The organism is Streptomyces resistomycificus, assembly GCF_001514265.1.
Lineage (GTDB): Bacteria > Actinomycetota > Actinomycetes > Streptomycetales > Streptomycetaceae > Streptomyces > Streptomyces resistomycificus.
In genome coordinates this window covers 283,754-341,424 of sequence record NZ_KQ948989.1, presented here as the reverse complement: position 1 = coordinate 341,424, position 57,671 = coordinate 283,754, and the positions used below count along the sequence as shown (strand labels likewise).

Genomic DNA, 57,671 nt, shown 5'->3' with positions numbered 1-57,671 from the left:
GGCGGCCATGCCCAGCACGATGCCAGGTCCTGGCTCGACGCCGTCGACCAGCAGCATGCCCAGGCCCAGCAGCGCCGCGTAGTAGGCGGTGCGCATGATCCGGTCGAGGGCCGCGAACAGGGCGGGCGGGCGGTAGAAGAGGCCGACGACCGCCACGCCGAGCATCCATCCGTACACGGTGGCCGCGGTGAGGATGCCACCGAGCACGATGAGGGAGGCAGCGGTGCGCCACCAGGAGGCCGGCCGGCCGTCCCGTCGCCGCAGGAGGTACCAAGCGAGCGCGGCCACGACGGCCAGGCCCGCGTTCCCTGCCGTGGTCAGGGCGTACGAGTCTGGTGGCACAGGCAGTTCGGAGGAGTCGCCGCCGTTCAGGGTGCTCAACGCCAGCGGCGCCAGGTAGGCGGTGAGCAGAACGGTGACCGGGTCGTCGAAGGCGGCCCAGACGGACAGCACCGTCTTTGCCCGCTCGGACATCCTGGACCGTGTCCGGAGCGCGGCCACCGACAGAGGGTCGATCTGGGCGACCGTGATCGCGAGGAGGACGTAGGCCGGCTGGTCGACGGTGAGCCACAGCACGGGAACGATCAGCGCCGCTTTGGCGAGGACCCCGACGGTGACCGCGAGGATCAGCGTGCGCAGGTCGTCGCGTGCCTCGGCGAGATCGATGCCCGAGGTCGATCCGAACAGGCCGACTGCGAGCAGCGCCGCGATGGCGAGCGGATAAGCCGCAGTGTCGGTAAGGGTGTCGAGGCCGGTGGCGGCCGACACTGCCCAACCGAGGCCGAGCACCGCGAGCATGACGCTCAGATGACGTGCGGCTTTCAGCGTGCTTGTCACGGCTCGCTCCGATCCGGCCGACTCCCCACAGCGATGAGCATCCCAGCCGGGGGTGCGCGCCGGGACCGAATGCACTCGGTTCGCACTTACGACGTACCCGCGTGAGCGTTTGGTCACCCGCGGCGATCCGAGTCAGAGCTTTTCGTTCGGTTTTTCACCCGGCGTGGCCGACATGCCCTGTACGAGCCGGTTCATCTGCTGGTCGGCCAGGGCCACTCGGCTCTGGTCGAGGGTGACGCCCAGCAGGAAGTGGCCGTCGGCCCGGTCGACGTAGAACAGGGCGCCCTCTTCCACGTCGAGCACGACACGCGTGAGTTTGCCCGGCATCACCGCGCGCAGGGACTGGTTCAGCCGGGCCACCACGTAATGCAGGCGTTCGCCCAGCTCCGCGTAGTGGGTGCGGCGCTCGTCGCGGGTGAGGCCGTCGAAGAACGCGGACAGGTCGGGATGGTTGAAGGCGTCCGCGCTCAAGCGGCCGATGCCCGGTGCGAAGTAGCCTGCGTAGTGCAGTGCCTGCGCGGTCACCGCGTCGCGGCAGTGGGTGAGAACGGGAGAGTCCGACTCTCCCCAGTCTCCTTCCCTGACCAGGTGCCGTTTCTTGGTGGAGAGCCACTGATCCGTCCGCGGAGGGGACGACTCGGTGAGGAAGCCGCCCGGGTTGGGCCTGGGGACGCCGATCCGGTCGTTCAACGCGGCTACGAGGTCGGCCATGGCCCGATCGCCCGCCTCGACGGCGTCCGCGCCGAGGGAGACACCGGTGAAGTAGTTGTCCGCGCGGAAGTGGTAGTGGAAGACCGCTCCGTCGCCGAACTGGAGCACGCTGCGGATGAGCCGGCCGCTGTCGACCGAGCGCAGCACGTGGTCCATGCGGCCCAGGATGTAGTGGAGCTGGCGGCCCAGACGGATGAACGTCCCCCGTCGGCTCTCGATCTCCGTACCGCCGAATCCACTGCCCGCGGACGCGGGGAGCCGGTCCAGGACGTCGACCGAGTAGTTGAAGACGCCCCAGCGGTACTCCGCGACATGATGGAGACCGTTCTCGCTCAGCGTCGTGCCGCACAGTCTGATGTTCGCGTTGCTGTCGTCGGTCACATGAGGTGCGCGGCGCACCTCCGGTGCTGCCACGGAAGCCTGTCGTCCCCTGGTGTCACTCATCTCTCCCCCATGACCCGTCGTTCAGAACGTCCGGCCACAGTGCCAGCAGCTGCTCGCACAGAGCCTGAAGAAGTGGACTTGTCGTGCGCTCCGGCAGCCGCCCCAGGGCGACCGTGTCTGCGGCGCTGCGGTCGTACGGCAGCCGCATCAGCGCGGGGCCCGCCTCGGCGGGGCTCGCTGTGCCGGGGTGTGTACCGCTCGGGTCGTTGCACACCCAGCCGAGCACCTTGGCACCCAGGCCGTGTTCCGTCAGCCAGGACAGGAGCCCGGCGGTGTCCTCGCCGCCCTGTGGCCCGGGCCCGCCTATCACGATGATGTGTTCGAGGCGGCGGCACACTTCCAGGGTGAGCGAGGTACGGCCGGCGCCGCAGTCGACGATCAGGCAGCCCTGGAGCTCCGAGAGTCTGGTGAGCGCGGCGCCGACGACGGGCAAGAGCGTCTCGTCCGACGGGAGTCCGCCGAGGTCGTCCTCGGGGCCGAGGGCGAACAGTGCCATGTCCTGACGTCGCGAACCGGTGTAGACGTGGCGCATGTAGGGGAGCACGGAGCGCTCGGCCAGTCCGATGCGGTCCTGGGCGAATCCGAGGAGACCGTCCACCTCGGCGTCGGACACCGTCTTCCAGAACCGGGTCAGGTCGGTCAGCCCGCCGCCGTCGGTCTCCGTGTCCGTGTCCGTGGCCGCGTCCGCGTCCGCGTCCATCAGGATCACGGACTGTCCTACGCGGCCCACTGCGTAGTCGATGAGCAGACCGGCCGCAGCCGTAAGCAGCGTCGCTCCACTGCCAGGTGCGGCGGAGAGCACTGCCACCGTGTGCGGGACACCGATGGACGTCGTCCACGGGTACTCCATCGGATACTCCTTGTTCTGTGCGTTTACCTCAGATGGTGGGGATGTCCAGTTCGACGCCGACCCGGCCGTCCGGGCGGGCTCGGCCCCCCGCGTCCTCCCGCAGCCCCAGCTGTGCGGCCACGGCCAGGGTGAGGGGGTGCTCTGTGCCGAGCCTCTCCCCCAGGTCCTGGTGGGTGCGCTCGTACAGTTCCCGTGCCGCCAGCGAGTTGCCGGTGAAGACCAGCATGTCGGCGTGGCACACGGCGGCCATCAGGACCAGCGGGTGGCGCGGGTCGACGTGCAGGATCCGGCGCAGGCCGGTCAGACCACGCTCGCTGTACTCGGCGGCGGTCTCGTCCTCGGTGTCGCGCAGGCACAGGGCGAGGTTCACTTCGCAGATACGGGTGAAGAGGTGCTCCTCCCCCCATGTCCGGTACGCGGCGAGGTTCCGCTCCGCCCTGTCCATCGCCTCCGACGTCCGGCCCACGAGCCGCAGGTCGGCGGCGAGTGCGACGCGCGCGGCCAGCGTCTCGGGGTGCTCGGGACCGCCGTACGCCTCCAACCCGTCCACGGCCTGTACGTCGCACATCCGGGCGGAGTCCGCCTTGTCGAGTCGTTCGCCGTCGGACAGGCTCGGGGAGAGCGCGGCGATGTGCCGCAGTGTCGAGCCCAGCGCGAAGGCGGTGCGCAGGGTGATCAAATCGGACGGGCCGAAGTCCTCATGGCTCCTGACGACCCGGTTGATATCTTGCAGACGGGTCAGTGAGGCCTCGTAGCGGCCGACTTCGAGCAGCCGGGTTCCCACATAGAGGGACGAGAGCAGGGTCAGCGGATGCTGTTCGCCGCTGACCCGTATCCGCCGTGCGTAGACGTCCTCGTGCTGCTCCATGGAGTCCTGGGGCAGGCCGACCATGGCGAGGGACAGGGCGAGGTTGTGGGACGCCATCAGGGTGAAGTGGTTGTCCAGGCCGTAACGGGCGCGCAGGACCTCCCGGGTCGACTGCTCCTCGGCGAGCGCGTCCTGTGGCCGACCCAGCGCACGGAGCTGGGCTCCGCGGGGCAGGGCGCTGCGCAGGGTGAAATGGCCGTCCAGATCCTGGAGCCGGCGCAGTTCCTCCAGTGCCTTGCCGTTGACGCGGTCGGCCTCGGCGTAGCGTCCGGCGTCCATGTGGATGTTGGCCAGTTCCGCTCGCAGCCGCATCAGGAGCAGCTGCTGGGTGTCGTCGTCGGGCGAGGACCGGGCGGTCCATACCTCGTCCAGGCGGCGGGCCAGGGTGAACGCGGCGTCGAGGCGCTGGCTGCGGCGCCGGTAGCGCACTTGGTTGACCAGCCAGCGGCGCACTTCCGGGTCGTCGTCCTCCGCCGCTCCGCAGGGTTCGACGTGGGCGTCCAGTTCCGCGTAACACGGGTTCATGTCCTGGTCGTCGACACGGTCGTCCGGGGGCGAGTAGGCGGCCAGGACCTGTCGGACGCGCGAGGCGAGTTCCGCCGCCTCCTGGTCAGTGAGGGCCTGACGCTGCGAGGCGAGGTTCATTCGAGCCGCCCTCAACCGCTTACCGTTCTCACAAATGCGGCCCTGGGACCGGCTGACGAGGCCGCGCGCCGCGAAGCCCAGCTGGCGACGGCCTTCGGCACCGTCGGGCAGCCCCAGGAAGGCCAGGGCGGCCGGTGATTCCAGCAACTCCCAGCCCGCCCCCTCGGGGGACAGGACGGTCAGCATCTTCATCAGGTCCAGCGCGGCCGGACGTTCCTTGCCCAGGTCCTCGACGACGGACTGCCACACCGCCGAGGCGTTGTGCTGACCCACGGCCTGTCGGCTCTCGATCGACCGGGCGAGCTCGGCCACGACTTCCTGCGCCGGGCGGGCGGTGCTCCTGAGATAGGCGGCCATCTGGTCCAGCAGCTGTGGCAGCGGCTCGCCCAACCGCACAAGCTGTTCGGCGAGTTCGGGTGTCAGGTCGGGGGCTTTGCGTCGCAGGTACCGTACGGCTTCGGCCGCTGTGGGTGGTTCGACGTCGATACGGCGGCCCAGGGCTCCCCAGTCCAGATGTTCGGACGTGATCAGCAGGTGGACGTGGGGGTTGTTGATCAGCAGGCTGGCGATCATCTCCGGGTGGCGGGCGTCGTCGTAGACCAGGAGGAGGCGTTCGGCCCCGGCGCGACGGCCTTCGAGCTGCTCGCGCAGCGCCTCGACGGCCCGCGGTGAGGACGGCCGGGCGGCACCGAGGCGCACGCTGAGCAGTACCAGCTCCCGCTCGACTCGATCGGCGCTGTCGGCCGGCATCCACCACACGACGTCGTAGTCCGCGCCGAACCGGTGGACGTACTCCGTGGCGAGGGTCCGCTTGCCCACCCCGGCCTGCCCGTGCAGCACGACCGGCTGGGCCGCTTCGCCGGGCTGCAGGGCGTTCCGCAGGAGGCGCAGATACCCTTCCCGGCCCAGGAACTCGCCCTGGCGCTGATGCGGAACATGCCACTCCCGCGGGTGCCTGCGGGGGAAGCGCGGTCCGCGCCCCAGCCGGTCCGCCCAGGCCGCGGGGCGCCGCTCGGCGGAGATGTAGTGGGTCAGCAGGGCGGTACGTGCGGATGCCTCGTCCAGTGTGTACAGCTTGGGGCCCGGCCGGTTGCGAAACGCCTTCTGGACCTCGACGTCCTCGAGCCAGGCGACGTCCACCCACGCCCCGTTGGCCAGGGCGTCCTGCTTGGGCAAGTGTGCTGCCAGTGCTGTGAGTTGCGGGGAGGAGACCATGGCAGAGGACATCAGGACGAGAAAGGTGCCCGGCGCGTCCGTGCGGGCGGCCCGGTCCTCGGGGCCCGGGTCGAAGTCGCAGGGCACCGCGTTCGCGTTGAGCTCGGCGCGGATCCAGTCCGCATAGGCACGATCCTGCGGCTCGAAAACCAAGCGCACCAGGCGGGGCGGTGCGGGCACCTCGGTGAACGCCCCCATGTACTGGGAGCGGACGGTGTCCGGGAGGGGCGCGAAGCGCAGCGTGCGGTCGCCGCTGATCTCCTGGGCGAGACGTTCGTACGCCTGCTTCTGCACCGAGGGCTCGAAGTTCGGCAGCGCGAACGGGATGAGTACCTCCTCATAGGCGAGGTTCGGCAGGTGCTTGACTTCGACCTCGCGCCAATACTGCAGCTCACCGCTGTGCAGAATCGGCCCGCACGCGCCTTCGAACTGACTTCTGGCGCGTGCCCTGCGACGCTCGGCCTGTTCCGGTTTGGAGTCGTCCACGCGCATGGGGACCGGCAGGACCCTGACGCCACCGGCGGACCGCTCCCGCACCTGGCGGGCGACGGAGGCCGAGCCGTCGATGGACTGGTTGCTGAGGTTGAAACCGACGACGACCACGTCGGGCAGAATCAACGTGCACAGGCTCGCGTTGTCGGAGTGGCCTGTGCGGCTGTCGATGAGGACGTAGTCGTAGTCGCTGGTGCGCAGGCTCTCTCGCAGTGCTTCCGCGAAGCGCCGGCCTCCCTGCTCCCGGTAGAAGCGGTTCCACTCGAAGGTCGCGACCCGTTCGCTGTAGAGGCTGTCCTGAAGTCCCGGCCCGAGGAAGTCCATACGGCCCTCGGGCCGCGTGAACCGGTACTTGAGCCGGTCGGTGTGGTTGCCGACCTGGGTGTGCCGCTCCAGCAGCTCCGCCAGCCGGGCGCTGAACACCTCCCCGGACAGCCCCCGGGCCTCCAGGGCGTCCACAGCCCGGCCGTAGTCCAGGATCATCTCCACCACGCCGGTTGACTCGCGCAGTTCGGGGTCGGGCAGGAACGGCCGCACGAAGCGGTTCAGCCCGGGCGATTCCAGGTCCCAGTCGACGATGAGGACGCGATGCCCCGCATCAGCCAGAAGCCAGGCGACATTGGCCAGAGCCATGGTCCGCCCGACTCCGCCCTTGTGCGAGTAGAAGGTCACGACAGTCGCCCGGTTGTGGCCCTGTTCGGGCCCAGACTGCGCGGCACTGCTCATCGGTTGTCGCTCCAACCTCGGTGCGTCAGCTGTGAGGCCCCCGCAGGATCGGCCGGTCGTCGTTCTCCACGGGGGAGAACCAGGATCTGTGGGGGGATGCGTCCCCCCGTGGTTCCGGGTGAAGGGACGGTCGTGCGGCGTGCGTTGGCTGCCACGGTACCCGTACCGGCGCGTAAGGCATATTGGGGAAGCAACTGTCCGAGAGCGAAATTCGCGGCATTCCAGATACCTGTGGGGACAGGGTGAAGCAGAGGTCCTGGGGGTTCATGACGGGAGGTGAGAGACGGGCTCCGGTGACGATCCGTTCTACGACCGCGCGCAGCACTCTGAGGTACCCGCCGCGTGCGTGCGGGGCTCCCACCAGATCGGCAAGACCGGATGTGGTGTAGTCGCCGACCGGCACTGCCACGGTGTCCGGATCCCGGCGCGGAGGCAGTCCTTTGGTGGTCCACAGGATCGGAATCAGAGCCGTCGAGCGTTGTCCGGTCTGATGCTGTTCCCACAACAGCCGTCGGCGGAACACCGCGAGGTCGCGCAGTGTCCGTGGTTCCTTGTAGTAGCGCTCGTTGAGCAAGGCGAGCAAGGTACGGCAACGCATGGCGGGTGTGACGTCGCACTCCCCGGGCGTGAGGTCGCGGGAGGGTTCCCGGAGCAGGCCGGTGTGGCTCGGGTCGGGGCCCAGGCGCCGGTGTATCTCGGCCTGAAGGTCGGTGTTGAACATCCGCAGCCATGGATCCGTCGGCGCGGGCAGAGCGTGGCTGACGTAGTAGTAGGGGGCGCTGGGACTGCCGGGGTGGCCGGTCATGCGCTCATCCCCTTTCGGTCAAGACGCGCGCGCAGGGAGATGACGCCCTTCGTCAGCCGTTTCCGCGCGTGGTCGATCAGGAAGCGCAGGTCCGGGCAGTAGCACGAGGGATTGTCGAAGCCGTTGTCCGGGCGGTGGCGATGAGCGCGCAGCCCGCCCCCGCAGATGTCGACGACCGGGCAGGACCGGCACTGCCCGCAGAGACCGGCGAGACCGGCGCGCTCCGCGGCGAACCCGGGGTCCGCGGCCGCGTGGTCGAAGTCGTGGGCGGCGATGTGCAGCGGGGACCGGCCGGCCAGTGAACTCACCGTCTTGAGAACGTCGTTGTACTCGATCAGCCCGGACGGCTGGATCACCACGACGTCCGCCCCGTACTGACCCCACATCTCACTGCTGCTGGTGCCGCCCAGCTGCACGTCGAGCAGGGAGTCGAAGAGCCGGACCGAGGTCTCCCGGCGGGCGGCGTCGAACCAGCGGTCGAACATGGCGGCGAGCCAACGGCCGTACGGCGCGTCTCCGGCCCCCGGGGGACGGTGCGGAGGGAACTGCCAGGTCGCCAACGGCAGCAGCAGATCGACGGCGGGTGGTTCGTGCTCCAGCAGCGCCTCGTACGTGGCCACCGGATCGGCCTCGATGTCGATGACGCACAACAGCCCCCGGTACAGTGGCCGGTGACGTGGTGTGCGCAGCAGCGACAGCGCGCGGGCCACCTCGGCGTACGTACCCTCGCCGCCTCGGTCGGGGCGACGCCGGTCGTGGGATTCCGGGGTGCCGTCGACGCTGACCCCGACGGTGATGCCGTAGCGGCGGAAGACGTCCAGGAAGGCGCGGTCGAGGAGCGAGGCGTTGGTCTGTACGAGGAGGTCGACTTGGGTCGGCAGGCCCTCGGTCTCGTCGCGCAGACCGCGGGCGAAGCGTTCCACGGCCAAAGGTCCGGCCAGTAAGGGTTCGCCGCCGTGCAAGGCCACCTGAGCCCGTTCCGGGCGGTGGCGGCGCAGGTGCTCGGCGATTCTGACGCACAGCCGCCGCATCGTGGCGGGGCTCATGATCAGCGGCTCGGCTCTCCAGCCGCGGTCGCGGTGCTCGTAGACGTAGCAGTCGGGGCAGCCGAAGTTGCAGCGGCTGTAGAGCTTGACGACGAACTGGGTGAACATCGCCGCCGGTTCTTCGGGCGGCGAGGTGGCGTGGGGCGCGGTCTCACACCGCACTGAGCCACCTCGGCCGCTCGGGTCCGCCGTCCTGGCCCGCGTTGCGCAGCAGGGCTTCGACGAGTGCGGTGCGGGGCAGCCGGAGCAGATCCAGAGCGTCCGGCAGTGCCTGCACGGTGCTCTCCACGGGCGGCCCCGGTCCGTCCGCCGCGCGCAGTAACGTCTCACGTCCCATCATGCAGGCTCCCCCCGACCGTCCCGGACCCGCGCGATTCAGCGAAGTCCGAGCAGGAGGGCACGAACAAACGGACGAGGCGCCAGGGGAGTTGTGTGGTTGCTGCTACAGTCCAGGACTCGTGCGTCCTCGGACCGCTCGCCCCCGCTCGTGAATACCTCGACGCGCTTGCCGAACGCTCCCGTTCGGACACTTCGGAGTGTATCGGCGGCATCCGAGTAAGCCTATCCTCACGAATACTGAGGGTAAGTGAACCGGCCTCCGAGGAGCCGTTGCTGACCGATCGGGCAACAGTTCTGACCGAGTCTGCGCGAATGTCCGTCCTACCGGACTGCCGGCGTACCTTGTGAGGGGCTCGTGGATCCAGCCGCTTTCTTCTATACGAGTTGTGTACGGGCCGACGGCTGGCGTGCGCTGACGCGTTTTCACACCGACCTGGAGTACCACCTGCGGATCCAGGAGGGGTTCGGCGTGAGCGGCGTCATCGGTGCCCTGATGGAGCCCGAATCGGCCCGTGAGTCCGACGTGACCAGGGCCGGAGTGATGATCGCGCTGTACTCGCCCCGGTACTTCAAGGACCGGGGGGCGGGCCTCGAATGGGCGATTTTCGGGGCCCGGATGCGCCATCACGAGGACACCCGGGGCATGGCGGCACGCGGCTGCCTGATCCCGCTGTGCTGGAAACCCGTCCGCGACGGCGACGTACCGGAATCGGTACGTCAATCGGTGGAGCAGCGCGGTCCGTTCGACTGGCTGCGGCAGGACGGCCTGGAGTCGCTGGCCTTGTCGACACAGGCAGAGGGCGAAGTACGGTACTACGCCCTGGTCGAACAATTGGCCAAAACCATTGCCGAGTCCGGGGGTACGGAACTGGAGCCACTGGGCGTGACCGATGCGCGGACGCTGCCTCCGGCGTTCGGCAGCGAGAGCGCGCCGCCGCCCGGACCGCTCCCGGAAGGGGAGGGCGGCGAGCGGTGGGCGCGTCGCTGGCTCGATGCCCGGGACCCCGCCGCCCGCGGCCACGGGCCGGGGTCGGTCGCGATCAGTTATGTGGGCGCCGACCAACCGTGGGCCGACTGGATGATGGGGGTGCTGGAGCAACGGGGTCACGAGGTCGAGCTGTGGCGCTGGCGGGCCGGCCGGGAGCGGCTGCCCGACGCGGTCGCCCGGGCGCGCGATTCAGCCGAGAGTCTGCTCGTCATCTTCTCGCACAACTACTTCGCCGCAGGTGACACCGCCCCCACCGAATGGGAGGAGGCGTTCGTCCCTGCTTCCGACCGGCCGTCGCCTTCCGTGCTGGTCCAGATCGACGCCGCTCCCCGGCCGCTCCTGGTGCGGGACGCACAGGTCGTCGTCCTGGCAGGTACGGATCTGGCGGAGGCCGAGCAGCGGATCGGTGAGGTGCTGCCCAGAACACGCCGGCAATCACAGGATCGCGGGGGCGGCCGGTGAGCGTGCCAAGACGCCAGCCCCGGCAGCTTCCGCCGATATCCAACCTCCCGCCGCTCCCCGCGCCGTTCGTCGGCAGGGACGAAGAGATCGCGGACACCCACCAACGGCTCACCGACCATGTCACCGTGCTGGTGCACGACCCGGAGGGCCGCCCGCACGGCTACGGCACCTCCCAGCTGGCCATCTCCTACGGGCACCTCTACACCCTGCACTACCAGCTGATCTGGCTCTTCGACTGCGGCCAGGAGACGGACCCGGCGAGACTGGCGGACCGCGTCGAGAAGGAGACGGAGCGACTGAGCGAGGCGCTCGAGAAGAGCCTCGGTGAGCCGCTGGACGGTCCCACGGCCGCCGACTGGCTCTTCATCTACGACAACGTAGCGGAGCCCGACGGCATACGGCGCCACTTCCCGGAGGGCAACGCCCGCATCCTGGTCACCTCACGCTTCACCGGCACGTGGGACGAGCGGGAACGGGTGTGCGTGGGTCCGCTGGGTCATGCGGAGTCGGTTCGGCTCCTCAAGGAGAACATGAGCCTCGACCAGCTGCAGGCCGCCCGCCTCGCGGACACCTTCGGCGGCCACCCGAAGCAGATCGTGCGGGCCGGTGAGGCCGTCCTCGCGGGCCGGGTCACCGCGGAGGAGATCGCCACCGTGGTGGAGATCGCCTGGCTGGCACCCCCGCAGCGCCGGGCCGGCGTGCCGGACGGCGTGCGCACGAGCCTGCGCTCCTGTCTGCTGCGTTCGGCAGTGTGCCGGGACTCCGGCAGCTACGGGCGCTTCACGGAGGCCCTGCGCCGGCGGACGACGGGAATCGTCCCACGCGATGTGCTGACCTCCGACATGACCATGGCGGAGCGGGTCGATGTGCTGCTGGACGCAGTGTTCGAGCAGGACGACCCCGCAGCGCTGCGGGTCCTGGCCGACGCCGTGGAGGAGGAGACGGAGAGTTCCGGCTCCGGTCGGCAGATGGCCGCCACCGTACGGCGGATCGTCGACGAACTGCTGGAGGACCAGCGCGGCACCCCTGCTCCCCCGACGCCCCTCGCCCATCACCCGGCCCGAGTTCGCTCCCTGCCGCCGCCCCGGTCGGTACCGGAGCCGACCGCTGAGAAGGAGTACCCCTTCTTCTTCACCAGCTGGCACAACCGGGACGCCGACGGAGACGAGGTGCAGTACTTCCACCAGTTGCTGGAGAAGGAGGTGGCGGTCAAACTGCCGGCCCGGCTCGGGAAGACCGGGTTCCTCGACTGGAACATGGAACCCGGGACGAAATGGGAGTCCCTGCTGGTCGAGGCGATTCGCACCACGAGGATTCTGGTCCCTCTGATCACCGAGGACTACTTCACCCGCGAGTGGTGCCGACGCGAGTGGGCCGTCATGGTGCAACGCATGGCGAACGTCGACGCCGCACAGCCCCAGGAGCCGATCGCCATCCTGCCGGTCTTCTGGGTCAGGCCGATGGAAGGGTGGCGGATGCCGGAGGACTTCGGCCTGTACCAGCACCGGGTGCGCTGGGACGGCGAGAAGGCTTACGACGGGCACGTCTACGACCTGGTGAGGGACAAGGGCCAGCCGCTTACGGAGTATGTGCGTTCGCTCGTCAGGGCCATGGTGAAAGCGGCCGCTACGCCTCTGCCCCAGCTCGACCGGCACAAGGTGATGCGGGTCCCTCTGGCGTTCCGCGACGTCAACGAGAGCAGCCGCTGACGCCGGCACCCTATCGTCGACCCATGACTCCCGATCATCACGACGCCGACTGCCACTTCTGCGGGATCGCCGCCGGGTCCGAACCGGCCCGTGTCGTCGCCGAGACCGCGGACACGCTGACGTTCCTGCCACGGAATCCGGTGCACCCGGGGCATGTGCTCGTCGTGCCCCGGCGCCATGTGGCGGACATCTGGGGGCTCGACACGGCCACGGCGGCAGCGGTCGGCGCGGCGGTGCTCAGGGCCGCCCACGCGGTGCGGGCCGTCCACCGCCCCGAGGGCCTCAACGTCATCCAGTCGTCCGGGGCGGCCGCGACGCAGTCCGTACCCCATCTGCACGTCCATGTCGTGCCGCGCTTCGAGGGCGACCGGATGCCGCGGCTGTGGCCCGAGCACATCGAGCCGGAACCTGAGCTGCTCGACGACTCCGCGCGGCGGCTGCGCGCGGAGACCGCGTCACAGCACGAACAGCAGCGCGAACACCAGGGCCAGAACCAGGCCGCCGTAGAAGCCCGACAGGGTGGGAGAGACAGCCGCTCGTAGTACGCCCGCCTCCTCTCGGCCCGGTGCCACCTTCATCTCGAACGGCTCGACGGAGGTGTCCTGGCGGCGCACCCGGTCGTACAGCCGCCGGAACAGCCGTTCCTGGTACAGGAAGTAGCCGTCCAGGAGCCAGAAAGCCAGCACGGGCAGGAAGCTCACGAGGGCGACGGAGCCCTTGTCGTTCCCGACGGCGTAGGCGAGCAGCGCACCGGTGACCGTCAGCGACCAGCCCTTGATCAGGAACGAGTTGTTCCCCATCCGGGCCACGATCGTCTGGATCAGCTCCAGATGCCGGATCCGGCCGTCGTCCAGTCGTGACTGATCGTCTGCTGACATCGGCCCCCCACAGTGTCAACTCGTGTGCTGTGCAGCTTACTGTCCCCGACAAAGCCGTTGAACGTGGCGGTGGGTGATCGGGCAGACGGCGAGTCCGAGGAATGTGGCCCACCACATCTCCAACGACCAGCCCCACGCGCGCCCCGGAGAGGGGAATGACGTCGCCCCCCGGGGCTCAACGCGTCAGCTCGGCCTGAGGATGACCGCCTGACCACCCGCGCTGGTCATCGCCATGCTCAGGGTCGTCGAGGAGGTGACGGTCCGGGTGCTGACGACCGTGGGCGTGGCGCGCGGGGCGGTTCCCGCCGTTCCGTCCGCGTAGATGGTGGCGGTGTAGCTGACACCACTGTCGAGGAAGTCCAGCGGTACCGACAGGGTGCGGGCGGTCTCGTTGGTCATCGCCCCGAGGAACCAGGTGGTGCCGCTGCGGCGGGCGACCGCGATGTACTCGCCGATCGAACCGGTGAGGGTGGTGCTCTCGTCCCAGGTGGTGGGGACGGCGTCGAACCACGCCAGTCCGGGCCAGTTGGCGGTGGTGGCGTACGACGTCGGTGTGGAGTACCAGTAGAGGAAGTTGAGCGGCTGGTAGTACACCGCTGCCATCGCCATCTGGTGGTTGTTGGTCGTCTGGTTACGGGACTGTCCGTAACAGATGGTGTAGTCCATCGGTCCGCCGACGTTGCGGGCGAAGGGCAGGGTCACGTTGTGGGTGGCGGTGGGGAACTGCTCGTTGCCCCGGACGCCCTCCAGGCTGATCCAGTTGGGGTAGGTGCGCTCGTAGCCGAACGGCCGCACGTTGTCGTGCATGTCGATCAGCAGGTTGTGTTCGGCGGCCCTCTTGGCCCAGGTGATGATCTGGTTGGTCATGGTCTGGGTGCCGTCGTTGATGAAGCCGAGCTTGATGCCGGCGACGCCCCAACTCCTGTACAGGGCGAACAGGGTGTCGGGGTTGGTCAGCGCCAGACGGTTGACGTAGAGGAAGACGCCAATGCCGTTCGTCGTCGCGTGGTCGATCACCATGGGCAGGTCGATGTCCGGGATCGCCGCGGTCGCGTCGGTGGTGGTGAACTCCGGCCCGTACCATCCCGCGTCGTACTCGATGTAGTCCACGTCGCGGGCGACGGCGAAGTCGACGCCGGCGATTCCCGCGGCGGTGGTGAGGTTGCAGCGGAACACCTTGCCCGGCCGGATCCACGTCGTGTCGGTCAGGGCGTTGGCGGGGGCCAGGTTGAGCACCAGTTCGGCGTTGTCGACCAGGTCGGTGTCGGAGGATCCGAGGACGAGCACCCGCCAGGGTGTGGCGAACGGCGTGGTGACGGTCGAGGTGGTCTGCACCGGCCCGCTGCCCCGGGCGGTCTTCTTCATCAGGTACGTCTTGAGTGTGTTGCTCTGCCCGGAGACCGAGGTGAGCATCCCTCGCGGGTAGTTCACGCGGGAGGACTCACAGATGCAGGCGCGCAGCCCGCTGTCGAGGGTCACCAGCAGGGGCATGTCGGTCAGGGAGCCGACGTCCGTACCGGACGTACCGGTGGAGGGGATCGCGTCCGGTGCGACGACGCTGTACACGTTCTCGTCCCGGGCGCTGTGGACCAGTGTGCCGTCGGGGAACACGAAGCCGGTCAGCTCGTCCGAGATGGTGGCCTTGCCCGTGTCGAGCAGTGTGTAGCGCAGCGCGACGCCGGTGTCGTAGGCGCGTATCTGGATGCCGAAGAAGACACCGCTTGCGCTGTCCTGCAGCTTCCAGCGCATCTCCTGGTAGTGGTCACGGATCGTGGCGTTGCGGCCGTACACCGGAGTCCAGGTGCTGTCCTTGGTCCAGTGCTGGTAGGTGGTCAGCACGGTGTCGGCGGTGCCGAGCGTGGTGCCGTCGCTCATCGCGAGTCCGAGCGCCGAGGTGTGGACGACCGTCGTGCCGGCGCGTCTGACCGACCAGGAGAGCGCTCCGCCGACCAGGGACACCGTGATCTTGTTGCTGCCGTCGGGTGACGTGGCGGTCATGGCGGAGTCCGCCGCATGGGCCTCGCCCATGCCGAGAACGCTCAGCGGAGCGGCGCCCACGGCGACCGCCGCCCCCTTGAGGATTCCCCTCCGGGACAGCTTTCCCGGGCGGGCGGTTTCGCGCCGGGCGGGCTCTTCCTGACGTGGTGACGTTTCCATGATCAGTACATCCCTTGAGGGCGTCGTGCGGGAAGAAGGCGTGGGAACCATGAGGAGGGCGCGGGCGTCCCGCACGGACTCGGTCCGTGATCAGCGGGCACGCCCACGCTCCCGGTGGGCCCGCGGCCGGCGTCACCGGCCACGGGCGCTGTCGATCACAGCTCGGTCAGGGTGACCTCGTCGCAGTAGCCGTCGCCGCTTCCGGAGACGAGGTGGCAGTAGATGCGAGCGGTGGTCACACCTGCCCCGGTCGTGAAGGTCGTCGACTGTTTCGAGTAGGTGCTCGACGTGGTGGAGGTGCTCGTGACGGCCGAGCCGTTGTAGAGCTTGGCCTCCAGTGCCGTCGTGGTGCCGGCGGTCTGGCTCCTGATCGCGCCGCTCAGCCGGTACGCGGTGTTCGGCTTGAGGGTGTAGACCAGTTGCCAGAGGGTGGCGCCGCTCAGGGACGAGTTCGTCAGTCCGGCGGCGTTGCCGTTGGACGACGTGCCCGTGAGCGAGAAGTCGCCGTTGCGCCAGGGCACGGTGTGGCCGGATTCGAAGTTGCCGTTGATCGCGTGGTTCTTGACAGCGGTGACGGCGAGATCGTCGCAGTAGCCGTTGCCCGTGCCCGTGCTCTTGTAGCAGTACAGGCGCACTGTACTGTTCGCCGCGCCGGTGGTGAAGTCGGCGGACACGAACGTCCAGCCGGTGCCACTGGCGCTTGCCACCGTTTCGAGGCCGCCGGTGTTCTTGACGCCGATGTTCATGACCTCACCGGCGACAGCGGACTTCACCCAGCCCGAGACGCGGTAGGTCGTCCGGGGCGCGACGGGGACGTACTGCTCGACGGAGGCGGGCGACGGCCCGACCCGGGCCGCGTAGGTTCCGCTGTGGGCGCCCGAGTTCACCACCGAGGCGGAGTTCCACGCGCTCCACGCCGTGAGCGATCCCTTCTCGAAGCCGAGGTTCTCGTTCGCGAGGCAGGTCGCGTCGGAGGGCGTGCTGAACTGGTCGGCGCCGATGTCGGGTGCGCAGACGGCGGGGACGGTCGAACCCCAGTAGTCCTTGCCGCCGTTGTCGGGCATGACGACTCCCGCGCCGATGGCCGGCGATGACGCGGTGAGCTGGTAGCCGTCGACGGAGTCGATGCCCGTGCCGCCGCTGCCGGGCGCGGTCAACAGCGGGTCCGCGGTGATGTTTCCGTTGCCGGTCGGCTCGCCGGCCGGGTGGTTGCCGTAGAAGAGGTTGTTCCGCCAGGAGAAGTTCGAGGCCGGCTGGCCGCTGGTGTAGACGTAGTCGCCGCTGCCCAGGTTGTAGATGAGGTTGTTGGCGAGGGTGAGGTCGTTCCAGGCGCCCGAGACCTCGAAGACGTTCGCCGTGGATCCCGACGGGATGTAGATGGTGTTGTTGTAGAACTTGGAGTCCTGGGATCCGAGCATGTTGACGACGCGGAGACGGTCGTTCTCGCTGACGTTGTAGCGGGCCACCGCGTTGCTGCTGAGGCGTGACCCTCCGCCGCAGCCGCAGAAGAGGAGGAAGCCTCCCTCGTTGTCGTGGCTGTAGTTGTACTGGACGATGGTGCCGTCCTGCCCGTAGTCGACGTCGAAGCCCTGGCCGTCGGGGTTCCCGGAGTTCTTCTTGGTGCCGTACGCCTCGTTGTACTGGATCACGGTGCCGTCGGAGTCCCAGGCCCATATGCCGGCGTTCGCCGCGTTGCTCGCCTTCGCCGCGTTGTAGACGACGTTGTGCTCGATGAGAGCGTCCTTCGACATCTGCACGACGATGCCGTCGCCGTCCGTGTCATGAACGGTGTTGTTCTTGACGACGACACCGGTCCAGGGGGTCCAGGCGGGGTTGTTGCAGCCGATGGACGGCCGGCACAGCCAGGTGCTCGACATGTTGATACCGCTGCGGGCGATGTTCGCCACGGTGTTGCCGTCGATGACGACGTCGTTGAAGGCGCTGGGCGTCGTGGTCCCGAGAACGGCGAAGAGGATGCCGGCGCTGCCGTCGACCTCCTTCGAGTTGTTTCCGTTCACGTCATGGACGTTGAGGTTGCTGATCTTGTAGTGGTTCCCGGTGCCGTAGTTCTCGAGCACGACGTAGACACCGCGCCGTGCGTTCGCGCCCTTGACGGCACCGGTGTTCGTCACCTCCAGGTTGGAGATCTCCCAGTACTCCTGGTTGTACAGGTAGATCGCATCGGTGACACCGCCCGCCGCGATCACGGGAAGGGCGCCGGTCCCGTAGGCGGCTATGGAGATCGAGCCGCCCGACGCGCTGCCCGAGCCCAGCGGGTGCAGGGTGCCGGAGCAGGTCGTCCCTCGCTTCAGCAACAACTGGTCCCCAGGGGCGAAGGTCTTCGCGTTGGGGCCCGCCAGTGAGTTCCACGGCGAGTCGGACGTGCCGGTCCCGTTGGATGCCGCCGAGCAGTCCACGTAGTAGTTCGAGCCCGCCGCGTGTGCCGGTACGGCCGGCGTCAGCACTACCGCGGCGCAGGCAAGCAGCATGGTGACGACCGTGCCTGCGATGAACCGTCTTATCTCTGTGACATGTCTCATGATGCCTCTCCCCGTACAACACTGTCGGGATGGGTGGATGGGCTCGCCGTGACCTTGCGGAGCGCGGCGACGATCGCCTGCGTGGGGGCAGCGCGGTTCGACCAGTCGGCGGCCACGTGTCCGTCGGCACCGATCAGGAGTGTGTGGAGCTGTCCGTCCATGGACAGCTGTGCGCCGGCGGAGGCTGAGTCCGCGGCGACCACGAGTTCGGGTGGGATGGACCAGTTCGCCGCGAAGTTCCGCAGCGCGGCGTCGGTCGTACGGCCGTCGGAGTCGGTGAGGAGGACCCGGACCTCCGGGTACTGCAGCGCCACGCTCTTGAGCGACGGGATCTGGCTGCGCGCGTGCGCGGCGTCGACGTTTCCCTCGTCGTCGACGGGTAGGGCGGATACGACGGTCGGGCCGGTGACGGCGATCCGGTTCCCGTCGAGCAGGGTCACCCCGGAGCCGGCCTGTTCTTCGGCTTGGCACGCGGTGACGAACAGGAGCGCGGCGACGAGCGGGATCATCCGCGTCCGAAGAGCCCCTTGTGTCACGCGTCGGATGCCTGTCACCGGGTCGGCCCTTCGAGAGGCAGGACGGGGGCTTCGAGGACCTCGTCGCGGTCGCACACGAGGGTGTCCGCGCTCACCCGCAGGCGGGCGACGTGGACCGAGCTCCGGCGGTCGTTGTAGTCGCCGTTGTCCACAGCGCGGCCGTCGGATCGCCCGGGGTGGGTGAAATAGAAGACGTAGGCGCCGAGTTCACTGGTGACGACGTCGGCGTGGAATCCATAAGTCGCGTCGTCCGTACCCTTGCCGGGGCGATCGAGGACGAGGCCTTGGGGTTGCCATGTCTCCAGGTCCCGTGAGCGAAGAACCCGCAGGCCGTGCCATTCGTCGACGAGCATCCAGTAGCTGCCGCCGAGCTCGAAGACATTGGGGCCTTCGTGCTCCGAGCACTCGACGGCAGGCCCTCGGACGGTCCACCGCGCCAGGTCGGCGCTGTCCGCCGCGTAGGTGTGCTGGTGGTCGGCCTCGTCCTTGTACCACATGCGGTAGCCGCCCGTGGGGAGCCGCACGACGCAGGCGTCGATCACCCGGTCGGACGACAGCGGCAGGGTGGAGCGGTAGGTCCAGGAGAAGAGGTCGCAGCTCGTGTAGTGGCGGATCACGCGTGCGTGACCGGCCCACTGGGCCGGGACACCGCGGATGACGGTGACGTACATGTGGTACTCGGTTCCGTCATCGACGATCTCCGGGGCCCAGTAGGTGTGCCGCCCGGGCTCGGTGTCCAGCCCCTCGGCGGTTCCCCGGTACAGCCAGGTGGCTCCGCCGTCCGCGGAGGACGCGATCCCGATGTCGGTCCCGTGCACCCAGCTCACGTCGTTCGACGGTGGCGCGTCGGCGCGGCGGTTGGTGTAGAGCATCCACCACTCGCCGGCGTGCCGGTTCCAGATGACGGTGGGATCGGCCGCGCCGTCGTGGACGGGGTCTCGGAACAGGGGGTGGGCAAGGACTGTCATGGGTTCATCCCGGGGGCATGGGCGGTGGTCACGAGTCGTCAGTTCTGTCCGTGGGTCAGGCGGATCACGTTCCAGGAGAGCGGCTCGAGTTCGGCGTGGAGGACACGGTCGGTGACGGCGGTGCCGGTGGCGGTGTGCGGGGTGACGCGGTCGGGCCGGTCCGCGGTGTTGGTGGCCTCCGGGTCGCTGTCGGCCAGGACCAGGTGCTCCACTACGGTGTGGGCCTCCACGCCGCGCAGGTCGACCTTCAGCGGCAGGGCGTCCGTCCGGCCGCGGTTGACGGCGAAGACGGTGACGTCGCCGGTCTCCTCGTCCAGCACCGCGGTGGCGTGCAGCAGCGGCACCTCCCCGAACCTGGCCGTCGTGTATGTCGGGCTGTCCACCTCGACCCGCAGCACCCGGCCGCGTCCGTACGCCGACGCCTGGGCGAAGGGGTAGAAGGTGGTCTGCCGCCAGGCCGGGCCGTCCGGCTCGGTCATGATCGGCGCGATGACGTTGACGAGCTGGGCGAGCGAGGCGGCGGTGACCCGGTCGGCATGTCGCAGCAGGGCGATGAGCAGGGAACCGAAGACCACGGCGTCGGTGACGGTGTAGACGTCCTCCAGCAGGCGCGGCGCCTGCTGCCAGTCCTCCACCGGGTGCGGGTTGGGCCGCTTCTGGTACCAGACGTTCCACTCGTCGAAGGAGAGGTTGATGCGCTTCGTCGCCTTGAGCCGGGCACGTACGTGGTCGCAGGTGGCGACGACCGACTCGATGAAGTGCTCCATGTCCACGGCGGAGGCCAGGAAGGAGTCGCGGTCGCCGTCGATCTCCTCGTAGTAGGCGTGCAGGGAGACATGGTCGACGAGGTCGTACGCGGTCTGCAGGACGGTCGCCTCCCAGGAGGCGAACGTCGGCATGGAGGAGCTGGAGCTGCCGCAGGCGACCAGCTCCAGGCCGGGGTCGACCTGCCGCATGGCGCGGGCGGTCTCGGCGGCGAGGCGGCCGTACTCCTCGGGGGTCTTGTGCCCGGTCTGCCAGGGACCGTCCATCTCGTTGCCCAGACACCACATCCGGATGCCGTACGGCTCCTTGTCGCCGTGGGCGGCGCGGCGGTCGGACAGCTCGGTGCCGCCCCGGTGGTTGCAGTACTCCAGCAGCCGTATGGCGTCCTCGACGCCTCGGGTGCCGAGGTTGACGGCCATCATGGGCTCCATGCCGGTCTTTCGGCAGAGGTCCATGAACTCGCTCAGGCCGAACTCGTTGGTCTCGGTGGACTTCCAGGCCAGGTCCAGCCGGGCCGGCCGCTCCTGGCGCGGGCCCACACTGTCCTCCCAGCGGTAGCCGGAGACGAAGTTGCCGCCGGGGTAGCGGACCGTGGTCACGCCCAGCTCCCGGACCAGCTCCAGGACGTCCTGGCGGAGGCCGTCCGCGTCGGCCGCGGGGTGGCCCGGCTCGTAGACGCCGGTGTAGACACAGCGGCCCAGATGCTCGACGAACGACCCGTACAGACGGGGGTTGACGCTGCCGACGGCGAAGGCCGCATCAAGGGTGAAGCGGGCCTCGGGGGTGGTGCCGGGGTCGGACATGACTGCCTTTCGAATCGTGCGGGGAGGAGACGGGAGGAGGAGGTGGTCAGAGCGGCAGAGCGCAGACCACCGACGGGGCGGAGAGCGGCGGGTGGGGCGCACCGAGAGTTCCGTCGTCCAGGACCCGCAGTGCGGCGAGCGTGCCGCTGTGCTGGTTGGCGACGAGCAGATGACCGCCCGTCAGAGCCAGGCCACGGGGCCAACTGCCGCCGGCGGGGACCTCGCCGAGCGGTTCCAGGGTGGTGCCGTCGAGGCGGAACGCGGCGACCGTGTCCGCGCCCCGGTTGGTCACCCAGACGAAGCGTCCGCAGGGTGAGGCGACGATTCCGCCCGGCTGGTTGACGACGTCCGCCGCTGTCGTGGCAGGCGCGGAGGAGAGGGCCGTCAGAGTGCCGTCGGTGGCGTCGTAGCGGTGGCAGGTGACGGTCGAGGACAGCTCGTCGGCGCTGAACACCAGGTCACCGCCGGGGGCGAAGGCGAGGTGGCGAGGGCCGGAGCCCGCCCGCACCGGGTTCACCGCGACCCGCTCCAGGGTGCCGGTGACGGTGCTCAGCCGGTAGGTGAACACCGCGTCCGCCCCGAGGTCGGTGACCAACACGAAGCGGCCCGCCGGATCGGGAAGGACCTGATGGGCGTGGCTGCCCTCCTGCCGTCCGGTGACCGGTCCCGATCCCTGGTGGACGACGAGGTCGGTCGGTTCCAGCAGCCGTCCGTCCGCGGCGAGCCGGTGCACCGCGACGCTGCCCGGCGCGGTGTCGCTGCCGTAGTTCGCGGTCAGCAGCCACTCCCCGCCCGGGTGGACGGTGAGGTGGCACGGGTTCGCCCCGCCGCTGCTGACGGGGTCACCGAGCGGGGACAGGGTGCCGTCCCCGTCGCGTGCGACGGCGCTGACGGTTCCCGTCTCGGCCTCGTTCGTGCTGTAGACGACGTCGAGCGACGGGTGCGCGGCCAGGAATGAGGCCCCGCTGACGGGCAGCGGCCGCACCTGGTCGTCGTACGTCGTACGGCCGGTCGCAGGATCGAGGAGCAGCGCGGCGATGCCGGGGCCTTCGCCGCCGGAGTCGGGTGTGTAGGAGCCGGTGAGGACGCGGATCGCGCTGGTGGAGGGATGTGCGGGCATGAGTGGTCCTGGAGGTCTCTTGAGCCGGGGCGGAGGGGGTGTCAGCGGACGATGTCGTCGTGGTGGTCCAGCAGTCCCAGTTCGGAGCGCCGGGGCAGGCCCTCCCAGTCGCCGGCGGTGCTCACCGCGAAGGCGCCGAGCAGGGCCGCCGTCGCCAGCCGCCGCTGCGGAGGCTCCCCCGCCAGCAGTTCGGCGAGGTACCCGGCGGCGAACGCGTCTCCCGCGCCCACCGAGTCGTGGACCTGGACCGGTACGGCGGGCTGCCGGTGGGGCCGTCCGTCGAGGAGGGCGTACGCCCCGTCGGCACCGAGCTTGATCACCGCGCCGCCGGGTCCGAGGTCGCAGACACCCTCGGCGAGTTCCTCCGCCCCGTCGGCGCCGGGTACCACGAGAGCGGCCTCGTGCGGTCCGGCGAAGACCAGGTCGCTGCGGCGTATCAGGGGCAGCAGGGACTGCCGGGCCTCGGCCTCGCTCCACAGCAGCGAGCGGTAGTTGATGTCCAGGGAGATGGTCACTCCGGCGGCGGCTGCGATGTCCACTGCGCGGGTCACGGCCGCGGCGGGCCCGTTCCCGAGCGCCGGAGTGATGCCGGTGATGTGCAGGACCGCCGCTCCCGCGACGACGTGCTCGGGGATGTCGTCGGCGGTCAGCCGAGCCCCGGCGGTGTGTGTGCGGTAGTAGCGGGTGCGGCTGTGGGTGGAGGTACGGCGTTCCTTCAGCAGCAGGGAGGTGGGGGCGGAGTCGCGTGCTGCGACGGTGGTGACCCCTTCGGCGCGCAGTTCGCGCAGGACGAGGTCGCCGAGTTCGTCGTCGCCCACCCGGCCGATCCAGGTCGCGGATCCGCCGAGCCGGCTGACTCCGACGGCGACGTTGGACTCCGCGCCGGCTATCCCCAGGCGCAGTGCCGTGCCGAGCGCGAACGGGCCGGGTTCCCGGGCCGCCATGACGGCGAGCACGTCGCCGAGGGTGACGAGGTAGGGCTCGACGGGCGGGGGTGCGGACATGCTCACGCGCTCGCCTCCCCGGCCCGTGCGGTGATCCCTACCGCCTCCAGCAGGGTGCGCGCCCGCGTGGTGAGGGCGTCCAGTGCCTGCGGAGTCGGGTCCTGGTCCGCCCCGCGCAGCAGCGGCGAGCCGATACCGACCGCACAGGCGCCCGCATCCAGGTAGTCCCGTGCCTCTTCGATGCCGACTCCGCCGACGGCGACGAGTGGGATGTCGGGCAGGGGCGCTCGCAGCTGCCGCAGGTGGGCGGGGCCGCCCGTGCTCGCGGGGAACAGCTTGACGGCGGCGGCACCCGCCTGCCACGCCTGGGACACCTCGGTCGGTGTCCAGGCGCCCGGGTAGCACGGGACACCCCGGTCCGCCGCGTTCCGGACGACGGCGGTGTCCACGACGGGGGCGACCAGGAACTCCGCTCCCGCCGCCAGGGCGTCCCTGGCCTGGTCGCCCGTGATCACGGTGCCCGCGCCGACCGCGACGTCGGGGCCGAGGGCATCCCTGATGCGGGCCAGGGAGTCGAGGGCGCCCGGGGTGGTGAGGGTTACCTCGAGGCAGGTGACGCCGCCGGCCGCGAGGGCCCGTGCCACGGCGGGCAGCCCGGAGGCGTCGGCCGACCGGAGGATGGCCATGACCCGGGTCCGGCCGAGCTGCGGGGTGAGGGGAGGGCGCTCCATCACCCCACCACCTGTGGGCGTGTGCCGGTGCCCTGGGAGTCGGTCATGGGAGGTTCCTTTGCGAGTGGGTCCGTTGAGTGAGTGTTTGCCGGCCGGTTCCGCCCGGGCGTCGGTCACTTCAGTCCGGACGTGGCGATGCCGGAGACGAATCCGCGTTGCATGATCAGGAAGAGGGCGAGCACGGGGACGACGTACATCACGGTGCCCGCCGCGACGAGGTTGTTCAGCGGCTCGCCGTGCTGGGTGAAGTAGCCCTTCGCGAGCCGGACGGCGAGCGTGGTGCGGTCGTCGTCCAGCAGCAGGGCGGGTGCGATCCAGTCGCCCCAGGTCCAACTGAAGGACAGGATCAGGCTGGTGGCGATGACCGGCCAGGACTGGGGCAGGAAGATCCGCCAGAAGATGCGGATCTGCCCGCAGCCATCGACGATCGCCGCCTCCTCCAGTTCCTTCGGCATGTTCGCGAAGAACTGCCGGAACAGGAAGATCAGGTAGGGCGCGCCGCACAACCCCCACAGCACCCACGGCATGTAGGTGTTGAGCAGGCCGATCTTGGCGAACAGCAGGTAGGTCGGGACGAGGGTGATGATGTGCGGCAGCATCATCGTCGACAGCAGCACACCGAAGATCACCCGCTTGCCCGGTGCCTCCAGCCGCGCGAAGCCGTAACCGGCCCAGGCGGAGGCGAGTGTCGCCAGCACCGCGTAGAGCGTGGAGAGCATCAGCGAGTTGCGGGCGTAGCCGAGGTACGGCCAGAAGGACAGGGCCTGCTGGAAGTTGCCCAGGCTCGGCCGGTGCGGCCACCAGTGGATGGGCAGGGCTCGCAGCTCCGAGGCGTCCTTGAAGGCGGTGATCAGGAGCCAGCCGAAGGGGCTGAGGAAGAGGACGACGAGTCCCACCAGGAGCATGTAGAGCGCGGTGCGCCGGGGAAACACCATCACTTGCCTCCCAACGTGCGCGGCCGCTTCCCTGCGGCCTGCGGTTCCACCGAGTAGAAGACGACGCCCTTGCTCAGCCGGAAGACGAGCGCGGTGAGCAGCATGATGATCGCGAAGAGCACCCACAGCAGGGCCGAGGCGTAGCCGTAACGGCCGTTGGCGAAGTACTGGGTGAGAACGTGGATCATGAACAGGAAGTTGTCCTGGGGTACGGACGCCATGCCCTGGGGGCTGGCGTCGAGCGAGATGAACAGGGGCGCGAAGCTCTGCAGCGCCCCGATGATCCCGGTGACGACCTGGAAGAACAGCACCGGGGAGAGCAGGGGCAGGGTGACGCGGGTGAAGGACTGCCAGGGGCTCGCTCCGTCCACCTTGGCCGCTTCGAGGATCTCCTTCGGGATGTCCTGCAACCCCGCCAGGGAGATGATCATGATGTTGCCCGCGGCCCACATCGTCAGCACGATCAGCACCCAGCGGGCGTAGGGGTCCGTGAGCCAGGACACCCCGTTGACGCCGAAGAGGTCCAGGAGGCCGTTGGCCGAGCCCGAGTCGCGGTCGAAGATCAGCTTGAAGGTGAGGCCAGCGCCGACGGGCGGCATCACGGCGGGCAGGTACAGCAGCGTGCGGAAGATCCCACGGCCGCGCAGAGGCTGGTTCACCATCACCGCCAGGACGAGTCCGGCCGCGATCGTCAGTGGCACCGTCAACGCGGTGAACAGACCGGTGCGGGCCAGGGAGTCGAGCGTGGTCTGGTCGGTGAGGACCTCGCGGTAGTTGGCCAGGCCGACGAAGCGGGGGTTCGGGGAGAGTCCGTCGGAGTTGGTGAAGCTCAGCCACAGCGCGTATCCGAGCGGGAACGCCGTCAGGGTGAGGAAGCCCAGCATCCAGGGGCCGGTGAACACGTAGAAGGACAGGGTTCTGCGTTGCCGCAGCGAGCCGAACCGGCCGCCCGGCCCCCCGGCCCCCCGGGCGGGCACCGCCCGGGGGGCCGGCACGGAGGCCGGTGCGGTGAGCTGACCGGTGCTGCTCATCCCAGCACCTGCTTGCCCTTGGCCATCTGGTTGTTCATGAGCGAGTTCAGGTTGTCGGCCACCTTGCCCGCCGACGTGCCCGACCTGACCGCCTTCGGCAGCACCTGGCTGAGCGTCGCGTCCAGGGCGGCCAACTGGATGTACGGGCTGAACGTGAGCACCTTGAAGTAGTCGAGCTCCTGCTGCTGCACCTCGAACGCCTGCTTCTGCAAGGCGGTGTTCTGCGGCATCTGCGCGTGCAGCGACTTCAGCGTCGGGATGCCCCAGCCGCTGCTCGCGCGGTCCTTGGCGGGCTGGCCGCCGAAGTACCACTCGAAGAACTTCCAGGCCGCGTCCTTGTTCTTGGCACTCTTGGGGATCCAGTAGCCGGTGGCACTGAAGCAAGGGCTGATGCGGTTGCTGCCGAGCTGGGGTGCGGGGGCGAACCGGGAAACCTTGGCGACCTTGGGATCCCCGCCTATCGCACCGCCGAACCAGTAGCCGTCGCAGGCGATCGCCATCCGGTTGGCCTGGTAGGTGGGCCAGTCCCAGCCGTCCGGGTTGGGGTTGACGACGTTCGGGCCGATGTCTGCCTTCGTGTACTCCAGGAGCCACTTCAGCGCCTTGAGCGCCTCGGGCGAGGAGAAGTCGACCGAGGCCAGGTCCTCGGCGAACAGGCTGCCGCCGGCCGACGCCGTCATGCCCATCAGCTGCGAGAAGTTGCCGAGCCCGGTGGCGTTGAGCCCGTACACCCTGACCTTGCCGAGCCGGCGCTTGACCAGCCGCTCGCCGAGGTCCAGCAACTCGTCGTACGAGAGCGGCTCGGTGGCGCTCGGGTGGTCCAGCTTCGCGGCGTCGAGCAGGTCGGTGCGGTACCAGAGCATCTGGTCCTGCGAGTAGTCCTTCGCCATGCCGTACCGCGGGCCCGCGCCCTGCTTGTGGCCGTCGTAGCGCCACACGTCGTTGACCGGGTCGAGGTCGGAGGCTTTGAGGGCCGAGCTCTTGGCGAAGTACGGGTCCAGGTTCTCCATCAGCCCGCGTGCGGCGAAGTACGGCGTGTCCGTCGCGCCCAGGCCGCGCACCAGGTCCGGCGGGTTCTTGGCGGCCAGCATGGCGTTGAGCTTGGTGTCGTCGGAGGCGATGAACCTGATCTCGAATCCCAGGGCCTCCTCCGCGGCCTGAATGGTCTTCTTGTCCAGCTCGTTGTCGTGCGACATCACGGTGAGCGTCGTCTTGGAGCCGCTTCCGCCACCGCTGCCCCCGCTCCCGTCGACGGAGGCGGCGCAGGCGGACAGCGCGGACGCGCCGAGTGCTGCACCGGCGGAGACGGCGAGGAAACGTCGTCTGTCAAGTGACGTCATGGGCGACTTGGGCATGGTTGAGGGCCTTTCATGCGGGACGTACGGCACATGCGGAACGGCATGCGGGGATTGCCGCGGGGAGCGAACGGGGAGCACGGCGGCCGGCTGCGACGCCGGCCGACTCGGCAGTGGTGCGAGATGCCCTGGACCGGGTGCGATCGTCTGCGTGGACGGTTGCCATAACGGTGTCGAGGGACCGCGAGTGCGACGGTGGTCGCGTCCGCGGTAAGCCTGAGGGCTGGCCTCATGGCCGCGTCGACTCGACATCGGTTATGGCCGATATCTTGTCGTGATGTACATGACCGGTTTCTTGGGCTCTGCCCAGACGTATCGCTTATTTCCGTCCAGGGAAACCGGTTGACTGAAACTTCGGCGAACGTTAGGTTGCGTCGCCAGAAGGTGTCAAGAGGTCAGAACGCGCCACCCTCGGCTCGTACCAGCGGACCAGGGCGACACCCACCGGAGAGGGGAAGCACGTGCCGGAACAGCCCGTACGGGCCAGGCTCGTGGATGTGGCACACGCGGCCGGGGTCTCCAAAGCCACCGTGTCCAAGGTGCTCAACGGCCGAGAGGACCTGATGGTTCGGCCGGAGACGCGCCGGCGCGTCCACGAGGCCGCCGAGGCACTCGGCTACCGACCACACTCCGGGGCCCGCGCCCTGGCCGGCGCCAGCACTCACGCACTGGCGCTCCTGATCCCCGCCCTCGACAACCCCACGTACGTCACCATCGCCCGCGGCGCCTACCAGCGGGCCCGCGAGCTGGGATATCTCTCCCTGCTCGCCGAGGACTTCGACGGGCAGGAGGCCGACGACTCCTTCAACGACCTGGTTCAGGAGAGCAGGGTCGACGGACTGCTCATCGCCTCGGCCCGCCCCGGCCACCCCCTGCTGGAGACCCTGAGCCACAGCCGGGTCCCCCATGTCTTCCTCAACCGCTCCGTGGAGGGTTCCGGCCGGAACGTCACCATGGACGTCGCCCGCTCCAGCGTGACCGCGCTCGACCACCTGTACGGCCTCGGCCACCGCTCGGTCGGCCACATCGCGGGTCCCGCCGGGATCACCCCCAGCGAGGTCCGCAAAGAGGCTTTCCTGCACCACGCCGGCGCCCTGGGGCTGGACGCGGCTCCGGTCGCGTCCGGGGACTTCACCGAGGACGGCGGCGGCGCCGCCGCGCGGGAACTGCTGCGTCCCGCCGCCGGAGGTACGCGCCCGCCGGTCACCGCCCTCTACACCAGCTCGCTCGCCCAGGCCATAGGCGCCATGGCGGCGATCAGGGAGCTGGGCCTCAGGATCCCTGAGGACATCTCCGTGGTCGGCAACGACGACCTGCCCGTGGCCGCGCACCTCCATCCCCCGCTGACCACCGTCGCGATGCCCCTGTACGAGCTGGGGACCGCCGCCGTGGACGCCTTGGTGGCCACCATCGAGAACAGGCCGACGGGAGACGTCGTCGTACCGACCGAGCCGCGGCTGGTGCTGCGTGGCTCCACGGCCGGACCGGCAGAACCAGGAGGAACGCCATGACCGTCGCCGCCGCACCGGCACGTTTCACCGGCCGCACGGCCCTGCTCACCGGGGCCGCCTCCGGCATCGGGGCGGCGACCGCCCGTCGGCTGGCGGCGGAGGGAGCGTCCGTCCTCGTCACCGATGTGGATGCCGAGGCCGCCCGTCAGGTGGCCGAGGAGATTCGCGCGGGGGGCGGGCGGGCACAGGACCGGACGCTGGACGTCACCTCGCCGCAGCAATGGGCCGTGACCGTCGCCGTGGCCGAGTCCTGGACCGGGCGCCTCGACGCGCTCCACCTCAACGTGGGCCGCAACCTGCCCGGAGCGGCCCACGAACTCGACGACGCCGCCTGGCACGATCAACTACGGCTCTGCCTCGACTCCGTCTTCTACGGCGTCCGGGCGGCGGTGCCCCTGCTCAGGGCTGCCAAGGGCGCGGTCGTGATCACCTCGTCCGTGCACGCGGCCATCGGGTTCAAGGGCTTCCCCGCGTACGCGGCGGCCAAGGGCGGGATCGACGCCCTGGTACGCCAGTTGGCCGTCGAGTACGGGGGTCGGATCAGGTTCAACTCCGTCCTGCCCGGAGCCGTGGTGACCGCCCTGTGGGCCGACACTCCCCCGGAGTACAAGGCGCAGACCATCGCGCGCACGCCGGTCGGCAGGCTCGGAGCCCCCGAGGACATCGCCGCCGCCGTGGCCTTCCTCGCCTCCGAGGACGCTTCCTTCGTCACGGGCCAGAACCTGCTCGTGGACGGAGGCCGCAGCATCACCTCCCAGGAGTAGCAGGAGTAGACCTCCGGGCGTTACCCGTGCCGGGTGACCGACCGCCCCCCGGGCTGTCGTCCTCTCCCCTCTCCCCCGCACGTCCCGCACAGCATCCCTTCCTCGCACCACCGTCTCCCTCCTCCCTCCCCCGGGCGAGCGGTCTCCCGCGCTCGCACCCCGACCGCGACCGAACCCGCCTATCCACCACCGAGCCCCGGCCGCGCACCAGGCCGCACACAGCACAGGACCCGGAGGTCCACCCCATGAAGATCACTGGATACGAACTCTTCCTCGTCGAGCCACGCTGGCTCTTCCTGCGCGTCGACACCGACGAGGGAATCTCCGGCTGGGGCGAACCCATAGTCGAGGGCAAGGCCCACACCGTCGCCCGCTGCGTAGAGGAGATGTTCGACTACCTGCTCGGCCAGGACCCGGCCCGGATCGAGGAGCACTGGCAGGTACTCGCCAAGAGTGGCTTCTACCGCGGCGGAGTCGTCCTGAACAGCGCCCTGGCCGGCATCGACCAGGCCCTGTGGGACATCGCGGGCAAGACCCACGGCGTCCCGGTCCACCAGCTGCTCGGCGGCCACGTGCGCGACCGGGTGCGCGTCTACGGCTGGGTCGGCGGCGAAACCCCCGAGGAGCTGGCCGAGTCGGCGGCCTCGCAGGTCGCCAAGGGCATGACGGCGGTCAAGCTGAACCCGTGCGGACATCTGGAGCCGCTCGCCACTCCCGCCGCGATCAACGCCATCGTGGAAGGGGTGAGCGCGGTCCGTGAGGCCATCGGGCCGGAGCGTGACCTGGCGCTGGACTTCCACGGCCGGTTCAGCGGGGCGATGTCCCGTCGCGTCCTGCCGCTCCTGGAGCCGCTCCTGCCGCTCTTCGTCGAAGAGCCCGTGCTGCCGGAGTTCTCCCAGGACCTCGGCGCCGTGGTTCGCTCCACCTCCATCCCCATCGCCACCGGCGAACGGCTGTACTCCCGCTGGGACTTCCGCTCGGTGCTCTCCGACGGAATCGCCGTGGCCCAGCCCGACATCAGCCACGCCGGAGGCATCTCCGAGACCCGCCGCATCGCCGCGATGGCCGAGGCGTACGACGTCATGGTGGCTCCACACTGCCCGCTCGGCCCGATCGCCCTCGCGGCCAGCCTCCAACTCGACTTCGCGACACCCAACTTCCTCATCCAGGAACAGGCGCTGGGCATCGGCTACGGCGACAGCAGCGGGCTGCTGGACTACCTCGCCGACACCACTCCCTTCACCTTCCGCGACGGCTACATCGACCGCCCCACCGCCCCCGGCCTCGGCATCACCATCGACGAGGACGCGGTCCGCTCCGCCGCCGAACGCGGCCACCGCTGGCGCAACCCGGTCTGGCGCAACGCCGACGGCTCACTGGCCTCCTGGTAGCCGAGGCAGGGCCCGCCCGGACGGTCGCATCACGCGGTGACCGGCCCCGGGGGCGTGCACCCAGACGGCCCCGGGGCCGCGGTCGAGGACCGTACGACCGTGCCAGGCTGCGGCTCGTTCGTCATCGCCGGCGTCCAGGCCGGCCCCGAGAGCGAACAGGCCCGCGCTCACCGTCGGTGCCCGTTGATCACACATCGACGGTTCCGCTCCAGGAACGGCTGACACCCGCGATGCGGCACCTGGGCACCTGGGCACCTGGGCACCTGGGCACCTGAACAATGAGCCGTGGGCACCCGGACCCCTTTTCCGCAGCGTGCTCCCCTAACCGAGGTTTCCCCCCGTGGATCAACACCAGCAACAAGATGTACGGCGCTTCGACCACTGTCCCTGGCTGTTCGCCGATGAGGCGGCCGAGGAGCAGCGCGTCGCTCAACGGGAGCGGCAGCGGGAGATCGGTGGGGACAGCGAGGTCGGGGAGCGGTGCTACGTCGCCGAGTCCGCCGCGGTTTTCCCGGACTTGCTGCGGCTCGGCGACGACTCCTACATCGCCGCTCATGCCTATGTCACAGGGGAGTTGACCACCGGCTCGGACTGCACGCTGAACCCGTACGCCATCGTGCGAGGCACCGTCAGCCTCGGCAACGGTGTACGGGTCGGGGCGCACACCTCGCTGCTCGGCTTCAACCACTCCATGGCACCCGACCGTCCCGTCTTCCAACAGCCGCTCACCAGCCGGGGGATCACGATCGGCGACGACGTGTGGATCGGCTCGCACGTGGTCGTGGTGGACGGCGTGACCATCGGTGACCATTGCGTGATCGGTGCCGGTGCGGTGGTGACCAAGGATCTCCCGGCCTGGACAGTGGCCGCCGGAAACCCGGCACGTCCCCTGCGCGACCGCCGAGGCGCCACGGCGCCGCTAGCGGCCCACGGCGCAGACCCTCTCACCCGGTTCGCCGACACCGCCCGCGCCCAGGCCGCCGAAGTCCTCGCCCGGTGCTGGGACGGCAACCGGTACGTCGACCGGCCCGGGGCGACGCCGACGGTACGGGCGCACTGCGACGCCGTGGAGATCGCCGACCTGCTGCTGGGCTCGGTGCCCGAGCAGTTGACCGCCGACGAACACGGCAGGCGGCTGTGTGCCGCCCAGGCCCCGGACACCGGGCTGACGCCCGAGCTCGGCAAGCCACTCCCGACGCCCGACGACGACGGCTTCATCGGCGACGGCCCCGCGCTGTACCACATCCTGTCCGTCGGCTACGCCCTCGACCTGCTGGGCGCCTCCTTCCCCCATCCGGTACGCGGCGCAGCAAAGATGACGGCTGGTGAACTCATCACGCGGCTCGAAGGACTGCCGTGGCGGGACGGTGCCTGGGAAGCCGGGGCCTGGATCGACGCATGGGCCACCGCGGCGCACTGGAACCTGCGGCACACCGGAGACGGCGGTGTGCAGCCGGGCACGCTGGAGGCACTGTTCGGCTGGCTGCTGACCCGGGCCGACCCGTGGACCGGGATGTGGGGCAGCCCCTCCCCCGAAACCGGGCGCCTCCAGATCGTCAACGGCTACTACCGGCTCACCCGCGGCTCTTTCGCCCAGTTCGGGCTGCCGGTTCCGCACCCGGAGCGGGTCGTGGACGCCGTCCTGGACCACGCCCGCGATTCCCGGTATTTCGGCGGCGATCGGGACAACGCGTGCAACGTGCTGGACGTCGTCCATCCTTTGTGGCTGTGCACCCGGCAGCTCGGAACCGGCAGCCGGCACCAGGGTTACCGGTTGGCTGACATCCGCGCCTGGGCCGAGCGCCAGCTGGCCGCGATCCTCCCTCGCTGGCAGAACGGCCGGGGTTTCGGCTTCGGTTGCGGGCCGACGGGCCCCGGCCCGCAACCGGGGCTTCAGGGCACCGAGATGTGGCTCGCCATCATCTGGTACCTCGCCGACCTCCTGGGCCGCGCCGATGCGCTCGGCTACCGGCCACGCGGAATCCACCGCCCCGAGCCCTCCCGGTCCTTCGAGCCGGACCATCGCGTCGATCGCTCCTGACGCACAGCAAGATCCACTGAAGTACGGACCCGCAGAGCAATCCCCGACGGTGGGCGCCGCCTCTTCCCACGGCCTGCCGGCCGGCCGCACCCAGCGGGAAGGCGTGGGCGCTCGCCTGAAAGACCTCTCCGTCCTTCAATCCGGGACAGACACCGACGGGGTGGAGCCAGGATCATCCTGGCTCCACCCCGTGGTGCGAGCGTGTCACTGGAACTGTGCGAAGAACCTCCAGATCTCTGCCTTGGTCCAGGTGGTGACGCCGCTTTCACCGGAGGAGCCGTCGACCGGACCGGGTATGTGGCCTCCGTCGAACGCGGCCCATTGGACCGGGTATCCGGCACGGCAGCCCGAGTAGGTGGTGGTGACGTGCGTGCGGCTGCCCGGCGCGGGCTCGCGCGGGCTTTGGGCAGTGCAGCCGTTGTTGGCGACGAACCTGTCGCGCAGGGACCGTCCTTGCGCGATACCGAGGACGTTGTCGCTGATGCCGTGGATTCCGAAGTAGGCGATCGGCTGGGTGCCGCCGCTGCACCCGCTGATCTGGGCACCGGAGATGACCGCGACGGCCCTGAAGACGTTCGCCCGGCTGCATGCGAGTGCGTAGCTCATACCGCCGCCCCAGCTGAATCCCGTGGCGAAGCGCTGTGCCGGGTTGACACAGAGGCTGCCCTCGATGCGCCGGATCATGTCGTCCACGAAGGTGACGTCCTCACCACCCGAATTGGCCCAGCCGTTGCCGAGACCCTGGGGGGCGACGAGGATCGCGCCGTTGTTCGACTGTTCCTGTTGGCCGTAGTAGGACCAGGCGTTCCCGCTCGTGCCGCCCGAGGCGACTTCGCCGGCGGTCCCGCCCCTCCAGTGGAACGCGAAGATCAACCGGTAGGGGTGGCTGTTGTCGTAGTCGGCGGGAACCCTGAGGATGAAGCTGCGGCTCTTGCCGCCGCTCTGCATCGTGTGCGTACCGCTCGCCAGAGTCGGGGTGCTGCCGCATCCGCCGCCGCCACCGGACGACAGCTTGATCATCTGCCATTGCTGGTTGGCGCCGCCCCAGTCGGAGTACTGGACGACGTTGCCGCCGTCGGCGGTGGAGGCTCCCTGCACCTCCACCGCCTTGCCGCTGGTGCGGTTGATGAGCCGGACGTGGCCCGCGTCGGAGTCGGCCAGACGGAACTGCTGGTTGGCCCCGTTGTGGTCGGCCCAGTTCTGGATCGCGGCGCCGTCCGCGGTCGAGGCGCCGGCGACGTCGAGAACCTTGCCCGAGTGCCGGGCCTTGAGGCGGTAGAAGCCGCCGCCGGAGTCCACGAACTGCCACTGCTGGTTGGCTCCGTCGTTGCGCGTCCACTGGCTGACCCGCGCGCCGTCGGCGGTGGACGCTCCAGAGACGTCCAGCGCCTTGCCGCTGTGGCGATTGACCAGGACGTACCAGGCATGGGTGTCCACCGTCGCCGCCTCGGCGGGCCCCGGATTCACCGCGGCGAGCATGCCGATCGCGAGGGTCGCCGCCACCACGGCGGCGACCCGGGACCACCAGCGATGTCCTCGTGGAGGGGTGGGTAAAGCCACACCGTAGGTCTTCATCGATTCACCTCTCGTTTGTGGCAGCTCCCATCAGGTGCGCGTCCAGCGTTGGTTGCTGCCGTTCGAGCAGGAGTAGAGCTGGATCAGGGTGCCGTTGGCGGTGCCGCCTGAGACGGCGTCGAGGCAGAGGCCGGACTGGACGCCGACGATGGATCCGTCGGAGTTGAGGCGCCATTTCTGGTTGTCTCCGCCCCAGCAGCCGTAGATCTGGACTTTGGTGCCGTTGCCGGTGCCGGCGGCGTCCAGACACTTGTTGCCGTAGACCCTGAGCTCGCCGGCGGCGGTGTACGTCCACTGCTGGTTGGTGCCGTTGTGGCAGTCCCACAGGTTGAGCTGGGTGCCGTCGGCGGTACTGGTGCCGGGCACGTCCAGGCAGCGGCCCGATCCGACGCCCTTGATCGGTCCCGAGTTCGAAGGGGGCGTGGTGGAGCCGCCGTTGAGGGCGTTGAGGACGGCGGTGTAGGCGGGCTTCTTGCTGCCGTCGCCGTTGAACAGCAGCGGCGTCTGCTCCGCTCGCCAGGAGTCGGTGTCGCGCACACCCCAGACGGTGATGCCGAGGCAGCGCGGGACGGCCAGGCAGTCGTTGGTCACATTGGCGTAGGTCGTGGCCGGGGCGCCCTGGATGTCGAGTTCGGTGATGGCCACGTCGACGCCGAGGGCGGCGAAGTTCTGCAGGGTGGTGCGGAAGTTGCTGTTGTAGGGACTGCCGCTGTTGAAGTGCGACTGGAATCCGACGCAGTCGATCGGCACACCGCGCTGCTTGAAGTCCCGGACCATGGCGTACATGGCCTGGGTTTTGGCCCAGGTCCAGTTCTCGACGTTGTAGTCGTTGTAGCAGAGCTTGGCGGCCGGGTCGGCGGCGCGCGCGGTGCGGAAGGCGACCTCGATCCAGTCGTTGCCGGTGCGCTGGAGGTTGGAGTCGCGCCGGGCTCCCGAACTGCCGTCGGCGAAGGCCTCGTTCACGACGTCCCACTGGGCGATCTTGCCCTTGTAGTGGGCCATCACGCCGTTGATGTGGCTGATCATCGCCTGGCGCAGCGTGCTGCCGCTGAGGCTCTGCATCCAGCCGGGCTGCTGGGAGTGCCAGGCCAGGGTGTGGCCACGCACCTGCTTGCCGTTCTGCACCGCCCAGTTGTAGACGCGGTCACCGGCGGTGAAGTTGAACTGGCCCCGCTGTGGTTCGGTGGCGTCGATCTTCATCTCGTTCTCGGCCGTCACCGAGTTGAACTCACGGCCCGCGATCGTCGTGTACGCCGAGTCGCCCAGCCTGCCCGAGGCTATGGCGGTGCCGAAGTAGCGGCCGCTCTGCGCCGCCGCGGCGCCGAGCGTGTTCTCGGCGGCGTGGGCGGTCGGCGGCGCGACCAGTGTGGCGACCGCGGCGAGGACGCCGACGACCAGCGCCAGCAGCAGGCCGCGGATCTTCCGGCGGACAACGGGTCTGGGAAGGGCATACGAGCCCATGGCTGTGCCTCCAAGGTAGAAATCACGGAAGGACTGAAGCGCGGGGGAATGCGTCGTCCGCTCCCACTCGGCAGACGGACGGGGCGGGCCGGAACCGGGCAGCACGGAATCACCGGACACCGCGGAATCACCGGACACCGCGGTCATGGGACCGGGACGGTCTCGACCGACATGGACGACACCCGGTCGGCCGTCGGGTGACGGACGGCGGACGGCGGACGGCGGCGGTGCTTCGACACAGGCATGGGGCACTCCATCGCGGCTCAGCCGGGGGACCGCCACGCGGCGTCGCGCACCTCGCCAACTGCGCGAACAGCCAGGATGTGCTGGAGCGAACCTCACCGGACGAAACGGGGTGGCGCAGGTGCTTCGGTGCGCGGATCTGTCGTGCAGCTGTGCGTGGATCTGCCGTGCAGCTGTGCGTGCATCTGCCGTGCAGCACAGATTGCCCAGGGCCGACGCGGTTCGACATCTCGAACTCTGGCCGCTTTCTCAGACAGGGATGATTGAGGCTTTGACGATGGATCGTCAATACTCTCCGCAGAAGAAGTTTCGATTCACTGTCCGAAACATTCGAGGATCCCGGGCGAGCCGGACGGCGAACCCCGGCGCCGCCGTCGACGGATGCCGTAGCCCCAGGGCCGGGGCCCGGGCCGGGAAGAGTGTGCGGACGCCGCTTGCTCGATTTCTCTCAGGAGGCGCTGTTTGTGGACAGATCGGCGACAGCCCTTGACCAAAGGGCAGCACATTCCTAGCTTGTGGCGTCGAAGCATCCGGGAATTCTTCGAAACTTTCGAGAGCGTTCCTGTCCCCCGGCACGTCCACTCCGCGGTTCATCGGGGTCACCCCACCCCCACCCCTACGCCCCCACACCCCCAAAGGAGGCCCTCTGATGTGGTTTCGCCACCCGTCCCCGGTCCGTCCAAGACGCTTACTCGCCGTCCTCGCGCCCCTGCTGCTCGTGGCAACCTTCCTCGGTGCCCAGCCCGCCGGCGCGGCGACCGTAGACCCCGGCGCCTCGTACGTGCTGGTCAACCGCAACAGCGGAAGGGCCCTGGACGTCTACAACCTGGCGACCAGCGACGGCGCCCGCATCACCCAGTGGACCAGGAACGATCAGGTCCAGCAGCAGTGGCAGTTCGTCGATTCCGGGGGCGGCTACTACCGCATCAAGTCCCGCCACTCGGGCAAGGTGCTGGACGTCCACAACTGGTCCACCGCGAACGGCGGCTCGATCGTCCAGTGGGCCGACCTGAACGCCACCAACCAGCAGTGGCGGCTGGCCGACAGCTCGGACGGTTACGTGAGGCTCATCTCGCGCCACAGCAACAAGGCCCTCGAAGTACAAGGCGCCGCCACCGCCGACAACGCGAACATCGTCCAGTACGACGACTGGGGCGGCACCAACCAGCAGTGGCAGTTCGTCAAGGTCGGCGGCGGCAATTCCGGCCCGTGCGATCTTCCGTCAACATACCGCTGGACATCAACGGGCGCGCTGGCGCAGCCCAAGCCGGGATGGGTCTCGCTCAAGGACTTCACCGTCGTCCCCTACAACGGCAGGCAACTCGTCTATGCGACGACGCACGACACGGGGACGAGTTGGGGTTCGATGAACTTCGGCCTGTTCACCAGTTGGTCTGAGATGGCCTCGGCCAGTCAGAACACGATGTCGGCTTCCACCGTCGCGCCCACGCTCTTCTACTTCGCGCCGAAGAACATCTGGGTGCTCGCCTACCAGTGGGGCGGGACCGCCTTCTCCTACCGGACGTCGAGCGACCCGACCAACCCGAATGGCTGGTCATCCCCGCAGGTGCTCTTCTCCGGAAGCATCTCCGGCTCCGGAACAGGACCCATCGACCAGACGCTCATCGCGGACGGGACGAACATGTACCTGTTCTTCGCCGGTGACAACGGCAAGATCTACCGGGCCAGCATGCCCATCGGGAACTTCCCGGGCAGCTTCGGCTCGTCGTACACGACGATCATGAGCGATACGACGAACAACCTGTTCGAAGCCCCGCAGGTCTACAAGCTGCAGGGCCAGAACCGCTACCTCATGATCGTCGAGGCGATCGGCTCGCAGGGCCGCTACTTCCGCTCGTTCACGGCCACCAGTCTCAACGGCTCATGGACACCCCAGGCCGCGACCGAGAGCAATCCCTTCGCCGGCAAGGCCAACAGCGGCGCCACCTGGACCAACGACATCAGCCATGGCGAACTGATCCGCACCAGCGCCGATCAGACCATGACCGTCGATCCCTGCAATCTGCAGTTGCTCTACCAGGGGCGCAGCCCCGGCTCCGGTGGCGACTACGGCCTCCTGCCCTACCGTCCGGGTCTGCTGACACTGCAGCGCTGACGGCGTGGCACGAGTCCGGCTCCGGTATGGAGCCGGCGTGGCGGGCTCGGCGGAAGGCCGAGCCCGCCCGGGTCACGCGACCACGTCATCGCTCATACGGCGACGGAGCGCGGGTCGGGCAATGTGGCGGCGATACCCAACCGGGGCCATGGCGCCCTGATCGCGGCTCATGCCAAGGGAGGTGTCTGCGGCGGAGTCCCGCCATCCCGCAGAGCAGCTTCGCCCCAAAGGGCCGCGCCCATGAACGCCGGTCCGGCCGGCCCGAGGGCGACCGGATACAGTGCGCGAGACGGCAGCCTGGTCAGGGAGGGAAACGTGACCGACACCAGCAACACCCGGCCCGCCGACAGCGAAGCGGGGGCTGCGCGCCAGAGCCGACTGCACCGCCTGATGCGCTACCTCCCCCTGATCGCCCCCGTCCTGCTGTGGGCCGTGCCCTGCTGGGTGCTCCTGTACACCGGCCAGCACTGGCCGCTGCCCGTCACGCTGGCCGGCACCGCCCTGTTCGTCCTCGGCCTCGTGGCTATGCCGCTCGCAATGGGGCGCGGCCACGGCCGGCGCCAGCAGGACCGGGCAGCAATCGTCGGTGACACCCTGCTGGGCGCCAGTTGGGTCCTGTTCACCTGGTCCGTTCTGCTCGGCGTCCTGTTGCGGCTCGCCCTGACCGTGGCCGGCGTCGGCGCGAGTCAGGACCGGGCCCGAATCGTCACGTGGGCCGTCCTCGTCACAACCGCCGTACTACTCGCCTGGGGGTACGCCGAAGCCCGCCGCGTGCCGCGCGTGCGCCGACTCGATGTGCAACTCCCACGGCTGGGTGCCGGGTTGGACGGCATGCGCGTCGTCCTCATCACCGACACCCACTACGGCCCGCTCGATCGCACTCGCTGGTCGGCGCGGGTCTGCGAGACGGTCAACACTCTGGAGGCCGACCTGGTCTGCCACACCGGAGACATCGCGGACGGCACGGCCGAACGCCGCCGCGCCCAGGCCGTCCCACTCGGTACCGTGCAGGCCAGCCGGGCCCGTGTATACGTCACCGGCAACCACGAGTACTACAGCGAGGCCCAGGGCTGGGTCGACCTGATGGACGAGCTGGGCTGGGAGCCGCTACGCAACCGCCATCTGCTGCTCGAACGCGGAGGCGACACCCTCGTGGTCGCCGGCGTGGACGACGTCACCGCCGAGTCCTCCGGCCTGGCAGGCCACCGGGCCCACCTCGCCGGAGCCATGAACGGCGCCGACCCCGACCTACCCGTCCTGCTCCTGGCACACCAGCCCAAGTTCATCGACCGCGCGGCAGCCGCCGGCATCGACCTCCAGCTCTCCGGCCACACCCACGGCGGCCAGATCTGGCCCTTCCACCACATGGTCCGCATCGACCAGCCCGCCCTCGCCGGCCTCAGCCACCACGGCACCCGCACCCTCCTCTACACCAGCCGCGGCACCGGCTTCTGGGGCCCGCCCTTCCGCGTCTTCGCCCCCAGCGAGATCACCCTGCTCGTGCTCCGCTCCCCGCAGCTGCCCACCTCGCCGTAGCACTGGGCGGGCCACCACATCCGAAAGCACGCATGCGGCGAGGGTCACCTCGCCCGCAGCTAAAAATAGCATCACGCTTCTATATTGAGGTGCGGGCCGGGATCCGCCCTATGCTCGGCCTGTGACAAAGCAGGCGAAGACGGCGAGCAGCGGGGCCCGCGGCCCCCGGGGGTCCTACGCGAAGACCGCCGAGGTGCGGCAGAAGATTCTCGACGCCTGCGTCGAGGCATTCGGCGCCGGAGGCTTCCACGGCGCCACCATGAAGGAGATCGCAGAGCGGGCGGGCATCAGCCAGACCGGGCTGCTGCACCACTTCGGGAGCAAGGCGGATCTGCTGGTCGAGGTGCTCGCCGCGCACGAGCGGGAGACGGCCGCGATCGTCCGGGAAGCCGATGACCTGGATGTGCTGCAGACCCAACTGCGGGTCGTGCGCGCCAACAAGGCCCGGCCCGGGCTGATCCAGCTGCACAGCATCATCTCGAGCGAGGCCACGGCCGGCGGGCATCCCGCACATGAGCTGTACCGGGCCCGCTACGACAGCCTGCGCCTGCACCTGACCCGGATCTTCGCCGAGCTGCGCGGTCGCGGACGCCTGAAGGTGGACACACGGCCGGAGATCCTCGCGAACCTGCTCATCGCAGCCATCGACGGACTCCAGGTCCAGTGGCTGTACAACCCGGGCGCGGTGGACGTGTCGGCAGGCATCGAGGCCTTCCTCGCAGGCGTTGTCGACGACGAGGCCTGAGAACTCCATGCGACGGAAGCCGTGTGCTAGCGTCCACCTCAATCTCGAAACACGAATCCAATTTCGAGATTGAGATCAGGCCGTCGGTTCGCCGATCGCGCACGCAGTCAAGGAGACCTCACATGCCCCGTTCTCGGCCAACCGAGGCTCACACCCCGGCCGAGACATCCACGGCGTCTGTGCCGTCGGCCGACACCGCCGCGCTCGCCCGGAGCGCGGGCCACGATGTGGCCGCGTTCGGCACCGGCCCGCGGCGAAGGCCTCGAACCGGCCGCCCGGCCATCCGTCGGCTTCGTCCACGCGCGACCCCAGCCCGACGCGGCTTCGTCGACGAGCACCTTGCCGGCACGTTTCGAAGACACCGGCGACGCCCCGCTGAAGGCCGCCGCGGGCCTCGTCCGGGCGTGGCCGACCTGTGTGCCCGCGCCGGTGAGACCGGGCTCCGGCTCCTCACCGGCGATGAGTGAACCACGAGCGTGCTCCTGGTCCGCCGACCCGCCTCGCTTGCTCGACTCCCGATAGCGGTCTCCCCCGTCCAGCATGTGCCTGGAGCCGAGAAGCGGCCTGACCGCGCCGAGCCCGAGGGCCGCGACGGCTTCGAAGGCGGAGGGTACGCAGACGGCTGCAGCGAGCGGCCACGACGTCCACGGACTCCGCACCCCTGACCATCGCCGAACGCCGAGTCGGCACGGACGCCTCACCACCGACCATCGCCGAACGCCGAGCCGGCGGGGACGCGGACTCCCGGAGATGGCAGCCGCCATCCCGTGACCCTGTGACCCCCAAGACGTCGGACCGGCAGCAGGACCAGAGGCGCCCGCACCCACCGGAGCACCTGATCATCCCGAGGCCCGGTTCGGCCACGCGTCGGCCAGGTCCACCGTGCTCGCCCACGGGCCTCTCGCACCGGCCCCGGCCGCCCGCGCCGCGAGCCGGAACAAACAAAGAAGCGCAAAACGAGACCCCAAGGAGACGAACGACTTTGAAGCGCAGGCGCGCGAGGATCCCCGCGGCACTCGCTCTGGGAACGGTGATGGTCTTCGGATCCGCTCACCTTCCCGCCCCGGCAGCCGAGGCAGCCGTGGCAACCCACACCGAGACCGGCATCGCGCTGGTGAATCAGGAGCAGCTCTCCGCGCGGCTCACCGAGCTGACCTTCACCTCGTCCGCCCTCGACGGCCCGACCAAGGTACGCGTACTGCTCCCCCGCGGCTACGACGCGGAGAAGAGGCGCCGTTACCCCGTGCTGTACCTCTACCACGGTGGAGGGCAGAGCGCTTCGAGCTGGACACAGGACGGTGCCGCCGAGGAGATCACGGCCGATCTGCCCGCGATCGTGGTGATGCCGGACGCCGGCTCCACGGAGTGGTATGCCGACTGGTGGAACAACGGCGACCACGGCCGGCCGATGTGGGAGACCTTCCACATCAACAGGCTTCTCCCGTGGGTGGACGAGCACTACCGCACGATTCCCGAGCGCGGCGCGCGGGCTGCCGCCGGACTGTCGATGGGCGGGTTCGGGGCCGTCTCGTATGCCGCCCGGCACCCCGACTTCTTCGGTGCCGTCGGCTCGTTCTCCGGAGACGTCGACCACCAGAACGTCGAGATGCGCACCATCATCGAGCAGCTCCACCCCTCCCTCTGGGGCCCGTGGGCGACGCAGGAGGTGCGCTGGCGCGGGGACAACCCCTGGGACCTGGCGGCCAATCTGGCCCACACGGACGTGTCGCTGTACACGGGCAACGGCCGGCCCCGAAAGGACGGCGAGGCCGTGGACCGCACCGAACAAAGGATCCGGCAGGAGAACGTGTCCTTCCACGAACGCCTGCTGGATCTCGGTATCCGGCACCGGTGGCACGACTACGGACCCGGCAGCCACACATGGCCCTACTGGCAGGCCGACCTCCGGGCCTGGATGCCACACCTGGAGGCCTACTTCGCCCGCCACGCGCAACACCGCGCCACTCCCCGGTCGTTCACCTTCTCGTCGACCAGGCCGCGGTACGGCACCTACGGCTGGACCGTACGGATGCGGCGAGACGTCACCGAGTTCAGCGCGCTGCAGGTGACGCGCCAGCGCCGCTTCACTGTGGTCGGGAACGGCTCGGCCACGGTGGTGACACCCTCACTGGCTCGGCCGGGCGGGCGGTATCACGTCACCGTCCGCGACCGCGAGGGCCTTTCGGTGCGGTCGGCCACAGCCGACGGCCAGGGACGCTTGACCATTCCCCTCGTACTGGGCCCCGGCAACCCGCACCAGCAGTACTCGCCGCAGGCCGATACGTCGAGTACGGGCCCCAGCCCTGACGACGTGCCGTTCCACACCAGGGGCAACGACTCTCGCTTCCACCGGGCCGAGGTGACGATCCGTCAGCGTTGAGACCCGTCTCTTCGCCCACCGGGTCTGAGGCGGGGAACACCGAGGAAGACTGCGGGAGATCGCGACCGGGCAGTCGTTCCCAGCGGCTGTGTCGCGGCGAAGTCGGCGCACGGCGCGTGAGGGATCGGCCCGCTCATCGCCGGAGGCAACGGGCTACCGTCGGAGGCAACGGGCTACCGCCGAAGGCAACGGTTTATCGCCGGAGGCAACGGGCTACCGCCGGAGGCAACGGTTTACGCCCGGCCGTCCGGTCCGCCGTACCGCGCGCCGGCGCCCTCACGCTCGCGCACGAGCAGGCGATCGCCGTGGCCCCCGTGCGGCCCGCTCCCCCACCGGGCCGGCTGACCGTCGAGGTCGGTCCAAACGGTGCGGCAAGAGCACGCTCTGGAGGGGGCTGCGCCGACCGCACGCCCCGGAGGCGGCGACGTCCTGCTCGACGGCCGGGTCCTGGCCGGCTGCCCGTTCGGTTCCCCGTCAGGTTCAGCGTGGTGAAGGGGAAAGTGGGATGGATCATCGTCGCAAGCAGTCCCGCGAAGGCAGCGAGCTCGGATGCCCGGCTCGCTGCGGCCGACCAGGTCTCGGCCGGATGGCCGAACAGCACCACGGCGGCGGTGGTCCCGGCAGCGGGGCAGCCTCCTCAGTCTGCGTGGTGCGGCCCTGGTATCAGCCCGGCAGAGCCGTTCACGCGCATCCCGGTACAGAGCAGGGCCGGGCCGCTTGAGCACCTCGGAAGAACGTCACTATCGTCTAACCCAGAGGTGAGACGCCTCTCTACGATGAGGCATCCCGGGAGGCTCCCCCTGACGGTCAAGAACGAGGAACAGGGTGCTGGGCGCGGCATGCGCCGCGACGCGGTCCGCAACCGCCGCAAACTCCTGGAAGCCGTCGGGGAAGCTCTCAGAACCGAGCCCGGCGCGATGACCATGGCAGTCGTCGCGGAGCGAGCCAACCTGTCGCTGGCCACGGCCTATCGGTACTTCCCGTCAGTCGAGGAGCTCCTCAAGGCCTACCTGCTCGGCGTTATCGTCCAGCTGCGCAATTACAGCCATGACTGCCCCAAGACCGGCCCGGACCTGTTCGAGGAGGTCGTCCGGGAGTGGGCTCGCCTGGTCCGCAGCTACGGCCCTGCCATGGTCCAGATCCGGTCGCGCACGGGGTTCCTCACCCGCCTGCGCGGCAACGACGAGGTGATCACCCCGGTCCGGGACGCATGGGAACGCCCCATTCGCAGTGTCATGCGGCACCTGAACGTGCCGGATGAGCATTTCGATCACGCGTTGTTCCTGTACAACGCCATGTTCGATCCGCGCGAGATCCTGGACCTGATCAGCACCGGCCTCTCCGAGGAGACGGCGATCAGCCGTTTGACCGCGGCCTACTACGGGGCTCTCCAGGGCTGGGCCCGCGCCTGAGGCGGAGGTTCGGCAGCCGGTGAGGGGCGACTCCCCCCGCGGCCGGCGCTCAGCACCAGGAATTACGTAGCCACCCGGGACATCTGCGGTGGGCCTCAGCCATGCCCCCGACCCGCTCGGGCGTGGGCAACCGCCCGCGTCCGGTCGATCCAGCCGCGTTCCCACCCTTGAACGGCTCATCACGATGTGAGAATCTACTCGCACTTTACATCCGCCGTGACCCCTGGAGATCGGATGAGCGCATCCCCCTCTCGAACGGCCATCTCCCTTCCGGAACGCATCAGGGCGGCGTCGAGGCGGCCCCCCTCCCTGGGCGGTGCGGTGCCTGGCGCCATCTCTCTGGCCATGGGTGAGCCCGACAACGACACGCCGCAGCAAGTAGTGGAGGCTGCCGTCCGGGCGTTGCGCGCAGGTCGCACCCGGTACTCGCAGATCACGGGGTCTCCGGACCTCCGCCAGGAGATCGCCTCCCACCTGGCACATTCCCAGGGCATCGAGGTCGGCCCGGCGAATGTCGTCGTCACCCACGGAGGCAGCGCCGGCCTCGCAGCCACCGTCCTCGCTTTGCTGAACCCGGGCGATCGAGTACTGCTCCCCGAACCGACCTACTCCCTGTACGCGGACCACGCGGCGATGGCGGGAGCCAGGGTCGAGTGGATCTCCACTCGGCCTGACGGCTCGATCGACCTGCACAAACTCGCGGCGGCCGCGCCGGGAGCCCGCATGCTCATCCTGTGCAATCCCGTGAACCCAACCGGAATGGTGTTCTCGAAGGCCGATATCGAAGGAATCGGCGCCATCCTCCGCGACCACCCCGACCTCCACCTCGTATCGGACGAGGCATACGGCGATATCGTCTTCGACGAGATCGCGTTCACCTCGGCATTGGCACTCACCTCCGTGCGGGACCGGGTGACACTCTCCGGCACGTTCTCCAAGTCGTACTCGATGACCGGCTGGCGCATCGGTTTCCTCTGCGCCACCCCCGATGTCGCCGAAAAGATCAACCTCGTTCACCGAACGATCAACGGACCCTTGAACACGTTCGTCCAGGACGCAGCCGTCGAGGCGCTCCGCATTCCCGACAAGGATCTCCACGCGCTCTCGGCGCGTTTCCAGCGCCGCCGCGATCGGGTCATGCAGCACCTCGACGGTCTCGACGCAGTGAGCGTCGTTCGCCCCCTCGGAGCGTTCTACGCCTTCCCGCGCGTCCACAGCAGCCTGTCCTCCGTCGAGCTCGTACAACGCCTCGCCGACGGAGGTGTGCTCGTACGCGCCGGGTCCGAGTTCGGCCCTTCAGGCGAAGGACACGTACGCCTCTCCTTCGCGACTGACGACGTCGCACTCGAGGAGGGGCTGCGCCGCTTTACGAACGTCATCAAGGCGCTCTAGCCCTGCCCCTCGATTTCGATCAACGGGACCCGCCGCGACGGCTGCGTCAAGCAGCACGCCAGGTGTACCGGCGAGACTCACGTAAAAGGTCGACGGAATTACGGAGGTTCGGAGTTCCGAGCAGACTGCCAGTTCGGTGGTGCGCATTCTGCGGCCCGGAGGTCTCGAACACGTCACGGACACCTCGAAGGGCTCTATGCCCAGCGATCGCCGCATGTAAATGACGGAGCTCTTCACCAAAAGTCGACGAGAAAGCGTTGACAGTCGGCCCGCCTGGCCCCATAGTCAACGCAACTGAGATTCACTTCGCACTTCAAGGTGCGTCGCCCGGCTCGAACGCAGGTACTCCGAGCCGCGGACGGTGCCCCTCGGGGCCAGCGCATCACGTGGGCCAGACGGGCCAACACGGAGTCGGCTCACACCTCAAGTGAAACCCCAATCGCAAGCCGTTCGGCAGTGTTCATATGCATGAGTCCCCGATGACGGGAAGCTCTCAGCGACTCCGTGCGCGACACGCCGCTCGCAGATCAACCGGCAGGCTCCGCAGTGCGGACGGCCGACGGAAGGAGTTCCCATGGCTTCACGGTGGGTGAAGGAGGCTGGGGTCATGCTGGCCGTTGCCTCGCTCGTCACACTCAGCGCCTGTAGCGGTTCCGGCGACTCGGGCGGTTCGGGTTCCGGCGGCAAACCGGTGACGGTGGAGTTTTGGGGGTCGGCGGTCGGCCTCGACAAGTCCGTGGCGCTGTGGAACAAGTCCCACCCTGACATCAGGGTCAAGTACAGCCAGATCCCGGCGGGCAGCATCGGCGGCTACGCCAAGATGCAGAACGCCGTGAAGGCCGGCAACGCACCCTGTCTCGGACAGGTGGGCTACGACACCCTGTCGAACTTCATCGCCACCGGCGCGTTGGAGGACATCTCCCAGTACGCCGCCTCCGGCAAGGACAAGTTCGTGCCGTGGACCTGGCAGATGTCCAGCGTCGGCGACCGGGTGTTCGGCATCCCGGTCGACACCGGGCCCACGGCGCTGTACTACCGCACCGACCTCTTCAAGAAGTACAAGATCTCACCACCGAAGACCTGGGACGACTTCGCCGCGGCCGCGCAGAAGGTCCACAGCGCCAACCCCTCTGCCTACCTCACGACCACGCCGCAGGACGCGTATGACCTGGGGGCGCTGACCTGGCAGGCGGGCGGCAAGTGGTTCGGCACCGCGAACGACCGGTGGCAGGTGACCATCGACAGCCCGCAGACAACGAAGGTGGCGCGGTACTGGCAGGGTCTGCTCGACAAGGACCTGGTCACCAGCGAGCCGATGCTGGACACGGGCTGGTTCAAGAAGGTGCAGGACGGGCAGCTGCTGTCGCTCGTCAGCGCGGTGTGGGCGGCACCGCTGATCTCCAAGAACCTGCCCGAGCTGTCCGGTGAGTGGGCCGTGGCGCCCATGCCGCAGTGGACCGCCGGGGAGAAGGCGGCCGGTAACCGCGGTGGCTCCGCGACCGTGGTGCTCAAGGGGTGTGAGCATCCCGAGGAAGCCACGGAGTTCGCCACCTGGATGAGCACCGACAAGGACAGCGTCACAAGCCTGATCAAGAACACGGGCATCTACCCGGCCGCGACAAGCGGGCAGAAGCTGCCTGCCGTGGACCAGCCGTCGGCGTACTTCGGCGGACAGAACATCTACGACGTGTTCAAGACGGCGGCCGCGAACACGAGCACGGGCTGGGTGTGGGGCCCGACGATGAGCCAGGTTCAGTCCGACATGAAGGACGGGCTCAAGAAGGCCGGAGCCGGGAAGGGCACGATCCCGGAGGCCGTGACCTCCGTCCAGGACAGCACCGTCGCGGCCATGAAGGGCCAGGGGCTGAGCGTCGGGAAGTGACGCGCGCGGGAACGACGGCGGGCGCCCGGAGGCCTCCCTGACCTGCCGGGCGCCGGCGCCGCGGCTTCACGCCCTCGGCCTCGACATGCGGGGGACCGTGCTCGCCCGTGCCACCCCCGCCCCCGCCCCCGCAAGGCGACAACCAGCCCGACCAGCACCAATGACCAGCCGGTCCCCCACTCCACGGGACCACCTCACGAGCAAGGAGCAGGCATGGCGACAAGAACGCCTGGCGACGCTCTCGCCCACCCCATCGCCGGCTCGGCAGCGAAGCGTATCCCCGGCCGTGACCACACTCGTTCCGCGCTGCTCTTCCTGGCACCGTTCGGGCTGCTGTTCACGGCGATGTTGCTCGCACCGATCGGCTACGCGGTGTACCAGAGCTTCTTCAGGACGAATCGCAGCGGCCTCGGACTGGGACCGTCGACGACTGTCTTCGCCGGATTCGACAACTACTTGACGGCTTTGCACGACAGCCGGTTCATGTCGTCGTTCCTGCGGGTGTTCACCCTCGGCATCGTGCAGGTACCGGTGATGCTGGGCCTGGCGCTCCTCCTGGCGCTGCTGCTGGACTCGCGTGGCGCCGTGTTCAAGAAGGTCTTCCGGCAGATCTACTTCCTGCCCTACGCGCTGCCGGGCGTGATCGCCGCGATCATGTGGTCGTTCCTGTACGCACCGAGCGTCAGCCCGTTCACCGCTGCCCTGCGGCACGTCGGGCTGGAAGTGAACTTCCTGTCCGACGACCTCGTGCTCGCCTCGATCGGCAACATGATGACGTGGGCCTGGACCGGCTTCAACATGCTGATCATCTACTCGGCCTTGCAGGCGATCCCCGGCGAACTCACCGAAGCCGCTGTGATGGACGGCTGTTCCGGGTGGCGGGTCGCATGGCACGTGAAGATTCCCGCGGTACGGCCGGCGCTGATCCTCACCACGGTGTTCTCCATCATCGGCACCGCCCAGCTGTTCAACGAGCCCGCGGTGCTGAGTCAGGTCGCCCCGACCGTCTCCCCGACCTACACGCCGATCCTGGCCACACAGCAGTCGGCGGACATCAACAACTACAACTACGCGGCCACCCAGTCGGTCATCCTCGCCCTGCTGACCTTCGTGCTGTCGTTCGGCTTCCTCAAGTTCACCCAGCGGAAGGGCACCTTCGCATGACGACCGTCACTCCCCCAGCAGCACGTGCCGCCGCCGGGCCTCCCGGGCGACCGCGTACGTCATCGCTGACCGGCCGGGCGGGCGTGTTCGCGGTCATGGCGCTCTTCGCCCTGTACACGCTCATCCCGGTCTGGTGGCTGCTGGTCACCGCGACGAAGAACAAGGGCTACCTGTTCACCACGAACGGGCTGTGGTTCTCCCACTTCGACCTGTGGACCAACATCCGTGAGGTCTTCCAGGAACAGGACGGCATCTTCGCCCGGTGGCTGCTGAACAGCGCCCTCTACAGCATCGGCGGCGCCGCGGTGAGCACGACACTGTCGGCCATGGCCGGGTACGCGCTGGCCAAGTACTCCTTCCGCGGTCGCGACCTGACCTTCAACGTCATCCTCGGTGCCGTCCTGATCCCGGACGTCATGTTCGCGCTGCCCCTGTACCTGATGTTCAGCCAGGTCCACCTCGTCAACACCTACTGGGCAGTGTTCCTGCCCAGCATCGTCAGCCCGTTCGGGGTCTACCTGTCGCGCATCTACGCCGGAGCGTCGGTACCGGACGAACTGATCGAAGCCGCACGACTCGACGGTGCCGGCGAGGCCCGGATCTTCTGGCGGGTCGCCATGCCGATCATGTCTCCCGCACTGGTCACCATCTTCCTGTTCCAGTTCGTCAGCATCTGGAACAACTACCTGCTGCCGCTGCTCATGATCAACAGCGATGAGCTTCAGCCGGTCACCGTCGGGCTGGCCAACTGGCGGGAAGGGGTGAACCAGGGCATCCCCTACAACGTCACCATCACCGGCGCGTTCCTCTCGGTGATTCCGCTGATCATCGCGTTTCTCGTCCTGCAGAGGTTCTGGCGCTCCGGACTGGCCGCCGGGAGCGTGAAGTAGGCCTGCTCGCCCGGCATTCCGGCCGGCCACGCGGCTGAGCGGACATCCCCCGCCGCCTCCCGCCTACGCGCGCTACAACCCGCTTTTCCTCACCCCTGGAGACCTGACCTGATGGCCCTGCATCCCAGCATCTCCGCCCGGCTCAGCCTGATCGAGGACCTCCCGTCCTGGCGCGAGGCCCTCGCCGATCCGACAGTGCAACTGCGCCTGCAGGAATACCGGACCTGGAAGGCGGCACCGGCACTGCCCTCCGTCGAAACCAGCGACGAGAGCATTCCCGGCCCGCACGGCCCGATAGCCGTCCGCGTCTACCGGCCGCCGTCAGCACCCCAACGGCCTCGCCCTGGCCTGGTCTGGGTCCACGGCGGCGGATGGGTCTTCGGCGATCTCGACATGCGCGAGGCCGACTGGACCTCCCGCGAGCTGTGCGCCAGGGCCGACGCCGTGGTCGTGAGCGTGGACTACCGGCTCGCGGTCGACGGTGTGACGTATCCGGTGCCGCACGACGACGTCGTGGCGGCCGTCCTATGGGTGCGCGAGAACGCCGCGGTGCTCGGCATCGCTCCGGCCCGGATCACGATCGGTGGCGCGAGCGCGGGTGCGAACCTCGCCGCAGGAGCCGTACTTCGCCTGCGGGACGACGACAACTGGCTGCCCACGTCACTGGTACTGGCCTACGCAGCCATGCACTCCGTCCTGCCGCCCCTCTCCCCGGCGCTGGCCGAGGGGTTGGCGCAGTTGCCGCGCATGGTCCGGATCCTGCCCGAGGACGTGGCCGAGATGACCGGCAACTACCTGGGTGGCGCCCCGGATCCGCACGGCTACGCCCTCCCCGCCAACGGCGCCCTGGACGGCCTCTGCCCCATTCTGCTGCTCGACGCCGAGTACGACGACCTGCGCGCCAGTAGCGAGGCGTTCGCGGCCGCTGTCGTGAAGTCGGGCGTACCCGTCCGGCATGTCACGGTGCCCGGCGTACTGCACGGCTTCCTGAACCTGCCCGCCACTGTGAAGCCGGTGGACCAAGCGCTCACCGTCCTGGCCGAGACGGTGGCAGCGGCTCCTGCGGGAGGACTCGATCCGGACCAAGGAGAGCGCGGATGACGACACACCCGTACTCAGTGCAGCTCCATACGCTGCGCAACGCCATCCCGACCGATCTCCCGGGGACGCTGGCGCGGGTCGCCGCGATGGGATTCGAGAACGTGGAGCTGTGGAGGTTCGAGCAGTACCGAGACGAGTACCGGGACGCGCTGGCCGAGACACGACTGCGTCCGCTCAGCGCACACGCCGACCTGGTCGACACGGACGGAGACGCTTCAGCGGTGGTCCGTGCGGCGGCCGAACTCGGCATCGGCACGCTCTTCGAACCGCGGATCCGCGCCGGGCGATGGACCACCCGCGAAGACATCGAAGCGGCCGCCGCGGATCTCAACACCGTGGCGAGGCTCGCCCGGGACGAAGGCGTCACCATCGGGTACCACAACCACGATCATGAGGTCCGTCAGGACTTCGGCGGCAGGACCGGCCTCGAAGTCTTCGCGGAGGCGCTGGACGAGGACGTCGTCCTGGAACTGGACACCTTCTGGGCCGAGGTCGGTGGCGCCTGCGCCGTGGAGTTGATCTCCCGGCTCGGGGCACGGGTCAGGTTCCTGCACGTCAAAGACGGCCCGTACACCACAACCCTTCTGGAGCAGCAGCCGCTTGGCCAGGGTGCGATGCCGGTGGCGGACATCCTGAAGGCCGCGCCGGACGCGGTCCGCGTCGTGGAACTGGACGGCTACGCGGGTGACCCGTTCGATGCCGTGCAGCAGAGTCTGCGTTACCTCACGGAGGTCGACCGATGACCTCGAAGCGGGTGGGGGTCGGCGTCATCGGCGCCGGCGTCATCAGCGGCCACTACCTCGAGAACATGACGCGGTTCCCTGATCTGAACGTGGTCGCGGTGGCGGACCTCGACCCGGAGCGCGCCCGTGCTCGCGCGCGGGAGTTCGGGGTGCGGCACATGCTCGTCCACGAGCTCCTGGCCCAGGACGACATCGAGATCGTGCTGAACCTCACCATCCCCGCCGCCCACTTCGACGTGTCAGCCCGGATCCTCGCGTGCGGCAAGCACGTCTGGAGCGAGAAACCCCTCGCCACCAGCCGCCGCGACGCACGGTTGCTGCTGGACAAGGCCGGTCGGCGAGGACTTCGCATGGCCTGCGCGCCCGACACGTTCCTCGGTGGTGCCCTGCAGACGGCACAACGAGCGGTCCTCGCGGGCCGCATCGGCGAACCGAAGAGCGCACTGGCCATCATGCAGTCCCCGGGGCCGGAGGGCAGCCACCCGAATCCCGCCTTCTATTACGACGAGGGAGCCGGCCCGCTGCTGGACATGGGGCCGTACCACGTCACGGCGCTCGTGCAGACCTTGGGTGCCGTCCGGCGCGTGAGCTCGGTTTCCTCAACCGCACGAGCTGTCAGGCGAGTTCGCGTCGGCGCGGACGCCGGGACCGAGTTCGGTGTGCGCGTACCGAGTCAGCACATGGCTCTGCTCGAGTTCGCCTCCGGCGCTCGGGCGGCCCTCGTCACGAGCTTCGATTCGGGCATCCGCCGCGACCTCCTCGAACTCCACGGCACGGAAGCCTCACTCGAGGTGCCCGACCCCAACCGCTTCGCCGGAACGGGCAGGTTCGTCCCCTTCCATGCGGAGCCGGAAGACGTACCCGCTGTCGGGTCCACGTGGGGCCGAGGAGTGGGGGTGCTGGATCTCGCCCGCTCGATACGCGACGACGTACCGGAACGCGCCTCCGGCGCTCTCGCCTGCCACGTCCTCGACGTGCTCCTCGCCACTGAGGAGGCGGCACGGGCCGGGATACCGCTGACCCTCGAATCCACCGTGGCATCACCAGCCCCGCTGGACGAGGACTGGGACCCCACGGCCGCGACCCTCTAGAACGATCGAACAAGGAAGTTCAATGATCCGCATCCCGTTCAACGACGCCTGGCGCGTCGGCCCTCTCGTGTCCGTTCACGAGGCGATCGTGGTCGCCGGTGCCGGCGAGGAGGAAGTCACCCTGCCGCATGACGCCATGCTGAGGGGAGGACGGTCCGCGGAGAACTCCGGTGGACCGCAGACGGGCTACTTCCGGGACGGAAAGTGGACCTACGAGAAGCGGTTCGACGTTCCGGAGGAATGGGCGACGAAGCGAGTCACCTTCGAGTTCGAAGGTGTTTACCGCGATGCGATGGTCTATCTCAACGGCGCTCTCGCCGGACAGTGGGCAGGCGGATACTCCCGTTTCCACGTCAGCGCGGACGCCTTCCTGAAGTACGGCCAGGCCAACACGGTCCGGGTGGACGCACAGGCACACCAGGACTCCCGCTGGTACTCGGGAGGCGGCATCCACCGTCCCGTCAGCCTCCTCGTCGGTGACCTCGTCCACGTCACTCCGACCGGCCTGCGACTCACCACGCCGGACATCGACGCCGATCTCGCCACCGTGGTGGCGGCGACCGAGATCGTCAACGAGGACGTCTCGGCCCGTGTGGTGGAGGTGCTCCTCGAGATCCAGGACACCGCGGGCGAGGTCGTGGCCTGCGACCGCTCCCGGGTCACGCTGCCGGCCGGCGACACGATCACCACCCATCAGCGGGCCTACGTCCAGCGGCCGTCACTGTGGAGCGTCGACTCGCCCCACCTCTACCAGGCGTCCGTGCGCCTCCACGACGACAGCGGCCCGATCGACGAGGCAGCCACACACTTCGGTATCCGCGCCGTCACCGCCGACCCGATCCGCGGCCTGCGGATCAACGGCGAGACCGTCAAGCTCCGCGGCGGTGCGATCCACCACGACAACGGCATCCTCGGCGCCGCCGACTTCGCCGACGCCGCCGAACGGCGGGTGCGGACGCTCAAGGCAGCCGGCTTCAACGCCGTACGCTCCGCGCACAACCCGATGAGCGTCGCCCTGCTCGACGCGTGCGACCGACTCGGCATGCTCGTCATGGACGAGCTGTTCGACGTGTGGACGGTCGCGAAGTCCGGTGACGACTACTCGCGCAGATTCCCGCAGTGGTGGGAACGCGACGTGGACTCGCTCGTGGCGAAGGACTTCAACCATCCCAGCGTGATCATGTACTCGATCGGCAACGAGATCATCGAGGCCGGAACCCCGCACGGTACGCGCCTGGGCCGCCGCATCGCCGACCGGGTACGCGCGCAGGACCCGACCCGCCTGGTCACCCACGCCCTCCAGGGCATGTACATCGCCCGCGACAAGATCCCCGCGCTGAAGGCGGAACTGGGACAGGACGCCGCCCCTGTCCGGGGGCTGAACGACTACCTGGGCCAGGTGACGCATCTGATCGACGCCCTGATGGCCTCGCCGGTCGTCGGTGAGCGGCTCGCCGAACCCGCCTCCGTTCTCGACGTCGTGGGGCTCAACTACGGCGAGAGCCGGTACGTGCCGGACAAGGAGGCCCACCCCAACCGCGTGGTCGTGGGCTCGGAGACGTTCCCGACGAAGATCGACCGGCTGTGGCGGCTCGTCACCGAGAACTCCCACGTCATCGGCGACTTCACCTGGACCGCATGGGACTTTCTCGGCGAGGTCGGAACCGGCCGGCACGTCTATCCCGAGGACCAGCAGGTGCACCGCGCCCCCTACCCGTGGCTCACCGCCGAGTGCGGGGACATCGACATCATCGGACAGCGTCACCCGATCTCGTACTACCGCGAGATCGTCTACGGGCTCACACAGACGCCCTACCTCGCCGTGCGACGCCCCCGTGAGGACGGCTACGTCATCAAGCCCAGGGCATGGACCTGGACCGATGTCTTCCCCAGCTGGACCTTCGACGTTCCCGTCGGCTCGCCGCTCCATGTCGAGGCGTACGCGGCGGCCGAGGAGGTCGAGTTCCGGCTCAACGGCAGCACCCTTGCGACCGTGCCCGTCGGAACCGAGCGGAACTTCGTCGCCGAGGCGGAGGTGCCCTACGAGCCCGGTGTCCTGGAGGTCGTGGCGTACCGCCACGGTGCGGAGGTGGGGCGCTCGGCGCTGCGCACCGCCGACGAGCCCACGCACCTGAGCCTGGAGTCGGACCGCACGGAACTCGGCGCCGATTCCCAGCGGTTGGCCCACATCGGCATCACCCTGGTCGACGGCAACGGTGTGCTCAACCCGAACCGGGACACAAAGATCACGATCCAGGTCGACGGTCCCGGTGTCCTCCAGGGATTCGGTACAGGGGCGCCGTCCACCGAGGAGAGCTTCCTCGACGATTGCGCCACTTCGTTCAAGGGACGTGCCCTGGCGATCATCCGTGCCACCGGGGAAACGGGCCGGATCACCGTCACAGCCCGGGCGCACGGACTCCCGGACGCCTCCATCGAGATCGACGTCGTCCAGGCAGCCATTCACCACGTGACAGGGGAAGGACAGAAATGACCTACGCGCCGACATCGGCCGGCTCACCCAACATCGAGGTCGGCCCGAAGTGGCAGCGGCCTGAAGGGGAGTTGCTCGCGCAGTTCGAGCGGCACTCGGTCGCCAACATCGGTGACGCACTCGGGCGCCTCGGTATGCCCGACGGTGGTATCACACCCCTCTGGGACGGCTGCCGTGCCGTGGGCAGCGCCCTGACGGTCCTCACCGTCGCCGGTGACGATCTGGCCGTGATCGACGCCGTCGCGCACATCGAACCCGGTGACCTGCTCGTGATCAACGGATTCGGCTACGCGGGCCGGGCGGTGATGGGCGACATCCTCGCCCAGTACTTCTCCTCGCGGGGTGCCGTAGGAGCGATCGTCGACGGAGCGGTCAGGGACCGCGACGAGATCCGGCAGCAGGGATTCCCCGTGTGGTCGCGTTCGGTCACGCCCGCGGGGCCGTGGAAGAACGGCCCGGGCGCCTTCGGGACACCCGTCGCCATCGGCGGTGTCGTCATCAACCCCGGTGACATCGTCGTGGCGGACTCCGACGGCATCGTCGCAGTGCCCCTGAAGAAGGCGCATGACATCGCCACCGAGCTTGCGCAGATCGCGGAATCCGAGCAGGGCATGCGCGCGCAGGCCAGGCAAGCACCCACGGAATGAGCCGCGTACATGAAAGGGACACACATGCGCAGGGATCAGCGGTTGAACAACGCCAAGCTGATCCAGGCCGCCGCGGAGCTCTTCGAGCGTCGCGAGCAGCCGATCAGCCTCGCCGACATCGCTCGGCAGGCGGATGTGTCGGTCGCGACGGCCTACCGGCACTTCGAGTCCGCGGACGACGCTCTCAGCGCCTACCGACGGGACATCGGGAGCAAGTTCCGCGATTACAGTCTCGAGCAGCCGAGCAACGGTCTGGCCCTGCTCGAGAGTGTCTGCGGTTTCTGGGTGGATCTCATCCTCGCCGAAGGCGCAGCGCTGGTGCACCGGCGGTCGTCAGAGGGATTCCTCGCGCGGTACAAGGACGACGAGCCGTACCTGGAAGGCCAGGCGGAGGCCCTCACCCGTCCCCTCCGCGAACTCGTGGCGATCCTCGGCGTCAGCGAGCTCGCCGGTGTCGAGGACGAGGCCGCCTTCCTGTGGAACGTCCTCTTCGACCCCCGGGAGATCTTCGATCTCCGTGACACGCTCGCGCTGGCGCCCTCGCAGATCACTCACCGACTGGTATCGGCGTTCCGCGGCGCACTGCTCGGCTGGGCGACCGCGCGGCTGACCGACCCAGCGTCACGGTGAGGGCGCCTCCGTCACCGACACCGGCCCCATCCGAGACGGCCGAGGAACTCGACGTTTGACGGCCATCAGGGCGTCAGCGGTCCCGAACTGTTGTCAGGAAAAGGACGATGACTGCATTCATCACCGAGGCGGAGCAGCCGCGCGGCCGACGCTTCCGCCTGGAAGATCGCTACCTGCGTGAAGAAGGCGTCCTGCATCTCTCCGGGATCCAGGCTCTCGTCCGCGTTCTCCTGGATCGGTCCAGGCATGACCGCCTGAACGGACTGCGTACCGCCACGTTCGTATCCGGGTACGAGGGATCACCACTGGCCGGGTACGACATCGAGTTGGCACGGCGCGGGGCGTTGCTGCGCGAGCACGACATCGTCCACAGACCAGGGGTCAACGAGGAACTCGCCGCGACCGCCGCCATGGGCAGCCAGTTGGCCGGCCAGACCGGAACCTCACGGTGGGAGGGCGTCGTGGGTATCTGGTACGGCAAGTCCCCCGGCCTCGACCGCGCCTCGGACGCCCTGCGCCACGCGAACCTGGTGGGCACAGGCCCCTCAGGCGGCGCGGTCGCTCTGGTCGGCGACGATCCGGGAGCCAAGTCGTCCAGTGTGCCGTGCGCCAGCGAGGCGACGCTCGCGGACCTGGCGATCCCCACGCTGTACCCGGCCGACGCGCAGGACGTCCTCGACTTCGGGCTGCACGCGCAGTTCCTCTCCCGGTACAGCGGCCTGTGGTCGGGCCTGAAGATCACCACCGCGGTCGCGGACTCGGCGTCCACAGCCGTCGTGGCGCGCGACCGGATCTCGGTCGCGGAGGGCGACTCGGGCCGCGGCCCGCACAAGCCGAGCTCGATGCTCCTGGGCGCCCCTCTCATGGCGCTCGAGCGCAGCCTGCACGAGGTCCGGCTCCCCCGCGCCGTGGAGTACGCCCGCCTCAACGGCCTCAACCGGGTGGTCCAGCGCGGACCGTCCGACAGGATCGGCATCCTGACGTCCGGAAAGACCTACCTCGACGTCCGCGAGGCCCTCCGCATCATCGGTCTGACCGACGAGGACCTCGCACGGCACGGCATCAGGATCCTCAAGCTCGGCATGGTCTTCCCCCTCGAACGTGACGCCGTCATCGAGTTCGCGGACGGCCTGGACGAGGTGGTGGTCGTCGAGGAGAAGCGGCCGTTCCTCGAAGCCGCCGTCAAAGAGACCCTTTACGGCCGCTCCGATGCTCCGTTCGTCCGCGGCAAGCAGGACAAGGACGGGCGGGCGCTGTTCAGCCGCTCGGGGGAGCTCGACGCCGACATCATCGCCGCCGGACTGTCCAGGGTGCTCGCTCCGCTCGGCATCGAAGCCGCCCGCGCATGGCGTCGGCGGCCCAGGTCCCGTACGGCGTCGGCACTGCCGCTCCTGACCCGCAGCCCGTACTACTGCTCGGGATGCCCGCACAACACCTCGACCACCGCCGGCGGGGACTCCCTGGTCGGCGCGGGGATCGGCTGCCACTCCATGGTCGTGTTCATGGATCCCGAACAGGTCGGGTCGGTCGTCGGCATGACCCAGATGGGCGGGGAAGGGGCT

The 57,671-nt window shown here is 69.0% G+C and carries 44 protein-coding genes (2 of these 44 running past the window's edge); 23 read left to right on the top strand and 21 right to left on the bottom strand.

From position 1 onward, the window contains the following. The 7 genes from AQJ84_RS06790 to AQJ84_RS42935 all read right to left on the bottom strand — a co-directional run. Nucleotides 1–837: the 5' portion of a cation:proton antiporter family protein gene (locus AQJ84_RS06790; protein ID WP_128092176.1), read on the bottom strand. Its footprint begins 567 nt before the window's first position; the window shows 837 of its 1,404 coding nt (coding positions 1–837); the start codon lies at nucleotides 835–837; its stop codon lies off the left edge, out of view. Between the two features lie 132 nt (nucleotides 838–969). Further along, complete coding sequence (locus AQJ84_RS06785) at nucleotides 970–1,962, bottom strand: hypothetical protein (RefSeq protein WP_128092177.1); 993 nt, start codon at nucleotides 1,960–1,962, stop codon at nucleotides 970–972. Nucleotides 1,963–1,984: 22 nt separating this feature from the next. Continuing rightward, nucleotides 1,985–2,842 (bottom strand): hypothetical protein, encoded by an 858-nt coding sequence (locus AQJ84_RS06780; protein WP_053191603.1) that lies wholly within the window; start codon nucleotides 2,840–2,842, stop codon nucleotides 1,985–1,987. A 28-nt stretch (nucleotides 2,843–2,870) separates the two neighbouring features. After that, on the bottom strand, nucleotides 2,871–6,788 hold the full coding sequence (fxsT, locus tag AQJ84_RS06775; RefSeq protein WP_053191601.1) for an FxSxx-COOH system tetratricopeptide repeat protein: 3,918 nt from the start codon (nucleotides 6,786–6,788) through the stop codon (nucleotides 2,871–2,873). Nucleotides 6,789–6,813: 25 nt separating this feature from the next. Beyond that, nucleotides 6,814–7,593 carry a hypothetical protein gene (locus tag AQJ84_RS42940; protein ID WP_128092178.1) on the bottom strand — a complete coding sequence of 260 codons (780 nt, stop codon included), beginning with the start codon at nucleotides 7,591–7,593 and terminating at the stop codon, nucleotides 6,814–6,816. After that, nucleotides 7,590–8,801, bottom strand: coding sequence for an FxsB family cyclophane-forming radical SAM/SPASM peptide maturase (locus AQJ84_RS06770; protein WP_225877088.1), 1,212 nt, complete (start codon nucleotides 8,799–8,801; stop codon nucleotides 7,590–7,592). The genes AQJ84_RS42940 and AQJ84_RS06770 overlap by 4 nt, the downstream gene beginning before the upstream one ends. Then, nucleotides 8,791–8,979, bottom strand: a complete 189-nt coding sequence (locus AQJ84_RS42935; RefSeq protein WP_030037748.1) for a hypothetical protein — start codon at nucleotides 8,977–8,979, stop codon at nucleotides 8,791–8,793. The genes AQJ84_RS06770 and AQJ84_RS42935 overlap by 11 nt, the downstream gene beginning before the upstream one ends. Before the next feature lie 354 nt (nucleotides 8,980–9,333). Here AQJ84_RS42935 and AQJ84_RS06765 point away from each other — a divergent pair, with 354 nt between their 5' ends. From AQJ84_RS06765 to AQJ84_RS06755, 3 genes are read left to right on the top strand one after another with little or no spacing between them, the layout of a single operon-like run. Continuing rightward, nucleotides 9,334–10,428, top strand: coding sequence for a toll/interleukin-1 receptor domain-containing protein (locus AQJ84_RS06765; protein WP_053191599.1), 1,095 nt, complete (start codon nucleotides 9,334–9,336; stop codon nucleotides 10,426–10,428). After that, nucleotides 10,425–12,137: a TIR domain-containing protein gene (locus tag AQJ84_RS06760; RefSeq protein WP_053191597.1), complete on the top strand. Its 1,713-nt coding sequence runs from the start codon at nucleotides 10,425–10,427 to the stop codon at nucleotides 12,135–12,137. Before AQJ84_RS06765 ends, AQJ84_RS06760 begins: the two co-directional genes overlap by 4 nt. Before the next feature lie 23 nt (nucleotides 12,138–12,160). Then, nucleotides 12,161–12,679, top strand: coding sequence for an HIT family protein (locus tag AQJ84_RS06755; protein ID WP_030037751.1), 519 nt, complete (start codon nucleotides 12,161–12,163; stop codon nucleotides 12,677–12,679). Here AQJ84_RS06755 and AQJ84_RS06750 read toward each other — a convergent pair. The 12 genes from AQJ84_RS06750 to AQJ84_RS06695 form a co-directional block, all read right to left on the bottom strand. Then, nucleotides 12,593–13,015, bottom strand: coding sequence for a hypothetical protein (locus AQJ84_RS06750; protein WP_030037752.1), 423 nt, complete (start codon nucleotides 13,013–13,015; stop codon nucleotides 12,593–12,595). The two genes, AQJ84_RS06755 and AQJ84_RS06750, sit on opposite strands and share 87 nt — an antisense overlap. 183 nt (nucleotides 13,016–13,198) lie before the next feature. Further along, nucleotides 13,199–15,172 carry a glycoside hydrolase family 97 protein gene (locus tag AQJ84_RS06745; RefSeq protein WP_030037753.1) on the bottom strand — a complete coding sequence of 658 codons (1,974 nt, stop codon included), beginning with the start codon at nucleotides 15,170–15,172 and terminating at the stop codon, nucleotides 13,199–13,201. Nucleotides 15,173–15,327: 155 nt separating this feature from the next. After that, nucleotides 15,328–17,712 carry a carbohydrate binding domain-containing protein gene (locus AQJ84_RS06740; RefSeq protein WP_053191590.1) on the bottom strand — a complete coding sequence of 795 codons (2,385 nt, stop codon included), beginning with the start codon at nucleotides 17,710–17,712 and terminating at the stop codon, nucleotides 15,328–15,330. Beyond that, nucleotides 17,709–18,221 (bottom strand): hypothetical protein, encoded by a 513-nt coding sequence (locus AQJ84_RS06735; RefSeq protein ID WP_030037755.1) that lies wholly within the window; start codon nucleotides 18,219–18,221, stop codon nucleotides 17,709–17,711. The genes AQJ84_RS06740 and AQJ84_RS06735 overlap by 4 nt, the downstream gene beginning before the upstream one ends. A 41-nt stretch (nucleotides 18,222–18,262) precedes the next feature. Continuing rightward, nucleotides 18,263–19,216 (bottom strand): glycoside hydrolase family protein, encoded by a 954-nt coding sequence (locus tag AQJ84_RS06730; protein WP_030037756.1) that lies wholly within the window; start codon nucleotides 19,214–19,216, stop codon nucleotides 18,263–18,265. A 38-nt stretch (nucleotides 19,217–19,254) separates the two neighbouring features. Then, nucleotides 19,255–20,784 (bottom strand): arabinosylfuranosidase ArfA, encoded by a 1,530-nt coding sequence (gene arfA, locus AQJ84_RS06725; protein ID WP_030037757.1) that lies wholly within the window; start codon nucleotides 20,782–20,784, stop codon nucleotides 19,255–19,257. Between the two features lie 46 nt (nucleotides 20,785–20,830). Further along, entirely contained in the window at nucleotides 20,831–21,904 is a 1,074-nt protein-coding gene (locus tag AQJ84_RS06720; protein ID WP_053191588.1) for a lactonase family protein, read from the bottom strand. 41 nt (nucleotides 21,905–21,945) lie between these two features. Beyond that, a complete protein-coding gene (locus tag AQJ84_RS06715) occupies nucleotides 21,946–22,908 on the bottom strand; it encodes a sugar kinase (protein WP_030037758.1) in 963 nt (320 codons plus the stop codon). Between the two features lie 2 nt (nucleotides 22,909–22,910). Continuing rightward, nucleotides 22,911–23,579, bottom strand: a complete 669-nt coding sequence (locus AQJ84_RS06710) for a bifunctional 4-hydroxy-2-oxoglutarate aldolase/2-dehydro-3-deoxy-phosphogluconate aldolase (RefSeq protein ID WP_053191586.1) — start codon at nucleotides 23,577–23,579, stop codon at nucleotides 22,911–22,913. 113 nt (nucleotides 23,580–23,692) lie between these two features. Next, the gene (locus AQJ84_RS06705) at nucleotides 23,693–24,514 is read right to left on the bottom strand and encodes a carbohydrate ABC transporter permease (RefSeq protein ID WP_030037759.1); all 822 of its coding nucleotides are present in this window, start codon (nucleotides 24,512–24,514) and stop codon (nucleotides 23,693–23,695) included. Then, on the bottom strand, nucleotides 24,514–25,545 hold the full coding sequence (locus AQJ84_RS06700) for a carbohydrate ABC transporter permease (protein ID WP_037801860.1): 1,032 nt from the start codon (nucleotides 25,543–25,545) through the stop codon (nucleotides 24,514–24,516). Before AQJ84_RS06700 ends, AQJ84_RS06705 begins: the two co-directional genes overlap by 1 nt. After that, nucleotides 25,542–26,885, bottom strand: coding sequence for an extracellular solute-binding protein (locus AQJ84_RS06695; RefSeq protein ID WP_225877089.1), 1,344 nt, complete (start codon nucleotides 26,883–26,885; stop codon nucleotides 25,542–25,544). Before AQJ84_RS06695 ends, AQJ84_RS06700 begins: the two co-directional genes overlap by 4 nt. 476 nt (nucleotides 26,886–27,361) lie before the next feature. On the opposite strand from AQJ84_RS06695, the gene AQJ84_RS06690 reads away from it, so the two are divergent. The 4 genes from AQJ84_RS06690 (at nucleotide 27,362) to AQJ84_RS06675 (ending at nucleotide 32,607) form a co-directional block, all read left to right on the top strand. Then, on the top strand, nucleotides 27,362–28,411 hold the full coding sequence (locus AQJ84_RS06690) for a LacI family DNA-binding transcriptional regulator (protein WP_030037762.1): 1,050 nt from the start codon (nucleotides 27,362–27,364) through the stop codon (nucleotides 28,409–28,411). After that, complete coding sequence (locus AQJ84_RS06685) at nucleotides 28,408–29,175, top strand: SDR family NAD(P)-dependent oxidoreductase (protein ID WP_030037763.1); 768 nt, start codon at nucleotides 28,408–28,410, stop codon at nucleotides 29,173–29,175. The genes AQJ84_RS06690 and AQJ84_RS06685 overlap by 4 nt, the downstream gene beginning before the upstream one ends. 245 nt (nucleotides 29,176–29,420) lie before the next feature. Continuing rightward, on the top strand, nucleotides 29,421–30,566 hold the full coding sequence (gene dgoD / locus AQJ84_RS06680; protein WP_030037764.1) for a galactonate dehydratase: 1,146 nt from the start codon (nucleotides 29,421–29,423) through the stop codon (nucleotides 30,564–30,566). 340 nt (nucleotides 30,567–30,906) lie between these two features. Next, entirely contained in the window at nucleotides 30,907–32,607 is a 1,701-nt protein-coding gene (locus tag AQJ84_RS06675; protein ID WP_037801863.1) for an acyltransferase, read from the top strand. Nucleotides 32,608–32,811: 204 nt separating this feature from the next. Here AQJ84_RS06675 and AQJ84_RS06670 read toward each other — a convergent pair whose 3' ends face one another. Both AQJ84_RS06670 and AQJ84_RS06665 read right to left on the bottom strand, forming a co-directional pair. Continuing rightward, entirely contained in the window at nucleotides 32,812–34,113 is a 1,302-nt protein-coding gene (locus AQJ84_RS06670; RefSeq protein ID WP_030037766.1) for an RICIN domain-containing protein, read from the bottom strand. A 99-nt stretch (nucleotides 34,114–34,212) separates the two neighbouring features. Further along, nucleotides 34,213–35,643, bottom strand: a complete 1,431-nt coding sequence (locus AQJ84_RS06665; protein WP_030037767.1) for an endo-1,4-beta-xylanase — start codon at nucleotides 35,641–35,643, stop codon at nucleotides 34,213–34,215. 892 nt (nucleotides 35,644–36,535) lie between these two features. On the opposite strand from AQJ84_RS06665, the gene AQJ84_RS06660 reads away from it, so the two are divergent. The 16 genes from AQJ84_RS06660 to AQJ84_RS06585 form a co-directional block, all read left to right on the top strand. Beyond that, complete coding sequence (locus AQJ84_RS06660; protein WP_030037768.1) at nucleotides 36,536–38,002, top strand: non-reducing end alpha-L-arabinofuranosidase family hydrolase; 1,467 nt, start codon at nucleotides 36,536–36,538, stop codon at nucleotides 38,000–38,002. Between the two features lie 315 nt (nucleotides 38,003–38,317). Beyond that, nucleotides 38,318–39,538 carry a metallophosphoesterase gene (locus AQJ84_RS06655; RefSeq protein ID WP_030037769.1) on the top strand — a complete coding sequence of 407 codons (1,221 nt, stop codon included), beginning with the start codon at nucleotides 38,318–38,320 and terminating at the stop codon, nucleotides 39,536–39,538. A gap of 121 nt (nucleotides 39,539–39,659) precedes the next feature. Beyond that, nucleotides 39,660–40,283, top strand: a complete 624-nt coding sequence (locus AQJ84_RS06650) for a TetR/AcrR family transcriptional regulator (RefSeq protein ID WP_030037770.1) — start codon at nucleotides 39,660–39,662, stop codon at nucleotides 40,281–40,283. A gap of 982 nt (nucleotides 40,284–41,265) precedes the next feature. Continuing rightward, a complete protein-coding gene (locus AQJ84_RS06645; RefSeq protein WP_128092179.1) occupies nucleotides 41,266–42,663 on the top strand; it encodes an alpha/beta hydrolase in 1,398 nt (465 codons plus the stop codon). A gap of 839 nt (nucleotides 42,664–43,502) precedes the next feature. Then, nucleotides 43,503–44,075: a TetR/AcrR family transcriptional regulator gene (locus tag AQJ84_RS06640; RefSeq protein ID WP_030037772.1), complete on the top strand. Its 573-nt coding sequence runs from the start codon at nucleotides 43,503–43,505 to the stop codon at nucleotides 44,073–44,075. Nucleotides 44,076–44,261: 186 nt separating this feature from the next. Then, the gene (locus AQJ84_RS06635) at nucleotides 44,262–45,467 is read left to right on the top strand and encodes a pyridoxal phosphate-dependent aminotransferase (protein WP_209442706.1); all 1,206 of its coding nucleotides are present in this window, start codon (nucleotides 44,262–44,264) and stop codon (nucleotides 45,465–45,467) included. Between the two features lie 607 nt (nucleotides 45,468–46,074). Next, nucleotides 46,075–47,349 carry an ABC transporter substrate-binding protein gene (locus AQJ84_RS06630; RefSeq protein WP_030037774.1) on the top strand — a complete coding sequence of 425 codons (1,275 nt, stop codon included), beginning with the start codon at nucleotides 46,075–46,077 and terminating at the stop codon, nucleotides 47,347–47,349. Between the two features lie 213 nt (nucleotides 47,350–47,562). Next, nucleotides 47,563–48,513: a carbohydrate ABC transporter permease gene (locus tag AQJ84_RS06625; RefSeq protein ID WP_051869446.1), complete on the top strand. Its 951-nt coding sequence runs from the start codon at nucleotides 47,563–47,565 to the stop codon at nucleotides 48,511–48,513. After that, the gene (locus AQJ84_RS06620; protein ID WP_030037776.1) at nucleotides 48,510–49,403 is read left to right on the top strand and encodes a carbohydrate ABC transporter permease; all 894 of its coding nucleotides are present in this window, start codon (nucleotides 48,510–48,512) and stop codon (nucleotides 49,401–49,403) included. Before AQJ84_RS06625 ends, AQJ84_RS06620 begins: the two co-directional genes overlap by 4 nt. A 111-nt stretch (nucleotides 49,404–49,514) precedes the next feature. Beyond that, nucleotides 49,515–50,504, top strand: a complete 990-nt coding sequence (locus AQJ84_RS06615) for an alpha/beta hydrolase (protein WP_051869448.1) — start codon at nucleotides 49,515–49,517, stop codon at nucleotides 50,502–50,504. Beyond that, a complete protein-coding gene (locus AQJ84_RS06610) occupies nucleotides 50,501–51,247 on the top strand; it encodes a sugar phosphate isomerase/epimerase family protein (RefSeq protein WP_030037778.1) in 747 nt (248 codons plus the stop codon). Before AQJ84_RS06615 ends, AQJ84_RS06610 begins: the two co-directional genes overlap by 4 nt. Then, a complete protein-coding gene (locus AQJ84_RS06605) occupies nucleotides 51,244–52,338 on the top strand; it encodes a Gfo/Idh/MocA family protein (RefSeq protein ID WP_030037779.1) in 1,095 nt (364 codons plus the stop codon). Before AQJ84_RS06610 ends, AQJ84_RS06605 begins: the two co-directional genes overlap by 4 nt. A gap of 22 nt (nucleotides 52,339–52,360) precedes the next feature. Continuing rightward, nucleotides 52,361–54,832: a glycoside hydrolase family 2 TIM barrel-domain containing protein gene (locus tag AQJ84_RS06600; protein ID WP_063785371.1), complete on the top strand. Its 2,472-nt coding sequence runs from the start codon at nucleotides 52,361–52,363 to the stop codon at nucleotides 54,830–54,832. After that, nucleotides 54,829–55,479: an RraA family protein gene (locus AQJ84_RS06595; protein ID WP_051869457.1), complete on the top strand. Its 651-nt coding sequence runs from the start codon at nucleotides 54,829–54,831 to the stop codon at nucleotides 55,477–55,479. Before AQJ84_RS06600 ends, AQJ84_RS06595 begins: the two co-directional genes overlap by 4 nt. A 24-nt stretch (nucleotides 55,480–55,503) precedes the next feature. Then, complete coding sequence (locus tag AQJ84_RS06590) at nucleotides 55,504–56,109, top strand: TetR/AcrR family transcriptional regulator (RefSeq protein ID WP_037801866.1); 606 nt, start codon at nucleotides 55,504–55,506, stop codon at nucleotides 56,107–56,109. Between the two features lie 107 nt (nucleotides 56,110–56,216). Continuing rightward, on the top strand, nucleotides 56,217–57,671 hold the 5' portion of the coding sequence (locus AQJ84_RS06585; protein WP_053191582.1) for an indolepyruvate ferredoxin oxidoreductase family protein. It continues 2,073 nt past the right edge of the window; the window shows 1,455 of its 3,528 coding nt (coding positions 1–1,455); it begins with the start codon at nucleotides 56,217–56,219; its stop codon lies off the right edge, out of view.

Excerpts from the sequence above, each read along its gene's own strand:
- AQJ84_RS06780 (WP_053191603.1), bottom strand. The coding sequence starts at position 2,842 with ATGGAGTACCCGTGGACGACGTCCATCGGTGTCCCGCACACGGTGGCA.
- fxsT (WP_053191601.1), bottom strand. The coding sequence starts at position 6,788 with ATGAGCAGTGCCGCGCAGTCTGGGCCCGAACAGGGCCACAACCGGGCG.
- AQJ84_RS42940 (WP_128092178.1), bottom strand. The coding sequence starts at position 7,593 with ATGACCGGCCACCCCGGCAGTCCCAGCGCCCCCTACTACTACGTCAGC.
- AQJ84_RS42935 (WP_030037748.1), bottom strand. The coding sequence starts at position 8,979 with ATGATGGGACGTGAGACGTTACTGCGCGCGGCGGACGGACCGGGGCCG.
- AQJ84_RS06755 (WP_030037751.1), top strand. The coding sequence starts at position 12,161 with ATGACTCCCGATCATCACGACGCCGACTGCCACTTCTGCGGGATCGCC.
- AQJ84_RS06750 (WP_030037752.1), bottom strand. The coding sequence starts at position 13,015 with ATGTCAGCAGACGATCAGTCACGACTGGACGACGGCCGGATCCGGCAT.
- AQJ84_RS06745 (WP_030037753.1), bottom strand. The coding sequence starts at position 15,172 with ATGGAAACGTCACCACGTCAGGAAGAGCCCGCCCGGCGCGAAACCGCC.
- AQJ84_RS06740 (WP_053191590.1), bottom strand. The coding sequence starts at position 17,712 with ATGAGACATGTCACAGAGATAAGACGGTTCATCGCAGGCACGGTCGTC.
- AQJ84_RS06735 (WP_030037755.1), bottom strand. The coding sequence starts at position 18,221 with ATGATCCCGCTCGTCGCCGCGCTCCTGTTCGTCACCGCGTGCCAAGCC.
- AQJ84_RS06730 (WP_030037756.1), bottom strand. The coding sequence starts at position 19,216 with ATGACAGTCCTTGCCCACCCCCTGTTCCGAGACCCCGTCCACGACGGC.
- arfA (WP_030037757.1), bottom strand. The coding sequence starts at position 20,784 with ATGTCCGACCCCGGCACCACCCCCGAGGCCCGCTTCACCCTTGATGCG.
- AQJ84_RS06720 (WP_053191588.1), bottom strand. The coding sequence starts at position 21,904 with ATGCCCGCACATCCCTCCACCAGCGCGATCCGCGTCCTCACCGGCTCC.
- AQJ84_RS06715 (WP_030037758.1), bottom strand. The coding sequence starts at position 22,908 with ATGTCCGCACCCCCGCCCGTCGAGCCCTACCTCGTCACCCTCGGCGAC.
- AQJ84_RS06710 (WP_053191586.1), bottom strand. The coding sequence starts at position 23,579 with ATGGAGCGCCCTCCCCTCACCCCGCAGCTCGGCCGGACCCGGGTCATG.
- AQJ84_RS06705 (WP_030037759.1), bottom strand. The coding sequence starts at position 24,514 with ATGGTGTTTCCCCGGCGCACCGCGCTCTACATGCTCCTGGTGGGACTC.
- AQJ84_RS06700 (WP_037801860.1), bottom strand. The coding sequence starts at position 25,545 with ATGAGCAGCACCGGTCAGCTCACCGCACCGGCCTCCGTGCCGGCCCCC.
- AQJ84_RS06695 (WP_225877089.1), bottom strand. The coding sequence starts at position 26,885 with ATGACGTCACTTGACAGACGACGTTTCCTCGCCGTCTCCGCCGGTGCA.
- AQJ84_RS06685 (WP_030037763.1), top strand. The coding sequence starts at position 28,408 with ATGACCGTCGCCGCCGCACCGGCACGTTTCACCGGCCGCACGGCCCTG.
- dgoD (WP_030037764.1), top strand. The coding sequence starts at position 29,421 with ATGAAGATCACTGGATACGAACTCTTCCTCGTCGAGCCACGCTGGCTC.
- AQJ84_RS06665 (WP_030037767.1), bottom strand. The coding sequence starts at position 35,643 with ATGGGCTCGTATGCCCTTCCCAGACCCGTTGTCCGCCGGAAGATCCGC.
- AQJ84_RS06660 (WP_030037768.1), top strand. The coding sequence starts at position 36,536 with ATGTGGTTTCGCCACCCGTCCCCGGTCCGTCCAAGACGCTTACTCGCC.
- AQJ84_RS06640 (WP_030037772.1), top strand. The coding sequence starts at position 43,503 with ATGCGCCGCGACGCGGTCCGCAACCGCCGCAAACTCCTGGAAGCCGTC.
- AQJ84_RS06630 (WP_030037774.1), top strand. The coding sequence starts at position 46,075 with ATGCTGGCCGTTGCCTCGCTCGTCACACTCAGCGCCTGTAGCGGTTCC.
- AQJ84_RS06625 (WP_051869446.1), top strand. The coding sequence starts at position 47,563 with ATGGCGACAAGAACGCCTGGCGACGCTCTCGCCCACCCCATCGCCGGC.
- AQJ84_RS06620 (WP_030037776.1), top strand. The coding sequence starts at position 48,510 with ATGACGACCGTCACTCCCCCAGCAGCACGTGCCGCCGCCGGGCCTCCC.
- AQJ84_RS06615 (WP_051869448.1), top strand. The coding sequence starts at position 49,515 with ATGGCCCTGCATCCCAGCATCTCCGCCCGGCTCAGCCTGATCGAGGAC.
- AQJ84_RS06610 (WP_030037778.1), top strand. The coding sequence starts at position 50,501 with ATGACGACACACCCGTACTCAGTGCAGCTCCATACGCTGCGCAACGCC.
- AQJ84_RS06605 (WP_030037779.1), top strand. The coding sequence starts at position 51,244 with ATGACCTCGAAGCGGGTGGGGGTCGGCGTCATCGGCGCCGGCGTCATC.
- AQJ84_RS06600 (WP_063785371.1), top strand. The coding sequence starts at position 52,361 with ATGATCCGCATCCCGTTCAACGACGCCTGGCGCGTCGGCCCTCTCGTG.
- AQJ84_RS06595 (WP_051869457.1), top strand. The coding sequence starts at position 54,829 with ATGACCTACGCGCCGACATCGGCCGGCTCACCCAACATCGAGGTCGGC.
- AQJ84_RS06590 (WP_037801866.1), top strand. The coding sequence starts at position 55,504 with ATGCGCAGGGATCAGCGGTTGAACAACGCCAAGCTGATCCAGGCCGCC.